This is a genomic window from Streptomyces atriruber, assembly GCF_001418325.1.
Taxonomy (GTDB): Bacteria; Actinomycetota; Actinomycetes; order Streptomycetales; family Streptomycetaceae; genus Streptomyces; species Streptomyces atriruber.
In genome coordinates this window covers 1-54,439 of record NZ_LIPN01000101.1, presented here as the reverse complement: position 1 = coordinate 54,439, position 54,439 = coordinate 1, and the positions used below count along the sequence as shown (strand labels likewise).

The 54,439-nt window shown below is 71.6% G+C and carries 47 protein-coding genes; 25 read left to right on the top strand and 22 right to left on the bottom strand.

Features of this window, described 5'->3' with window-relative positions; all coding sequences use genetic code 11:
* From AOK03_RS12090 to AOK03_RS12080, 3 genes are all read left to right on the top strand, one after another.
* A partial coding sequence (locus tag AOK03_RS12090; RefSeq protein ID WP_055565215.1) for a S1C family serine protease occupies positions 1 to 1,284 on the top strand: 1,284 nt, incomplete at its 5' end.
* Positions 1,285 to 1,434: 150 nt separating this feature from the next.
* A complete protein-coding gene (locus AOK03_RS12085; RefSeq protein WP_055565209.1) occupies positions 1,435 to 1,896 on the top strand; it encodes a sec-independent translocase in 462 nt (153 codons plus the stop codon).
* A 120-nt stretch (positions 1,897 to 2,016) separates the two neighbouring features.
* The gene (locus AOK03_RS12080) at positions 2,017 to 2,688 is read left to right on the top strand and encodes a hypothetical protein (protein ID WP_055565208.1); all 672 of its coding nucleotides are present in this window, start codon (positions 2,017 to 2,019) and stop codon (positions 2,686 to 2,688) included.
* 100 nt (positions 2,689 to 2,788) lie between these two features.
* Here the strand turns inward: AOK03_RS12080 and AOK03_RS12075 are convergent, their stop codons facing one another.
* From AOK03_RS12075 to AOK03_RS12065, 3 genes are read right to left on the bottom strand one after another with little or no spacing between them, the layout of a single operon-like run.
* Positions 2,789 to 3,922, bottom strand: a complete 1,134-nt coding sequence (locus AOK03_RS12075) for an Mrp/NBP35 family ATP-binding protein (RefSeq protein WP_055565207.1) — start codon at positions 3,920 to 3,922, stop codon at positions 2,789 to 2,791.
* A 44-nt stretch (positions 3,923 to 3,966) separates the two neighbouring features.
* A complete protein-coding gene (locus tag AOK03_RS12070) occupies positions 3,967 to 4,524 on the bottom strand; it encodes a DUF1003 domain-containing protein (RefSeq protein ID WP_055565206.1) in 558 nt (185 codons plus the stop codon).
* Complete coding sequence (locus AOK03_RS12065; RefSeq protein WP_055565205.1) at positions 4,514 to 5,791, bottom strand: magnesium transporter MgtE N-terminal domain-containing protein; 1,278 nt, start codon at positions 5,789 to 5,791, stop codon at positions 4,514 to 4,516. The genes AOK03_RS12070 and AOK03_RS12065 overlap by 11 nt, the downstream gene beginning before the upstream one ends.
* 193 nt (positions 5,792 to 5,984) lie before the next feature.
* Here AOK03_RS12065 and AOK03_RS12060 point away from each other — a divergent pair, with 193 nt between their 5' ends.
* Positions 5,985 to 6,758 (top strand): hypothetical protein, encoded by a 774-nt coding sequence (locus tag AOK03_RS12060; RefSeq protein ID WP_055565204.1) that lies wholly within the window; start codon positions 5,985 to 5,987, stop codon positions 6,756 to 6,758.
* Between the two features lie 89 nt (positions 6,759 to 6,847).
* Here the strand turns inward: AOK03_RS12060 and AOK03_RS12055 are convergent, their stop codons facing one another.
* Both AOK03_RS12055 and AOK03_RS12050 read right to left on the bottom strand, forming a co-directional pair.
* Positions 6,848 to 7,360, bottom strand: a complete 513-nt coding sequence (locus tag AOK03_RS12055) for a hypothetical protein (protein WP_055565203.1) — start codon at positions 7,358 to 7,360, stop codon at positions 6,848 to 6,850.
* A gap of 53 nt (positions 7,361 to 7,413) precedes the next feature.
* Positions 7,414 to 8,550: a magnesium and cobalt transport protein CorA gene (locus tag AOK03_RS12050; RefSeq protein WP_055565202.1), complete on the bottom strand. Its 1,137-nt coding sequence runs from the start codon at positions 8,548 to 8,550 to the stop codon at positions 7,414 to 7,416.
* Between the two features lie 499 nt (positions 8,551 to 9,049).
* On the opposite strand from AOK03_RS12050, the gene AOK03_RS12045 reads away from it, so the two are divergent.
* Positions 9,050 to 9,634: a suppressor of fused domain protein gene (locus AOK03_RS12045; RefSeq protein ID WP_055565201.1), complete on the top strand. Its 585-nt coding sequence runs from the start codon at positions 9,050 to 9,052 to the stop codon at positions 9,632 to 9,634.
* A gap of 27 nt (positions 9,635 to 9,661) precedes the next feature.
* Here the strand turns inward: AOK03_RS12045 and AOK03_RS12040 are convergent, their stop codons facing one another.
* Positions 9,662 to 10,915 (bottom strand): MFS transporter, encoded by a 1,254-nt coding sequence (locus AOK03_RS12040; protein ID WP_055565200.1) that lies wholly within the window; start codon positions 10,913 to 10,915, stop codon positions 9,662 to 9,664.
* A gap of 172 nt (positions 10,916 to 11,087) precedes the next feature.
* Between AOK03_RS12040 and AOK03_RS12035 the strand changes: the two genes are divergently transcribed.
* The 3 genes from AOK03_RS12035 (at position 11,088) to AOK03_RS12025 (ending at position 13,499) form a co-directional block, all read left to right on the top strand.
* Positions 11,088 to 11,729 carry a DUF6758 family protein gene (locus AOK03_RS12035; protein WP_055565199.1) on the top strand — a complete coding sequence of 214 codons (642 nt, stop codon included), beginning with the start codon at positions 11,088 to 11,090 and terminating at the stop codon, positions 11,727 to 11,729.
* A gap of 144 nt (positions 11,730 to 11,873) precedes the next feature.
* Positions 11,874 to 12,749 (top strand): PHP domain-containing protein, encoded by an 876-nt coding sequence (locus tag AOK03_RS12030; RefSeq protein WP_055565198.1) that lies wholly within the window; start codon positions 11,874 to 11,876, stop codon positions 12,747 to 12,749.
* Positions 12,750 to 12,893: 144 nt separating this feature from the next.
* Positions 12,894 to 13,499: a MarC family protein gene (locus tag AOK03_RS12025; RefSeq protein ID WP_055565197.1), complete on the top strand. Its 606-nt coding sequence runs from the start codon at positions 12,894 to 12,896 to the stop codon at positions 13,497 to 13,499.
* Positions 13,500 to 13,582: 83 nt separating this feature from the next.
* Here the strand turns inward: AOK03_RS12025 and AOK03_RS43095 are convergent, their stop codons facing one another.
* A complete protein-coding gene (locus AOK03_RS43095; RefSeq protein WP_167355597.1) occupies positions 13,583 to 13,735 on the bottom strand; it encodes a hypothetical protein in 153 nt (50 codons plus the stop codon).
* Positions 13,736 to 13,916: 181 nt separating this feature from the next.
* Between AOK03_RS43095 and AOK03_RS12020 the strand changes: the two genes are divergently transcribed.
* On the top strand, positions 13,917 to 14,870 hold the full coding sequence (locus AOK03_RS12020; protein WP_244177577.1) for an NYN domain-containing protein: 954 nt from the start codon (positions 13,917 to 13,919) through the stop codon (positions 14,868 to 14,870).
* 52 nt (positions 14,871 to 14,922) lie between these two features.
* Here the strand turns inward: AOK03_RS12020 and AOK03_RS12015 are convergent, their stop codons facing one another.
* Positions 14,923 to 15,804 carry an alpha/beta fold hydrolase gene (locus AOK03_RS12015; RefSeq protein WP_055565196.1) on the bottom strand — a complete coding sequence of 294 codons (882 nt, stop codon included), beginning with the start codon at positions 15,802 to 15,804 and terminating at the stop codon, positions 14,923 to 14,925.
* Positions 15,805 to 15,963: 159 nt separating this feature from the next.
* The gene (locus AOK03_RS12010) at positions 15,964 to 18,177 is read right to left on the bottom strand and encodes a DEAD/DEAH box helicase (protein ID WP_055565195.1); all 2,214 of its coding nucleotides are present in this window, start codon (positions 18,175 to 18,177) and stop codon (positions 15,964 to 15,966) included.
* 364 nt (positions 18,178 to 18,541) lie between these two features.
* Here AOK03_RS12010 and AOK03_RS12005 point away from each other — a divergent pair, with 364 nt between their 5' ends.
* Entirely contained in the window at positions 18,542 to 19,279 is a 738-nt protein-coding gene (locus tag AOK03_RS12005) for a ferritin-like fold-containing protein (RefSeq protein ID WP_055565213.1), read from the top strand.
* Positions 19,280 to 19,395: 116 nt separating this feature from the next.
* Here the strand turns inward: AOK03_RS12005 and AOK03_RS12000 are convergent, their stop codons facing one another.
* The 4 genes from AOK03_RS12000 to AOK03_RS11985 form a co-directional block, all read right to left on the bottom strand.
* Positions 19,396 to 19,665: a hypothetical protein gene (locus AOK03_RS12000; protein ID WP_055565194.1), complete on the bottom strand. Its 270-nt coding sequence runs from the start codon at positions 19,663 to 19,665 to the stop codon at positions 19,396 to 19,398.
* 184 nt (positions 19,666 to 19,849) lie between these two features.
* On the bottom strand, positions 19,850 to 20,077 hold the full coding sequence (locus tag AOK03_RS11995; protein WP_055565193.1) for a DUF3107 domain-containing protein: 228 nt from the start codon (positions 20,075 to 20,077) through the stop codon (positions 19,850 to 19,852).
* A 139-nt stretch (positions 20,078 to 20,216) separates the two neighbouring features.
* Positions 20,217 to 20,858, bottom strand: coding sequence for a TetR/AcrR family transcriptional regulator (locus AOK03_RS11990; RefSeq protein ID WP_055565192.1), 642 nt, complete (start codon positions 20,856 to 20,858; stop codon positions 20,217 to 20,219).
* A gap of 163 nt (positions 20,859 to 21,021) precedes the next feature.
* Positions 21,022 to 21,240: a hypothetical protein gene (locus AOK03_RS11985; protein WP_055565191.1), complete on the bottom strand. Its 219-nt coding sequence runs from the start codon at positions 21,238 to 21,240 to the stop codon at positions 21,022 to 21,024.
* Positions 21,241 to 21,416: 176 nt separating this feature from the next.
* On the opposite strand from AOK03_RS11985, the gene AOK03_RS11980 reads away from it, so the two are divergent.
* The 12 genes from AOK03_RS11980 to moeZ all read left to right on the top strand — a co-directional run bounded on the left by AOK03_RS11980 (position 21,417) and on the right by moeZ (position 36,059).
* A complete protein-coding gene (locus AOK03_RS11980; protein ID WP_055565190.1) occupies positions 21,417 to 22,418 on the top strand; it encodes an alpha/beta fold hydrolase in 1,002 nt (333 codons plus the stop codon).
* A 191-nt stretch (positions 22,419 to 22,609) separates the two neighbouring features.
* Positions 22,610 to 23,806 carry a DUF3152 domain-containing protein gene (locus AOK03_RS11975; protein WP_425264373.1) on the top strand — a complete coding sequence of 399 codons (1,197 nt, stop codon included), beginning with the start codon at positions 22,610 to 22,612 and terminating at the stop codon, positions 23,804 to 23,806.
* Between the two features lie 79 nt (positions 23,807 to 23,885).
* On the top strand, positions 23,886 to 23,978 hold the full coding sequence (locus AOK03_RS44995; RefSeq protein ID WP_341845798.1) for an Ms4533A family Cys-rich leader peptide: 93 nt from the start codon (positions 23,886 to 23,888) through the stop codon (positions 23,976 to 23,978).
* A 183-nt stretch (positions 23,979 to 24,161) separates the two neighbouring features.
* Positions 24,162 to 25,892 (top strand): ABC transporter substrate-binding protein, encoded by a 1,731-nt coding sequence (locus tag AOK03_RS11970; protein WP_055565188.1) that lies wholly within the window; start codon positions 24,162 to 24,164, stop codon positions 25,890 to 25,892.
* Positions 25,889 to 26,824, top strand: coding sequence for an ABC transporter permease (locus AOK03_RS11965; RefSeq protein ID WP_055565187.1), 936 nt, complete (start codon positions 25,889 to 25,891; stop codon positions 26,822 to 26,824). Before AOK03_RS11970 ends, AOK03_RS11965 begins: the two co-directional genes overlap by 4 nt.
* Positions 26,821 to 27,819, top strand: a complete 999-nt coding sequence (locus AOK03_RS11960; RefSeq protein WP_055565186.1) for an ABC transporter permease — start codon at positions 26,821 to 26,823, stop codon at positions 27,817 to 27,819. The genes AOK03_RS11965 and AOK03_RS11960 overlap by 4 nt, the downstream gene beginning before the upstream one ends.
* On the top strand, positions 27,816 to 29,426 hold the full coding sequence (locus AOK03_RS11955; RefSeq protein WP_055565185.1) for a dipeptide ABC transporter ATP-binding protein: 1,611 nt from the start codon (positions 27,816 to 27,818) through the stop codon (positions 29,424 to 29,426). Before AOK03_RS11960 ends, AOK03_RS11955 begins: the two co-directional genes overlap by 4 nt.
* Positions 29,427 to 29,626: 200 nt before the next feature.
* Positions 29,627 to 31,378: a GT4 family glycosyltransferase PelF gene (pelF, locus tag AOK03_RS11950; protein ID WP_055565184.1), complete on the top strand. Its 1,752-nt coding sequence runs from the start codon at positions 29,627 to 29,629 to the stop codon at positions 31,376 to 31,378.
* Entirely contained in the window at positions 31,375 to 32,886 is a 1,512-nt protein-coding gene (locus AOK03_RS11945; RefSeq protein ID WP_055565183.1) for a hypothetical protein, read from the top strand. Before pelF ends, AOK03_RS11945 begins: the two co-directional genes overlap by 4 nt.
* Positions 32,887 to 33,120: 234 nt before the next feature.
* Entirely contained in the window at positions 33,121 to 34,080 is a 960-nt protein-coding gene (locus AOK03_RS11940) for an NAD-dependent epimerase/dehydratase family protein (RefSeq protein WP_055565182.1), read from the top strand.
* Positions 34,068 to 34,817 carry a spherulation-specific family 4 protein gene (locus tag AOK03_RS11935; protein WP_055565181.1) on the top strand — a complete coding sequence of 250 codons (750 nt, stop codon included), beginning with the start codon at positions 34,068 to 34,070 and terminating at the stop codon, positions 34,815 to 34,817. Before AOK03_RS11940 ends, AOK03_RS11935 begins: the two co-directional genes overlap by 13 nt.
* A gap of 63 nt (positions 34,818 to 34,880) precedes the next feature.
* Entirely contained in the window at positions 34,881 to 36,059 is a 1,179-nt protein-coding gene (gene moeZ / locus AOK03_RS11930; protein ID WP_055565180.1) for an adenylyltransferase/sulfurtransferase MoeZ, read from the top strand.
* A gap of 98 nt (positions 36,060 to 36,157) precedes the next feature.
* On the opposite strand, the gene AOK03_RS11925 is transcribed toward moeZ, so the two are convergent.
* From AOK03_RS11925 to AOK03_RS11890, 8 genes are all read right to left on the bottom strand, one after another.
* The gene (locus AOK03_RS11925; protein ID WP_055565179.1) at positions 36,158 to 37,720 is read right to left on the bottom strand and encodes an alpha/beta hydrolase; all 1,563 of its coding nucleotides are present in this window, start codon (positions 37,718 to 37,720) and stop codon (positions 36,158 to 36,160) included.
* 113 nt (positions 37,721 to 37,833) lie between these two features.
* Positions 37,834 to 39,384: an alpha/beta hydrolase gene (locus tag AOK03_RS11920; protein ID WP_055565178.1), complete on the bottom strand. Its 1,551-nt coding sequence runs from the start codon at positions 39,382 to 39,384 to the stop codon at positions 37,834 to 37,836.
* A gap of 139 nt (positions 39,385 to 39,523) precedes the next feature.
* On the bottom strand, positions 39,524 to 40,963 hold the full coding sequence (gene hemG / locus AOK03_RS11915; protein ID WP_208609531.1) for a protoporphyrinogen oxidase: 1,440 nt from the start codon (positions 40,961 to 40,963) through the stop codon (positions 39,524 to 39,526).
* Positions 40,960 to 42,147, bottom strand: coding sequence for a TIGR04053 family radical SAM/SPASM domain-containing protein (locus AOK03_RS11910; RefSeq protein ID WP_244177576.1), 1,188 nt, complete (start codon positions 42,145 to 42,147; stop codon positions 40,960 to 40,962). Before AOK03_RS11910 ends, hemG begins: the two co-directional genes overlap by 4 nt.
* Entirely contained in the window at positions 42,144 to 42,866 is a 723-nt protein-coding gene (gene narI / locus AOK03_RS11905; RefSeq protein WP_055565177.1) for a respiratory nitrate reductase subunit gamma, read from the bottom strand. Before narI ends, AOK03_RS11910 begins: the two co-directional genes overlap by 4 nt.
* Positions 42,866 to 43,492 (bottom strand): nitrate reductase molybdenum cofactor assembly chaperone, encoded by a 627-nt coding sequence (narJ, locus tag AOK03_RS11900; protein ID WP_055565176.1) that lies wholly within the window; start codon positions 43,490 to 43,492, stop codon positions 42,866 to 42,868. The genes narI and narJ overlap by 1 nt, the downstream gene beginning before the upstream one ends.
* Entirely contained in the window at positions 43,489 to 45,030 is a 1,542-nt protein-coding gene (gene narH / locus AOK03_RS11895; protein WP_055565175.1) for a nitrate reductase subunit beta, read from the bottom strand. The genes narJ and narH overlap by 4 nt, the downstream gene beginning before the upstream one ends.
* Positions 45,030 to 48,701 carry a nitrate reductase subunit alpha gene (locus tag AOK03_RS11890; protein WP_244177575.1) on the bottom strand — a complete coding sequence of 1,224 codons (3,672 nt, stop codon included), beginning with the start codon at positions 48,699 to 48,701 and terminating at the stop codon, positions 45,030 to 45,032. The genes narH and AOK03_RS11890 overlap by 1 nt, the downstream gene beginning before the upstream one ends.
* Positions 48,702 to 48,860: 159 nt before the next feature.
* Between AOK03_RS11890 and AOK03_RS11885 the strand changes: the two genes are divergently transcribed.
* Positions 48,861 to 49,628, top strand: coding sequence for a YwiC-like family protein (locus AOK03_RS11885; protein WP_055565173.1), 768 nt, complete (start codon positions 48,861 to 48,863; stop codon positions 49,626 to 49,628).
* Between the two features lie 43 nt (positions 49,629 to 49,671).
* Here the strand turns inward: AOK03_RS11885 and AOK03_RS11880 are convergent, their stop codons facing one another.
* Positions 49,672 to 52,449, bottom strand: coding sequence for a lysylphosphatidylglycerol synthase transmembrane domain-containing protein (locus tag AOK03_RS11880; RefSeq protein WP_079074657.1), 2,778 nt, complete (start codon positions 52,447 to 52,449; stop codon positions 49,672 to 49,674).
* Between the two features lie 212 nt (positions 52,450 to 52,661).
* Between AOK03_RS11880 and AOK03_RS11875 the strand changes: the two genes are divergently transcribed.
* Positions 52,662 to 53,003, top strand: coding sequence for an MGMT family protein (locus AOK03_RS11875; protein ID WP_341845797.1), 342 nt, complete (start codon positions 52,662 to 52,664; stop codon positions 53,001 to 53,003).
* Between the two features lie 167 nt (positions 53,004 to 53,170).
* Positions 53,171 to 54,439, top strand: a 1,269-nt coding sequence (locus AOK03_RS11870) for an ATP-dependent helicase (RefSeq protein ID WP_157868927.1), incomplete at its 3' end; no start/stop codon positions are given.

Sequence of the window (54,439 nt, the reverse complement as noted above, 5' to 3'; positions counted from 1 at the left end):
GCCCCGCACCCGCCGCAACAGCCTCAGCCCCAGGTGCCCCAAGCGCCCCAAGGCATGGCTCCGCCCCCCGTGCAGCCCGGGGGGCCTCCGGTCGCGTCCAGGCAGCCGTACGACCCCTGGAACGCTCCCCTTCAGCAAGTCGGCTCGTTGCCGCCCGAGACTCGGGAGAAGCGGGACAAGCGGGGGCGGCGCGTGCTGTTCATCGGGGTCGCCGTCATCGCGCTCCTTTCGGGGCTCATCGGCGGCGCGACCGGCGCGTACCTGGAGCGCAACGGCACCGGTGACGTCGAGCTCCGGCAGGCGGACGCCGAGTCCGCCGACCGTCCCAAGGGCAGCGTCGCGGGCATCGCGTCGGCCACCCTGCCCGGCGTCGTGACGCTGCACGTCAGCGGCGACTCCGCGCAGGGCACCGGCACCGGCTTCGTCCTCGACGGCAAGGGCCACATCCTCACCAACAACCACGTCGTCGAGCCCGCGGGCACCGGCGGCGAGGTCTCCGTGACCTTCAGCGGCGGCGAGACAGCCAAGGCCGAGGTCGTCGGACGCGACTCCGGCTACGACCTCGCGGTCGTCAGGGTGACCGGCGTCCGCGGCCTGAAGCCCCTGCCGCTCGGCAACTCCGAGAACGTCCAGGTCGGCGACTCCGTCGTGGCCATCGGCGCCCCCTTCGACCTGGAGAACACGGTCACCTCCGGGATCATCAGCGCCAAGGAGCGGCCCATCACCGCGGGCGGCGAGAAGGGCGACGGCAGCGACATCTCGTACGTGGACGCCCTCCAGACCGACGCCCCCATCAACCCGGGCAACTCCGGCGGCCCCCTGGTCGACTCCAAGGCACGCGTCATCGGCATCAACAGCGCCATACGCTCCGCGGACGAGGGCTCGGACCCGGGCGGCGGCCAGGCGGGCTCCATCGGCCTCGGCTTCGCCATCCCCATCAACCAGGGCAAGCGCGTCGCCGAAGAGCTGATCAATTTCGGCAAGGCCACGCACCCCGTGATAGGCGTCACGCTCGACACGGAGTTCAACGGCGACGGAGCCCGGATAGCGGACAAGGGCAGGAGCGGCGGCCCGTCGGTCAACAGGAACGGCCCGGGCGACAAGGCCGGCCTGAAGCCGGGCGACGTCATCACCGAGGTCGACGGCCGCGCCGTGCACTCCAGCGACGAGCTGATCGTCAAGGTCCGCGCGCACCGTCCCAAGGACCGCCTGCGCCTGACGGTCGAGCGCGACGGCGACGACCGCGAGGTGACTCTGGTGCTCGGCTCGGCCGGCGGTGACTGAGTAAAGGACTGGCCAGGTCTGCTCCGCGTTGTCGTGCAGCGGCTACCGGACAGACATCAGCGCCGGGTACCGTGGTCACGGTCCAGACCTCGGACGACGACCTGTTGCCGACGACCTGCTGCGGGCTGAGGACATCGCAAGGAGTTCCAGGTGTTCAATGACATTGGCGCACTCGAGATAGTGACGCTGGTCGTCCTCGCCGTGCTCATCTTCGGTCCGGACAAGCTCCCCAAGGTCATTCAGGACATCTCCCGCACGATCCGCAAGATCCGCGAGTTCTCCGACAGTGCGAAAGCGGACATCCGCGATGAGCTCGGCCCCGAGTTCAAGGACTTCGAGTTCGACGACCTGAACCCGAAGAAGTTCATCCGCAAGCAGCTCGACAACGACGAGCTCGGGCTCAAGGAAATCCGCAACGGCTTCGACCTGAAGAAGGAGATGAACGAGGTCGCGGACGCCGTGCACGGCCGCGACAGCGACTCCTCCGACGCCGCCAAGGAGGCCTCCGCGGCCTCGTCCGGCGGAGCCCGCGTCGACATGCAGAAGAAGCCCGCGGAGCCCCAGAAGCTCGACTCCGGCGACCGTCCGCCGTTCGACGCGGACGCCACCTGAGACCTCGCCTGGACTGCCCCCGCCAACAGGTGTGGCTATCCTGCCTTGTTGTCCGGCGTGAGGACGCCCGAGGGGGGCGGGCCGCTCCGGACAGACGAGAGCGAGGAGGCGGCCGGGTACATGGAGACGACAAGTCGGGTGGGCGCGCAGGCGCCGACCGCGGACGGCACCGCACAAGCGGTGCCGACCGCCCGACGTACGGTCGACGGCTACCTGCTGGCGCCCTTCCCCTGGTACGGCCTCGACGAGGCCTTCACGGGGCAGCGCTGGCTGATGCAGGTCGGCGCGACGGCGGACGGTGCCGTGGAGCACGGTTCGATAGGACACGGCGACGAGCCGTCGGTCCGTGCCGAGGGCAGCCTCGGCAACAGTGACAAGGAGCGCTTCGCGGTCGTGGTGACCGTCGCGGCCAACCCGGTGCGGCGCACCGCGGACGGCACGGGCGTCCTGGAGGCCACCTCGGTCTCCTCGGCGGCCTGGCTCGCCGGGGTCGGCCTGCTGTCCTTCACCTGGCCCGGCCAGATGGACCACACCCTGCGCGACGACTGGCTGGACCAGCAGACGGAGACCGCCTGGGTGCTCGCCGACGACCTGGAGGGCTCCGACTGGTCGACGCTGTCCCTGCCGGTGGACGGGGTGCCGACGCCCTTCCACTACCGCGAGTCCGAGTACGGCTGGGTCCTCGCGGGCTCCACGAAGGAGGGCGTCCACCTGGGTGCCTACGGCCGCGGCATGAGCGCGTACGGCCTGGGCTTCTCGGTGATCAAGGACATCGGGTCGTACGCCTCGTAGGGCTCCGTGCATACGCCGACGGGGGCGCCGCTCACGCAGAGCGGCGCCCCCGTCGCCGTAAGAGCCGGGGTTATGACACAGGCTCTAACCGGATGAGGACTCAGAACTTGTTGCGCGGCGTGATGCCCAGCGACATGCCCGACAGGCCGCGCTGACGGCCGCCCAGCTTGCCCGCGATGGCGTGCAGTGCCGCGCCCGCCGGGGACTCCGGGTCGGTCAGGACGACGGGCTTGCCCTCGTCGCCGCCCTCCCGCAGCCGGACGTCGATCGGGATGGAGCCGAGGACCGGCACCGTCGCGCCCGTCGTCTTCGTGAGGCCCTCGGCGACCTTCTGCCCGCCGCCCGTACCGAACACGTCGACCATCTCGCCGCAGTGCGGGCAGGGCAGGCCCGACATGTTCTCGACGACGCCGACGATCTTCTGGTGGGTCTGGACGGCGATGGAGCCGGCACGCTCGGCGACCTCGGCGGCCGCCTGCTGCGGCGTCGTCACGACCAGGATCTCGGCGTTCGGGACGAGCTGCGCGACCGAGATCGCGATGTCGCCCGTGCCCGGCGGCAGGTCGAGGAGCAGCACGTCCAGGTCGCCCCAGAAGACGTCCGCGAGGAACTGCTGGAGCGCGCGGTGCAGCATCGGGCCGCGCCACACGACCGGCGCGTTGCCCGGCGTGAACATGCCGATGGAGATGACCTTCACGCCGTTCGCCGACGGCGGCATGATCATGTTCTCGACCTGGGTGGGCCTGCCGTCGGCGCCCAGCATGCGGGGCACCGAGTGGCCGTAGATGTCGGCGTCCACGACGCCGACCTTCAGGCCGTCGGCGGCCATCGCGGCCGCGAGGTTCACCGTCACCGAGGACTTGCCGACGCCGCCCTTGCCGGACGCGACCGCGTAGACCCGGGTCAGCGAGCCGGGCTTGGCGAAGGGGACCTCGCGCTCGGCGGTGCCGCCGCGCAGCGCGGCCGCCAGCTCCTTGCGCTGCTCGTCGCCCATCACGTCCAGGGTCACGTCGACGTGCGTGACGCCCTCGACCGCGGCGACCGCGTCGGTCACGTTCTTCGTGATGGTCTCGCGCATCGGGCAGCCGGAGACCGTCAGGTACACGGTGACCGCGACTGCCCCCTCGGCGGAGATGTCCACCGATTTGACCATCCCCAGCTCGGTGATGGGTCGCTGGATCTCGGGGTCGTTCACCGTCGCCAGTGCTTCGCGCACCGCGTCTTCCGTAGCCATAAGACCGATAGTACGGCGCGGTAACCCCGCCCCGGAAAGGTATGTCAGCGGTCGCCTACATCACTTCCGCGCGAACGCTCCGACGGGAATACGGCGCGCTGCTCCTCCAACTCCTTGACCAGGTCCTGGAGCTCGGAGCGGATCCAGTCGCGGGTGGCCACCTCGCCGAGGCCCATGCGCAGCGAGGCGATCTCCCGGGTGAGGTACTCGGTGTCCGCGATGGACCGCTCGTTCTGCTTGCGGTCCTGTTCGAGGTTGACGCGGTCGCGGTCGTCCTGGCGGTTCTGCGCGAGGAGGATCAGCGGGGCGGCGTACGACGCCTGGAGCGACAGCATCAGCGTCAGGAAGATGAACGGGTACTGGTCGAACCGCAGGTGGTCGGGGGCGGCGATGTTCCACACCACCCACAGGATGATGACGACCGTCATCCAGACGATGAACCTGCCGGTGCCCAGGAACCGCGCGATGCGCTCCGAGAGGCGCCCGAAGGCCTCCGGGTCGTACTCGGGCAGGATCCTGTTGCGCGGCGGCCTCGGCTGGTCCAGACGGAATCGCGGGCTCCGCGGCTCGGAACGGTTCTCGCGCTCGCGGTCAGCCGCCATGGCCCGCCCCTTCCTCCTCCAAGTGGAACTCCGTCTCGCGCCAGTCGTCCGGCAGCATGTGGTCGAGCACGTCGTCGACGGTGATCGCCCCGAGCAGCGAGCCGCTCTCGTCGACGACGGGGGCCGCCACCATGTCGTACGTCGCGAAGTACCCGGCGACGGCCGGCAGTGTGGTGCCGGGCGCGAGCGGCAGCAGATCGTCGTCCAGGATCGAGCCGACCAGCGTGTACGGCGGATCGCGCAGCAGCCGCTGGAAGTGCACGGTGCCCAGGTACTTGCCCGTCGGCGTCTCGTCGGGCGGGCGGCACACGTACACCTGCGCGGCGAGCGCGGGGGAGAGGTCCTGCTGCCGCACCCGGGCGAGCGCGTCGGCGACCGTCGCGTCGGGCCGCAGCACGATCGGCTCGGTGGTCATCATGCCGCCGGCCGTCCGCTCCTCGTACGCCATCAGACGTCGGACGTCCGCCGCGTCGCCCGGCTGCATCAGGGTGAGTAGCCGTTCCTTGTCCTCCTCGGGCAGCTCGGCCAGGAGGTCGGCCGCGTCATCCGGGTCCATGGCCTCCAGGACGTCGGCCGCGCGCTCCTCCTTGAGCTTTCCGAGGATCTCGATCTGGTCGTCCTCGGGGAGCTCCTCCAGGACGTCGGCGAGCCGGTCGTCGTCGAGGGCGGCGGCCACCTCGGTCCGCCGTTTGGGGGAGAGGTGGTGCAGGACGTTGGCGAGGTCGGCGGGGCGCAGCTGCTCGAAGGTGGCCAGGAGGTTCTCGGCGCCCTGGCCGTGCTCCTCCAGGGAGAAGCCGTCCACGGCCGACCAGTCGACGGTGAGCGTCTCGCCCTTGCGCCGGAAGGTGCCGCCCTTGCCCTTGCGCACGAAGACCCGGTCGATCTCCCAGTCGCGGCGGGCGGGGAGCTGCTGAATCGATACGTCAAGGACGGTGACCTCGTCGCCGGTGTCGACGAGCCGCACCCGCCGGTCGAGCATCTCGCCGAGGACGAGCCGCTCGGTGGGCCGCTGCTCGAAGCGCCGCACGTTCAGGACGCCGGTGGTGATGACCTGGCCCGACTCGATGCCGGTGACGCGGGTCATCGGCAGGAAGAGGCGGCGCCGGGTCGCGAGCTCGACGACGAGGCCGAGGAGCCGGGGCGGCCGTCTGCCGACCCTGAGCATCGCGACCAGGTCGCGCACCCGGCCCACCTGGTCGCCGTTCGGGTCGAAGACGGGGGTGCCGGAGAGGTGTGAGACGAAGACCCTGGGGGCACCTGCCGCCATACGTGCGCCTCCTTCAGGCCGGGGGTTTCATGCCGGTTGGTCCGTCAATACGGGCTTCAGGCTAGCCCGTCCCGGTCGGACACGCCCCGGCGGAGGGTCCGGACGGACTGCCGCCGATCGGCTCGGCCGACACAGGTACGCTGCCGTACTGCCGAAGCCGTAGAGGTCGTCCGCACGAGAGGCAGCGCCACCTGTGACCGCTCTTCCCCTGGCCAGCCGCGCCCGCCGGGCAGCGTTCGTGAGTGCGCTGTGCGCGGGTCTGGTCGCGGCGGTGACGAGTCTGGCGGGCTGCAGCGGCAGTGAGGACCCGGACGCGGGCACGAACGGCGTCGGGAAGCTCTCCGCGTCGAAGATCCAGAGCAAGGCGGGCAAGGCGGCCGAGACGGCCTCTGCGGTCCGGCTCTCCGGCACGGTGGTCAGCAAGAGCCACACGTACACCCTCGACATGCGCCTCAAGGGCGAGGGCGGCACCGGCTCGGTCACCTCCAAGGGGCAGACCTTCCAGCTGCTGAAGGTCGGCGAGCAGCTGTATCTGAAGGCCGACACGCAGTTCTGGACGCACGACGGCAAAGAGGGCGACGGAAAGTCGGGGCAGTCCGACGCGACGGCCGCGGCCAAGCTGGACGGCAAGTACGTGAAGGTCCCGCAGGGCGACCCCGCCTACCAGCAGCTGAGCGGCTTCACGGACAAGGACGAACTCCTGGACGGCATGCTCGCCCTGCACGGCAAGCTCGCCGTGGGCGACCGCGGCAAGACGGGCTCGCTGCGCAGCATCAAGATCACCGGCGACGACGGCGCGGGCGGCACGCTCTCCGTCTCCCTGGACGGCAAGCCGTACCCCCTGCGCCTGGACCGCGGCGGCGACGCGGGCACCCTCAAACTCACCGACTGGAACAAGGACTTCGCCTTGCAGGAGCCGGGCAAGGACGAAATGGTCGACTACGGAAAGCAACTCCCGACGTCGTAAGAGGCAAGCCCCGAAGGGGCAGGCCTCCAGGGGCGCGGGGAACTGCGCGACCAGCCCCACACACCCGCAGGGCGGAGCCGCCGAAGGACTCAACGGCGCTTGCGCTTGAAAAGCAGCCGCGGAAGCCCGTCGGGCAAAGGCTCACGCGTGGTCGCCCCCGTGGGCAGCGGCGCCGCCGCGAGAGACCCCGAGGGCAACGGCGTCACCCCCTCACGCGGGGTGAGCCGGACGACCCGGCACTGCTCGGCCCACCGCACGGTGACCCGCTCCGCGTCCGGCGCGTTCAACCGCTTCCCCTTGAGCTCGGCGACCGCCGCCTCCCACTCCTCGGAGCCGGGCGCGAGCTCGGCGACCGCCGCCGTCCAGGCGACGACGCGGCCGCCCTTGTCCTTGCTGCGCACGGTCACCTCGGCGGTCCCCCCGTCGACGAGTCCGGGCAGCGGCTGCTCGCCGGGACCGTCGCCGACGAGGTGCACGGCGCCCTCGTGCCAGATGTGCCACAGCGCCCGGGCGGGCGAGCCCTCGCCCTGGACCCAGACGAGGCCGGACTTCTTGGTGGCCTCCTCGACGAGGGCGCGGTCGAGCAGCGGGTCAGCAGTCATGGCGGCAGCCTACCGAGTGACGCCCACGGCCCACCGGGGCCGGACCGCGGCCGTCACAGCCAGCCGTTGCGCTTCAGGGTCCGGTGGATCGCGAAGCAGACGCCGCCGATGAGGGCGAGCACCATCGGGTAGCCGTAGCGCCACTGGAGCTCGGGCATGTGCTTGAAGTTCATGCCGTAGATCCCGCAGACGGCCGTCGGGACGGCGATGATCGCCGCCCACGAGGTGATCTTGCGCATGTCCTCGTTCTGCGCGACGGCGGCCTGCGCGAGGTTGGCCTGCAGGATCGAGTTGAGCAGCTCGTCGAAGCCGATGACCTGTTCCTGGACGCGCGTGAGGTGGTCGGCGACGTCACGGAAGTACTTCTGGATATCGGGGTCGACGAGCCGCATCGGCCGCTCACTGAGCAGCAGCATCGGCCGCAGCAGCGGCGAGACGGCCCGCTTGAACTCCAGGACCTCGCGCTTGAGCTGGTAGATCCGCCCGGCGTCGACGCCGCGCGAGGTGCCCTTGCCCTTGCTCGGCGCGGAGAACACCTCGCTCTCCACGTCGTCGATGTCGTCCTGCATGGCGTCGGCGACCGCGAGGTAGCCGTCGACGACGTGGTCGGCGATGGTGTGCAGGACGGCGGAGGGGCCCTTGCCGAGCAGCTCGGGGTCCTCCTGGAGGCGGCGGCGCAGGGCGCGCAGCGAGCCGTGGCCGCCGTGCCGCACGGTGATGAAGAAGTCCCGGCCGGTGAAGCACATCACCTCGCCGGTCTCCACGATTTCGCTGGTGGCGGTGAGCTCGTCGTGCTCGACGTAGTGGATGGTCTTGAAGACGGTGAACAGCGTGTCGTCGTAACGCTCCAGCTTGGGCCGCTGGTGGGCGTGGACCGCGTCCTCCACGGCGAGCGGGTGCAGTCCGAACTCGGCGGCGATACCGGCGAACTCGGCCTCGGTCGGCTCGTGCAGGCCGATCCAGGCGAAGCCGCCCCGGCGGCGCACCTCGAGCATCGCCTCGTGCGGTGTGAGGGCGTCCGCGCACTCCAGGCGGCGCCCGTCGCGGTAGACGGCGCAGTCGACGACGGCGGACGCGGCGTCGCGGGTGGCGTCGTAGGTGTCGTACGAGGCGGGGGAGGAGGGGTAGGCGGTGCCGTCCTTGCGCAGCGAGGGGCGGACGGCGGCACGAAGGTCGCGGATCATGGACATGGGCAGGCTCCTTCGAAGGAGGCCGCCGGCGACGATTGGAACTGCCCGGAATGGGGACGTCCTACTGCGGGATGTTTGGCACGTCCACAAAGCGGGGAGCACCGCATCGTCGCGGTGGCAGCTTCGCTACTGACACAGATCAGGGAACTCAGACAGATCAGGTGGGAACGAAGTGCTCTTCCGACGCACACGGCACGAACGGTGCTCGCGGTGCGTGCGTGTGCTCGCGCAGCTACAGGGCTGCGTGAATCACCGGGCGGAAGAGCGGGTGGTACTGCACGGTCGACTTCGGTCCATTGCAGCCCCACCTCCTCCGGCCGGTCCCCCGTAAGGGAAGTCCCATGCGCCCTTCACGCCCGTGGCGCAAAGTCAGTGTCTGTCTGCAGGGCTTGAAAGCGACGCTTCTGCGTGCTGCCCTGAGCCAGCGGCCAACACTATCAGCCGACAGAAGTGTCAAGCCCCCGCTTTGCCGGTCCCTGACGAGTTCTATGCTCGCGTCATGGCTGATGTTCTTGCGCTGGTCGAGGCCCGTTTCCGCACTGGCCTGGGGGAACCCGACGCGCGCGCCGCGGTGACCTTCCTCGGGACCGACCGCATCGAAGTGTTGCGGTTCACGGACGGCGACGTGGTGCGCTACGCCACGCTCGGCATGTCGGCCCAGCCCATGGCCGACCCGACCGCGCCGCTGGCCGATCCGGTCAAGGGGCCGCGCGCAGAGCTGGTGTTGTCGGTGCGGGGAGGCCTCGCCGACACGGACAAGGCGCTCCGGCCGCTCGCCGTGCTCGCCGCCTCGCCACAGGTCGAGGGGCTGATCGTGGCGCCGGGCGCGTCGCTGGACGTGGGCGAACCGCTGTGGCCGGGGGCGCCGTTCACCTCGGTGCTCGTGGCGGAGTCCGGCGGTCTGATCGAGGACCTGGAGCTGGACGGCCCCATGGATCCCGTACGTTTCCTGCCCCTGCTCCCCATGACGCCGAACGAGGCGGCGTGGAAGCGCGTGCACGGCGCGGCGGCCCTTCAGGAGCGCTGGCTGAACAGCGGAACGGACCTGCGCGATCCGCTGCGCAAGTCCGTGTCCCTGGACTGAAGTCCCTGAAGTTCCTTCGCGGGGGCCTCAGTTGGCGAAGACCGTCACGCCGTCCTCCGTGGCGTGCTGCGGCTCCAGCTCCTCGGCTTCGTGAGTGAGGGCGTTCCTGCGCACCCACACCACGACCGCGCCGAGCACCGCCGTGACGGCCGCGACCACGAACGGGATGTGGATGTTGCTCCACTCCTCGATCTTCGGCGCGAGGAACGGCGCGGCGGCGGCCGCGAACCACCGGACGAAGTTGTAGCCGGCGCTGGCCACCGGGCGCGGTGCGTCGGACACCCCGAGGGCGAGCTCGGTGTACACGGTGTTGTTCACGCCGATGAAGGCGCCGGACAGGATGGTGCAGACGACGGCCACGGTGTGGTTGCCGTAGCCGAGCACCAGCACGTCGATGGCGAGCAGCACCAGGGAGCCGCCGAGCACCTGCAGCGAGCCGAGGCGTGCCTGCAGCCGCGGCGCGACGAGCACCGAGAAGACGGCGAGCAGCACACCCCAGGCGAAGAAGACCGCGCCGGATTTGTACGGGGTCATGTTCAGCACGAACGGCGTGAAGGCCAGCACGGTGAAGAACGTGTAGTTGTAGAAGAACGCGGAGGCCGCCGCGGAGGCGAGGCCGCCGTGGCCGAGCGCCTTGATCGGGGCGAGCAGCGAGGTCTTCTGCGCGGGCTTCGGCTGTTCCTTGAGGAACGCCGTGATGCAGAGGAAGCCGATGGCCATCAGCGCGGCGGTGCCGAAGAAGGGGTAGCGCCAGCTGGCGTCGCCGAGCAGGGCGCCGACCAGGGGCCCGCAGGCCATGCCGAGGCCGAGCGCCGACTCGTACAGCAGGATCGCGGCCGCGCTGCCGCCCGCCGCGGCGCCGACGATGACGGCGAGTGCGGTCGAGACGAAGAGCGCGTTGCCGAGGCCCCAGCCGGCCCGGAACCCGACGAGTTCACCGACCGAGCCCGACGTGCCGGACAGGGCCGCGAAGACCACGACCAGCGCGAGGCCGAGCAGCAGGGTCTTCTTGCCGCCGATGCGGCTGGAGACGAAGCCGGTGACCAGCATGGCGACGGCGGTGATCAGGAAGTACGAGGTGAAGAGGAGGGACACCTGGCTGGCGTCGGCGTCCAGGCCCTTGGCGATCGAGGGCAGGATCGGGTCGACGAGTCCGATGCCCATGAAGGCGACGACGGACGCGCCCGCCGTGGCCCACACGGCCTTCGGTTGCCGCAGCAGGCTGCCCGCCCCGGCGTCGAATGGGTCCCCTTCGGCGGGACCCCCTGTGCTGCTGTTCATACAGCCGCTCCTTCACTGCTTCCACTGCTTGCACGGAAGTCGTTGACGTATGCACATATTAAGTTAGGGAGTCTAATTGATGCAAGCTACATGTAATTTTGCCTGGTGACAGCGCCACCGGACGGGTGATCGTCCTTGACGGGGCGCCGACCGGGGAGGACCGTTGGGCGCTATGAGGGGCGAACCCAGTTGCCCGAAGTGTGGTGGCCGGGTCAGGGCTCCCGGTCTCTTTGCCGACTCCTGGCAGTGCGACGTGCACGGCACGGTGCACCCGCTGCAGCCCGTGATCCCGCCCAGCGTCGAGGCCCTCCAGGTCGTGGTGCACCGCGCACAGGTTCCGGTGTGGATGCCGTGGCCCCTGCCGGTCGGCTGGCTGTTCACGGGTGTGGCCTGCGCGGGGGACGACAGGAGCGGTGGCCGTGCGACGGCCGTGGCCTGCTCGGGTCCCGCGCCGCTCGGCGGCGTCGGTGAGCTGGTGCTCGTCGCCGAGGAGCTCGGCGTCGGCCTCGGCGCGCGGTACGCAGGCATCGACGGCCCCGACCCGGGCCCCCACATGAGCGTCGAGAAGCCGCCGCAGACCAAGGTCCTGGCCGCCGGGCGGCCGACGCCGATGTGGCATGTCTCGGGGACCCCGGACGACCGCGCTGTCTTCGCGGGAGAGGCGCGCGGTCTGTGGCTGTGGGCCATCGCGTGGCCGGAGCAGTCGGGCCTGCTCATGTACGACGAGCTGGTCCTCACCGATCTGCGGGACGCGGGCGCGGAGGTGGACCTGCTGCCGTGCGGGGCGCTGTCGCCGCGGCTGCTCACGCCGTGAGCGGGGCGGGCCGGGCGGAGTCCTGAGGGGCGGGCCCGGCGGCGTGGTGAGCGATGCCTCTTCGGGGACGGGCCGGGAAACGCCCGAGGCCCGTTATCCTTGAGCGTCCCCTCATTCGCCCGTCAGAGCACTGGAGCCAGCGTCGTGCGCATCGATCTGCACACCCACTCCACCGCGTCCGACGGCACGGACACCCCGGCAGAGCTGGTCCGCAACGCCGCGGCCGCAGGCCTTGACGTCGTCGCGCTCACCGACCACGACACCACCCGGGGATACGCCGAGGCGAAGCAGGCCTTGAGTCAGCTCCCGACGGACCTGGTCCTCGTGACCGGCGCCGAGCTCTCCTTCAACCTCGACGGCATGGGCCTGCACATGCTGGCCTACCTCTTCGACCCCGAGGAGCCGGAGCTCGCCCGCGAGTGCGAGCTGGTCCGCGACGACCGGGTGCCGCGCGCGAAGGCGATGATCGGCAAGCTCCAAGGGCTCGGCGTGCCGGTGACCTGGGAGCAGGTCGCGCGCATCGCGGGCGACGGCTCGGTGGGCCGCCCGCACATCGCCGAGGCGCTCGTCGAGCTGGGCGTCGTGCCCACCGTCTCCGACGCCTTCACGCCCGAGTGGCTCGCCGACGGCGGCCGCGCGTTCGCCGACAAGCACGAGCTCGACCCCTTCGACGCGATCCGCCTGGTCAAGGCGGCCGGTGGCGTCACCGTCTTCGCGCACCCCGGTGCCGTCAAGCGCGGCAAGGTCGTGTCCGAGAGCGTCATAGCCGACCTCGCGGCGGCCGGCCTGGACGGCATCGAGGTCGACCACATGGACCACACGCCCGAGACCCGCACCCGGCTGCGCGCCCTCGCGGGGGACCTCGGCCTGCTGGTCACCGGGTCCAGTGACTACCACGGCAGCCGCAAGACGTGTGTGCTCGGGGAGTTCACCACCGACCCCGAGATCTACGGCGAGATCACGCGCCGGGCCACGGGTGCGTTCCCCGTGCCGGGCGCCGGCGGACACTCCGCCGCGTAGCAGCCCGCACCGCGCGGGACTGCCCCTTCACTCCACCTCACCCCACTTCACCGCACCCCGTTCCGTGACGGCGGTCGCCCGCGCCCCGCGCCCGGGTCCGTCCGTCGCGGGCTCCTTCGTACGACTCTCCGCAAGGCCATCACTGTGTTCGACGTCGCCGTTTTCGGATCCCTCTTTCTCACGCTTTTCGTGATTATGGACCCCCCTGGGATCACCCCGATCTTCCTCGGTCTCACCGCGGGCCGACCCGCCAAGGTGCAGCAGCGGATGGCCTTCCAGGCCGTCTGCGTCGCCTTCGGCGTCATCTCGGTCTTCGGGCTCGTGGGCCACCAGATCCTCGACTACCTGCACGTCTCCGTCCCCGCGCTGATGATCGCGGGCGGACTGCTGCTGCTCCTCATCGCGCTGGACCTGCTCACCGGCAAGACGGACGAGCCGAAGCAGACCAAGGACGTCAATGTCGCGCTGGTGCCGCTCGGCATGCCGCTGCTCGCCGGTCCCGGCGCGATCGTCTCGGTCATCCTGGCCGTCCAGGACGCCGACAGCGTCGGTACGCAGATCTCCGTCTGGGCGGCGATCGTGGCCATGCACGTGGTGCTCTGGCTGGTGATGCGGTATTCGCTGCTGATCATCCGCGTGATCAAGGACGGCGGCGTGGTGCTCGTGACGCGTCTCGCGGGCATGATGCTGTCCGCCATCGCGGTCCAGCAGATCATCAACGGCGTGACGCAGGTGATCAAGGGCGCCTGAGCTCCGCGGACAGGAGACCGGGCGTCGCGCGCACACGAAAGGCCCCCGTACGGTTTCCGTACGGGGGCCTTTCGACGTCTGCGTTACGAGGCCGTGGTGTCGGCCGGGCGGATGTAGATGCGCTGGCCGATCGCTGCGGCCTGCTGCACGATCCGGTTGACGGAGGCGGCGTCCACGACGGTGCTGTCCACGGCCGCGCCGTCGACGTCGTCGAGTCGCATGATTTCGAAGCGCATAGGGCTTCTCCCTTCGTCTGGTCATCCTCCTGCAAGGAGAACTGCTGTGTTCCTGATGGGTTCAACGAGTTGCCCCCTGCAAACATTCCCTACGCTAAAGAAATTTTTCGGTAACCTAATTACTTGCGAGTAGCGAGATCGGTTGTGTTCGCTGCGTGACCGGCGGGAGACTGGGACCGATATGAACGACGCCGACCCCAGCGCAGTCGACCCCAGCGCCGTCGACTCCGGTGCCGCAGCCCCCGGCGCGGCCGACATCAGCGCCCAGCTGGAGCGCACCAATGCACTGCTCGAGCGCGTGCTCGCCGAGGTGGCGAAGACCCCGTCCACGCACGCGATCTTCGTCGACGCCGGGTATCTGTACGCCGCCGCGGGCCGGCTGGCCGCCGGGACCGAGGACCGGCGCGCCTTCGACCTCGACGCGGAGGGCCTCATCGAGGCGCTCATCGACAAGGCGCGCACGATCTTCGCGGACAGCCGCCTGCTGCGCGTGTACTGGTACGACGGCGCCAGGCGCCGCATCCACACGGCCGAGCAGCAGTCGATCGCGGAGCTGCCCGACGTCAAGGTCAGGCTCGGCAACCTCAACGCCAACAACCAGCAGAAGGGCGTCGACTCCCTGATCCGCAGCGACCTGGAGTCACTCGCCAGACACCGCGCCGTCAGCGACGCCGCCCTCATCGGCGGCGACGAGGACCTGGTCTCGGCGGTGGAGGCGGCGCAGGGTTACGGCGCGCGGGTCCACCTGTGGGGCATCGAGGCCCCGGACGGCCGCAACCAGGCGGAGGCGCTGCTCTGGGAGGTCGACAGCCAGCGCACGTTCGACCTCGACTTCTTCAAGCCGTACGTGGTGCGGCGCACCGTCGCGACGTACGAGACGGGGACCGCCGCGCACCGCCCCTCCCGCGACGACGTCCGTTTCGTCGGCGCGCAGATCGCCGCGAAGTGGCTCGGGGCGCGCGGGCGCGAGGCCCTGGTGGGGCTGTTGCCCGGACATCCCTATCTGCCCGGCTCCGTGGACCAGGACCTGCTGGTCGAGGCGGAGCGGCTGCTGCAGTACTCGCTGCGCGGGCAGTCGGATCTGCGCAGGGCGCTGCGGGACGGCTTCTGGGAGCACCTGCAGGCGCAGTACTGAGGATCCCGGTTCGGTGCCCGGCCCCGGCGCCGTGGTGCCGGTGCCGGTGTCTTCAGTGCCGGTGCCAGAAGCCGACCAGGGCCGCGGCCGTCTCCGCCGGGCGGTCGGTGTTCGGGGAGTGCTCGGCGCCGTGGATCACCGTGCGGTGGGCGTCCAGGCGGTGGGCCATGTCGTCCATGAGCGGCACGGGCCATGTGTCGTCGCGCTCGCCCGAGATGACGTGCTTGGGCAGCGGCAGCGCGGCCAGCTCGGCCACCCGGTCCGGTTCCGTGGAGAGCTGGCGGCCGGTCGCGATGAGCTGGGCCGGGCTGTGCCGCAGCCAGCGGGCGCGCAGGGCCTCGCCGTCGGCGGCGTCATCGGCCTCCCCGCCCGCGCCCGGCCGCGCGTCCTGCGGAGGCGGCGGCTCCATGGCCCGCATCGCCTGCCACACCTCGCCCATCGACAGCGCGGCGAGGGCGTCCGCCAGCATCTTGGCGCGGGTCTGCTGTTCGGGGACGATCGCGGCGGGGCCCGAGGACATCAGGGTGAGGGTGGCGAAGGTGCGGGGTTCCAGGAGCACGGCGGCACGGGCGATCTGACCGCCCAGCGAGTGGCCGAGGAGGTGGGGGCGCGCCTCGGACAGGGCGGCCGCCTGGGCCAGCACGTCGCGGGCCAGCTCCGTCTGGGCGTACGCCGACACGTCGTCCGGGCCCGCCGTCTCGTACTGTCCGCGCCCGTCCACGGTCACCGCGCGGTAGCCCGCGGCGGTCAGTGGCTCCAGGAGGGCGATGAAGTCCTCCTTGCTGCCGGTGAAGCCCGGGAGCATGAGGACGGTCCCCCGGCGCCGGACACCAGCCGCCGGAACCGCGTCGAGAACGGCGAAGTCGCCCCGCTCGGTGTGGAGGGTCCGCGCGCTCGCGCACGGGGGCGGGACGAAGGTCGGCGGCCTGCTCATGAGCCGAGGCTAACGGGTGACCTGCGCGTTGTGGCAGCGCGGCTCCCCTCCCGGCCCGCGGTCCGGCGGCCGTCCGACGCGAGAAGGCCCGCCCCGAACGGGGGCGGGCCTTCTGCGGGGCGGGCCGGTGGAGGAGACCGGACGGAGGCGACCGGAAGGTCAGCTCTCCGGCGTCTCCACCGGTTCCGCCTTCTTGCGCGTGCGACGACGCGGCGCCGGGGCGGTCGCCTCGGCCTCGGCCGTGTCCGCCGGGGCGGCAGCGGCCTTGCGCGTACGACGGCGGGGCTTGGACTCCTCCGTCGCCTGGGCCGGAATCCCGGCCTCGGGGGCGGCGGCCTCGGTCGCTGCCGGTGCCTTGGCGGCGGTCTTGCGGGTGCGGCGCTTGGGCTTTTCGGCCTCGGTGTCGGTCGCGGTGGCCTCGGGGGTGGCGGCCTCGGCGACCTTTTCCGCGGTCTTGCGGGTGCGGCGCTTCGGCTTTTCGGCGGCCGGGGCCTCCGTGGTGGCTTCGGCCGGGGTGGCTTCGGCGACCTTGGTGGCGGTCTTGCGGGTGCGGCGCTTGGGCTTTTCGGCCTCGGTGTCGGTCGCGGTGGCCTCGGGGGTGGCGGCCTCGGCGACCTTTTCCGCGGTCTTGCGGGTGCGGCGGCGCGGCTTCGTGGCCGGAGCCTCCGCCTCGACGACCGGGGCGGCGGCCGCTACCGGCGCGGGAGCCTCCGTCTCGACGGTTGTGCTCTCGGCCGTGGCCAGGGCCTCGGACGCCCCACCGGAACGCGTCCGGCGACGGCGGCGCGGGGTGCGGGGCTCGGTCGCCTCCGCGACCGGAGCGCTCGCCTCCGCGACCGGAGCGCTCGCCTCCGCGACCGGGGCGCTCGCCTCGGCCGTCGGAGCGGGGGGTGCCGTCGCGGTGGCGGCGTCGAGCGGGCTGCCTGCCCGGGTGCGGCGGCGGCGACGCGGCGTGCGCGCGGGGCGCTCGCGCTCGTCGGACGCCGGGCCCGAACGGTCCCGGTCGCGATCGCGGTCCCGGTTGCGATCCCGGTCACGGTCCTGCGCACGACCGCCGGAGCGGCCACCGCGGCCGCGGCCACCGGTCTCGCCGAGGTCCTCGACCTCCTCCGCGCCCAGACCCGCACGGGTCCGCTCGGAGCGGGGCAGCACACCCTTGGTGCCCGCCGGGATGTCCAGGTCCTCGTAGAGGTGCGGGGAGCTGGAGTACGTCTCGACCGGGTCGTTGAACCCCAGGTCGAGCGCCTTGTTGATCAGCTGCCAGCGCGGGATGTCGTCCCAGTCGACCAGCGTGATCGCGATGCCCTTGGCGCCCGCGCGGCCGGTGCGGCCGATGCGGTGCAGGTACGTCTTCTCGTCCTCGGGGGACTGGTAGTTGATGACGTGCGTGACGCCACCGACGTCGATGCCGCGCGCGGCGACGTCCGTGCACACGAGCACGTCCACCTTGCCGTTGCGGAACGCGCGCAGCGCCTGCTCACGGGCGCCCTGGCCGAGGTCGCCGTGCACGGCGCCGGAGGCGAAGCCCCGGCGTTCCAGCTGCTCGGCGATGTCGGCGGCGGTCCGCTTCGTACGGCAGAAGATCATCGCGAGTCCGCGGCCGTCGGCCTGCAGGATGCGCGAGACCATCTCGGGCTTGTCCATGTTGTGCGCGCGGTACACGAACTGCTTCGTGTTCGCGACGGTCTGGCCCTCGTCGTCCGGCGCGGTGGCGCGGATGTGCGTGGGCTGCGACATGTACCGACGGGCCAGGCCGATGACGGCGCCCGGCATGGTGGCCGAGAACAGCATCGTCTGGCGCTTCGCGGGGAGCATGTTGATGATCTTCTCGACGTCGGGCAGGAAGCCCAGGTCGAGCATCTCGTCGGCCTCGTCGAGGACCAGGCACTTGACGTGCTTGAGGTCGAGCTTGCGCTGGCCCGCGAGGTCGAGCAGACGGCCGGGGGTGCCGACGACCACGTCGACGCCCTTCTTGAGGGCCTCGACCTGCGGTTCGTAGGCCCGGCCGCCGTATATGGCGAGGACGCGGACGTTGCGCGCCTTGCCGGCGGTCAGGAGGTCGTTCGTCACCTGCTGGCACAGCTCGCGCGTGGGAACGACGACGAGGGCCTGCGGCGCCTCGGTCAGCTGCTCCGGCTTGGCGCGGCCCGCCTCGACGTCGGCGGGGACGGTGACGCGCTCCAGGATCGGGAGTCCGAAGCCGAGCGTCTTGCCGGTGCCGGTCTTGGCCTGGCCGATGACGTCCGTGCCCGAGAGGGCGACGGGGAGCGTCAGCTCCTGGATGGGAAAGGGATTGATGATGCCGACGGCTTCGAGCGCCTCGGCCGTCTCGGGAAGAATCCCGAGCTCTCGGAAAGTCGTAGTCAGGGCCATGCCTCTTCTGTGAGACGCGGCGTGAGGCGAACGCTGGGGGTCGTGACCGTGCCACTACCGCCGGCCGCTTGGGGGGCGGGCCGGGGGCGCGGGACCACTGCCGGCGCTCGAGCGCTCTTACCGCTGAGGTTCCCTCCTCGTGCCGCACGCACCTGTGCGTACCGCCCGGAGGGCTGTCGGGTCGGAGCCGATCGGGCCACCGACCGGGCATCCTCATTCGTACGGCCCGTCGAATATTCGGCGGGCGCATTACCACTGTACCGCGTAATCTCGCATGTGTGTCCGGCGAATTGGTCACATGGTCGTCGTCACAGTCACTGACCAGGGCCTTACGCCTTCCGGCAGGCGGGCTATTGTGCGCTTCATGGAGACCCCCGACACCGCTGCCGAATCCGCCCCCGAACCCACCGGAATCGCCGCCCAGGACTGGGCGACGGCCGCCACCGAGCCCCAGTACCGCGCCGCGGTCGTGGACCTCCTCGGCGCGCTCGCCTACGGGGAGCTCGCCGCGTTCGAGCGGCTCGCGGAGGACGCGAAGCTCGCGCCGACGCTCGGCGACAAGGCGGAGCTGGCGAAGATGGCGTCGGCCGAGTTCCACCACTTCGAGCGGCTCAGGGACCGGCTGTCGGCGATCGGCGCGGAGCCGACGGAGGCGATGGAGCCCTTCGTCGCCGCGCTCGACGGCTTCCACCGCCAGACCGCGCCGTCCGACTGGCTCGAAGGCCTGGTCAAGGCGTACGTCGGCGACTCGATCGCCAGTGACTTCTACCGCGAGGTGGCGGCCCGCCTCGACGGCGACACCCGCGCCCTGGTGCTGGGCGTGCTCGACGACACGGGGCACGCGAGCTTCGCGGTGGAGAAGGTGCGCGCCGCGATCGAGGCGGACCCGCGCGTGGGCGGGCGGCTCGCGCTGTGGGCGCGACGGCTGATGGGCGAGGCCCTCTCGCAGTCGCAGCGGGTCGTCGCCGACCGGGACGCCCTGTCGACCATGCTGGTCGGCGGCGTGGCCGACGGGTTCGACCTCGCGGAGGTCGGGCGGATGTTCTCGCGGATCACCGAGGCCCACACGAAGCGGATGGCTGCGCTGGGCCTGGCGGCCTAGCGGAGCGGTCGCCCCTGCGGGGGCCTCGGGGTGGTGCCGGAGGTTTGGGGGCGCGGGGAACTGCGCGATCAGCCACAGCCGGTCCGCGGATGGATACCGCCCCCCCCTCGCGGGAGCTATGCCGTCGCCGAGCGGCGCATTCTGGTACGGGTGGGGCGGAGCAGCAGGGACAGCAGCGCCGCGGAGACGGCGACCGCTCCCAGGAGCGTCGCGGGGGCGTGGCCGGAGCCGAGCGCGGTGTGGGTGATGAAGGCGCCGATGAGTGCGCCTGCGGGGCCCGTGGCCAGGACCAGGGTGCGCGCGGGCAGCCGGTGCCCGAAGCGGTGCGCGGCGGCCCAGGCCAGGGCCAGGCCGAGCAGTGCGGAGCCGAGTGCTTCCAGAATCACGGTGTGTGCCCTCCCTTTGCGGCCGGTGCAAATCGGTCGTAGCCGGTCTACCCCAGGCGGCCGGAATGCAACCCTCCATGATCGGCCCGCGTCGGCACTCCCCGTACAACACACAAGAACGGCCCGGTGGTTGAGAACCACCGGGCCGTTCTTTCAAGATCCACCAAGAGCGTCCTTGGCGTCCTTACAGGGCGCTGAAGCCCACCTTGCGCGCGGTGGGCTCGCCGAGCTCCACGTATGCGAGGCGGTCGGCCGGAACCAGGACCTTGCGGCCGTGGTCGTCCACGAGGCTCAGCAGCGGCGACTTGCCGGTCAGCGCCTCGGACACCGCGTGCTCGACTTCCTCGGCGCTCTGGCCGCTCTCCAGCACGATCTCGCGGGGCGCGTACTGCACGCCGATCTTGACCTCCACGGCTTTGTCCCTCCGACGGTCAGTCTGTGCGCGGCCGTCCGCGCCGTACCCAGCACACATTAGCCCGGTGAGGGGACGTGCACGGCCGCGGCCGTGCACGCCGGTAGCGAACACGGGACGGGAACAAAAACGCGAGGGCTCAGTGGCCTTCGGCGCCGTGCAGCGGGAAGCCGGCGATGCCGCGCCAGGCGAGCGACGTGATCAGCTGGACCGCCTTCTCGCGCGGCACCGTGCTGGCGCTCGCCAGCCAGTACCGGGCGACGACCTGGGAGTATCCGCCGAGGCCGACGGCGAGGAGCATCGCCTCGTCCCTGGGCAGGCCGGTGTCCTCGGCGATGACCTCGCAGATCGCCTCGGCGCACTGCAGGGTGACGCGGTCCACGCGCTCCCGCACGGCCGCCTCGTTCGTCAGGTCCGACTCGAAGACCAGACGGAACGCGCCGCCCTCGTCCTCCACGTACGCGAAGTAGGCGTCCATCGTCGCGGCGACGCGGAGCTTGTTGTCCGTGGTGGACGCCAGCGCCGTGCGCACGGACTGCAGGAGCGACTCGCAGTGCTGGTCGAGCAGGGCGAGGTAGAGGTCGAGCTTGCCCGGGAAGTGCTGGTAGAGCACGGGCTTGCTGACACCGGCGCGCTCGGCGATGTCGTCCATCGCCGCCGCGTGGTACCCCTGTGCGACGAAAACTTCCTGGGCCGCTCCGAGGAGCTGGTTGCGTCGTGCACGGCGCGGCAGGCGTGTGCCCCGCGGGCGTGCCGCCTCTGTCTGCTCGATGGCTGTCACGCCGCCTCCCAAATCGTCCGATGTGCGGTGAGCGCCGCGCCGCCATCGTACTTTTCGGTAACAGCGATGTGCGCGGTACGAGCGCAGAATTTCATGGACCGGACCATCGGAGATGGGCTCTCCAACGGTGCGTAGCCGGGCAAACACGGTCAGGTCGGTGCTCTCAGCGGTAGTCGTCCTCGTCGATGCTGACGACGCGGGCCTGTTCCGCGAGGTCGGCCTCGTTCGCCGCGGCCGGGTCGGCCTCCTGGAGGGAGTCGTCCCTGCTCGGGGTGAGGTCCGTGTGCTGTTCGGCCGCGTCCGCCTCCGGGGCCTCGACATCGGCCTCGGCCGTGCTGTCGTCCGTCTCGAAGGTGTCGGGATCGGTCGGGTCGACACTCATGTGTGGCTCGCTTCCCTCGCGGTACTCGGTGGCCTTGGTGATGCGAGTGCCCCGTACCCCCTCATTCCATGACTTCGAGCGTAGAAGAGACACGGGCGAGGCGCTACGCGATCTGTTCACGATCTGTGACGGCGAACACGTGAACTACCGCGTGATCGTCTCGTAACATTGCCCGCATGTCTTCGACCGAGCTGCCCAGCCTGCTGGCCTCCGCCGTCGCGCCCAAGCCGGGTGCCGTGGCGGTCGCGGACGGCGAGCGGCTCGACTCCGTGGCGCTGCCGGGGCTCTCGCTGACCGTGCGCTCCCGGCCCTCGACCGGCCCCGGACTGCCGCCCGCGCTGTACGTGCACGGGCTCGGCGGGTCCTCGCAGAACTGGTCGGCCCTGATGCCGCTGCTCGAGGACGTCGTCGACTGCGAGGCGCTCGATCTGCCGGGGTTCGGGGACTCCCCACCGCCGGACGACGGGGACTACTCCGTCACGGGCCACGCCCGCGCGGTCATCCGCTATCTCGACGCGAGCGGCCGCGGGCCCGTCCACCTCTTCGGGAACTCCATGGGCGGCGCCGTCACCACGCGCGTCGCCGCGGTCCGCCCCGACCTGGTCCGTACGTTGACGCTGGTCTCGCCCGCCCTGCCGGAGCTGCGGGTGCAGCGCACGGCGGTGCCGACCGGGCTGCTCGCGGTGCCGGGCGTCGCCTCCCTCTTCACCCGGCTCACCAGGGAGTGGACGGCCGAGCAGCGGGTGCGCGGCGTGATGGGGCTCTGCTACGGCGACCCGGGCAGGGTCACGCCGGAAGGGTTCAGCGCGGCGGTCCGCGAGATGGAGCGCAGGCTCCAGCTCCCCTACTTCTGGGACGCGATGGCCCGCTCGGCGCGCGGCATCGTGAACGCGTACACACTGGGCGGCCAGCACGGACTGTGGCGGCAGGCCGAGCGCGTGCTCGCTCCGACCCTGTTGGTCTACGGCGGCCGCGATCTGCTCGTCTCGTACCGCATGGCGCGCAAGGCGGCCGCCGCGTTCCGCGACTCGCGGCTGCTCACGCTGCCCGACGCGGGGCACGTGGCGATGATGGAGTACCCCGACACCGTCGCCACCGGCTTCCGCGAACTGCTCCTCGACGCAGGCGAGTCGAATGCCGCGGGCCGGGGCGGCGCGCGCACGGGTTCGGGGAGCTGAGGCGGCGCGTGGGACGGCACAGTCGCCGGGGTCCGGCAGACACGACTGACAACACCAGCACCTCGGGCATACCGACGACGCAGGGCCTGGGCCCACAGCCGGGGCCCGGCACGGGGCGGCGCAGGCGCGTTCGCGGGGCGGACGGCACCCCCGCGCACGGCACCCCCGCACACGGCACCCCCGCGCACGGTGTGCCGCGTCAGACGCCGCACCAGGGCGTGCCGCACGTCCGTGGCGGGCACCCCGAGCAGCGGGAGCCCGGCGGCGCCTGGGGCGATGTCACCGGCACCGGTGGCGGGCCCCGGATCGGGAGCGGGCCGGGCTTTCCCGAGCCCCGCCAGGACTACGTGGCCGCCTTCCCGGACCGCGATGAGCCGGGGTCGGGGCCGGGCATGCAGCCCCCGGCGCCCCGCGACCCGTACGCCTCCGTCACCGACTGGGACGAGGCCGCCGAGCCACGGCTCGGCGACAAGAACGGCGACTTCTTCGACGGTGACGACGACGTCGACGACGACCTTGCCGACGATCGCGACGGCCAGGGCGGCGACGGCAAGAAGGGCGGCCGCAGCCGCACCTTCACCGGCATCGCGGCCGCCGCTGTGACCACCGTGCTCGCGGTCGTCGTGGCAGGGCAGGTGGCCGACGGCAGCAAGGGCTCGGACCCGCAGAGCCGGGCCGCCCCGGGCGGCGCGCGCGACACCGAGGACCCCGCCTCCCGCTCGGACCGCCGCCCCACGCCCGCCGACGAGCAGCAGGCGGTCCCGGCGACGTACGACGAGAAGATGGGCGAGAAGTATCCGCTGGACGCGAAGCTCAAGGCGTCCGGCGACTTCGAGGCGATGTCCGGTTTCGACAAGGCACCCGGCCGGGGGCAGAAGTTCCGCTACCGCGTCGACGTGGAGAAGGGCCTCGGTCTGGACGGCAAGCTCTTCGCGCAGGCCGTGCAGAAGACCCTGAACGACGACCGGAGTTGGGCCCACGGCGGAGGCCGCACCTTCGAGCGAATATCGTCGGGGAAGCCCGATTTCGTCATTACGCTCGCCAGCCCGGGAACGACGGGTGTCTGGTGCGCGAAATCCGGTCTCGACACGACCCAGGACAACGTGTCGTGCGATTCCGCCGCGACGGACCGCGTGATGATCAATGCCTATCGCTGGGCGCAGGGCGCGCCCACCTACGGTGACGCGGTGAAGAAGAAGTTCGGCAATGCCATTCACCCGTACCGGCAGATGCTGATCAACCACGAGGTCGGTCACCGGCTCGGCTTCAATCACACGGACTGCAAGAAGAGCGGGGAGCTCGCGCCCGTCATGCAGCAGCAGACGAAGTTCCTGGAGCACGACGGGATCAAGTGCAAGGCCAACCCCTGGGCCTTCCCGAAGAGTTGAGGCGGGTCGGCAGGGTGCGGGAGCCGCGTCCGCTGCCGCGGCTTTGACATTTGTCGGAAGTTCGTTCATATTTCTCCGCATGTCGAACAGTCACGCCCCTACGAGCGCCGCCATTGAGCTGGCGCTGTTCGGCGTGGCCGCGCTCTGCGTGGCCGACATCCACTGTTGCTGACGCCCGCCCCGGCGAGTGCGTCGCTTTCTGCCCAGCCCCGGCCCTCTTCGGCCGCTCCCGGCTGTCCGTAGCTGATTTCCGCTGCGTTTTCGCGCCTTCTCCGGGGCGAGCTCTGTTTCATCCCAGCTCGTTTCCTGATGACCCGCCGCCTTTCCGCGGCGCCCCCCGAGAGGTCTTCTTCCGATGCGTCAATCGTCCGTCATAGCCCGCCGCGTGGCAGCGGCATCCGTCAGCCTGGTCCTGGCCTCGGGCGCCGTCGCCTGCGCGGGTCCGAAGGACAGCGGCACCGGGAGCGGCGGCGACGGCAAGCCCGCCGAGGGCGGCACGCTCACCGTCCTGAACCGTGACCCGCAGGTCGACTTCGACCCCGCGCGGCTGTACACCTCCGGCGGCGGAAACGTGCCGAGCCTCGTCTTCCGCACGCTCACCACCCGCAACCGCGAGGACGGCGCCAAGGGCACCGAGGTCGTCCCGGACCTCGCGACGGACCTGGGCAAGCCGAGCAAGAACGCCACCGTGTGGACGTACACCCTGAAGAAGGGGGTCAAGTACGAGGACGGTTCGACGATCACCTCGGCGGACGTGAAGTACGGCATCGAGCGGTCCTTCGCCGCCGAACTCAGCGGTGGCGCACCCTACTTGAGGGACTGGCTCATCGGCGGGGACAAGTACCAGGGCCCCTACAAGGACAAGAGCGGCAAGGGGCTCGCGTCCATCGAGACGCCCGACGAGCGGACCATCGTCTTCCATCTGAACAAGCCCGAGGGCGAGTTCCCCTACCTGGCGACCCAGACGCAGTTCACGCCCGTCCCGAAGAGCAAGGACAAGGGCACCAAGTACGAGGAGCACCCGCTTTCGTCCGGGCCCTACAAGGTCGTCAAGAACGAGAACGACGGGGAGCGGCTCCGCCTGGAGCGCAACCCGCACTGGTCCGCGAAGAACGACCTGGAGCGCAAGGCCTACCCGGACGTCATCGACGTACGGTCCGGGCTCGACTCGTCCGTCATCAACCAGCGGCTCTCCGCGAGCCAGGGCGACGACGCCGCAGCCGTCACCACCGACACCAACCTCGGCCCGGCCGAGCTCGCCAAGGTCACCGGCGACAAGGAGCTGGCCTCGCACGTCGGCACCGGACACTTCGGCTACACGAACTACCTCGCCTTCAACCCGAAGGTGAAGCCGTTCGACGACCCCAAGGTGCGCCAGGCGATCTCCTACGCCGTGGACCGCTCCTCGGTCGTCAACGCCGCGGGCGGCTCCTCGCTCGCCGAGCCCGCCACCACGTACCTGCCGAACCAGAAGTCCTTCGGATACACGAAGTACGACCACTTCCCCGCGGGCCCGTCCGGCAACGCGAAGAAGGCCAAGGAGCTCCTGAAGGAGGCCGGTCACAAGGACGGGCTCACCATCACGCTCACGCACTCCAACGCCAAGGACTTCGAGACGAGCCCGGAGATCGCCACGTCGATCCAGGACGCCCTGAAGAAGGCCGGGATCACCGTCAAGCTGCAGGGTCTGGAGGACAACGACTACCGGGACAAGACACACAGCGCCAAGGACGAGCCCGGCCTCTTCCTCGCCCACTGGGGCGCCGACTGGCCCTCCGGCGGTCCCTTCCTCGCCCCGATCTTCGACGGTCGGCAGATCGTGAAGGACGGCGCCAACTTCAACTCCGGCTTCCTGGACGACAAGTCGGTCAACCACGAGATCGACGAGATCAACAAGCTGACCGACCTCAAGGCGGCCGCCAAGCGCTGGGGCGCCCTCGACAAGAAGATCGGCGAGCAGGCGCTGACCGTGCCGCTGTTCCACCCCGTCTACAAGCGCCTGTACGGCAAGGACGTCAAGAACATCGTCATCAGTGACTGGACCGGCGTCCTCGATGTCTCCCAGGTCGCGGTGAAGTCGTCGTGACGGTCCGCTCGGTCTTCTGGGGGCGGCTGCGCGAGCAGCGGGCCGCCCTCGTGGCGGCGGGCGTCGTCGCGCTGCTCGTCCTCGTGGCGCTCGCGGCGCCGCTGCTCACCGCCTTGGAGGGGCAGGACCCCACCACGTACCACCCGGACCTCATCGACTCGGCGCGCGGCGGCGTGCCGATCGGCCCGCTCGGCGGGATCAGCGGCGAGCACTGGCTCGGCGTCGAGCCGCAGACCGGGCGCGACCTCTTCGCACGGCTCGTGTACGGGGCGCGGGTGTCGCTCGGCGTCGCGCTCGCCGCGACCGTCGTGCAGGTGTTCATCGGTGTCGCGGTCGGGATCGCCGCCGGGTTCGGCAACCGCTGGGTCGACCAGGTGCTCAGCAGGGCCACCGATGTCATCGTGGCCCTGCCGCTCATGGTCCTCTCGCTGGCGCTGATGGCGGTCGTGCCCGGCACCTTCCCGCGGCCCGTGCTCGTCGCCCTCGTCATCGGCCTCGTCGCCTGGGGCAACATGGCCAAGATCGTGCGCGCGCAGACCGTCACGCTCAAGGAGCTCGACCACGTGGCCGCCGCGCGGCTCAGCGGCTGGGGCTCCGTGCGGATCGCCCGCCGGGAACTGCTGCCCGCGCTCGCCGCGCCCGTCATCACCTACGCCGCGCTCCTCGTCCCCGTCAACATCACGGTCGAGGCCGCGCTGTCCTTCCTCGGCGTGGGCGTGAAGCCGCCCACCGCTTCCTGGGGACAGATGCTGACGGCCGCGGACGTCTGGTACCAGGCCGCGCCGCAGTACCTGCTGTACCCGGCGGGCGCGCTGTTCCTGACCGTGCTCGCCCTCACCGTCCTCGGCGACGGTGTGCGCACGGCGCTCGACCCGCGGGCCGCGTCGCGGCTGCGCATCGGGACGGGCCGGAAGCGGGAGGCACGGGCATGACCGGCTTCTCCGGGTTCCTGCTGCGGCGCCTGTTCGGCGCCGCGGTCACGCTCCTCGCCATCTCCGTGATCATCTACGTGGTGTTCTACGCCGCTCCGGGCAACGTCGCCCAGATCACCTGCGGGCCGCGCTGTTCCCCCGCCCAAGTGCAGCAGGTCGCCGAGCAGTTGCGGCTCGACGATCCGCTGTACGTCCGCTACTGGGACTTCCTGCAGGGCATCTTCGTCGGCCACGACTACTCGACGGGCACCGGCACCGAGCACTGCGCCGCGCCCTGCCTCGGGATCTCCTACCAGAGCGACCAGCAGGTCACCGCGCTGATCACCGCGAAGCTGCCGGTCACCGGGTCGCTCGCGCTGGGCGCCATGGTGCTGTGGCTCCTCCTCGGGGTGGGCACGGGAGTGCTCTCCGCCTGGCGGCGCGGCCGGCTCAGCGAGCGCGTGCTGACCGCCGTCACGCTCGCGGGCACCGCCACGCCCGTCTTCGTGATCGGCCTGCTGCTGATGATCGTGGTCTGCGGTCAGCTGCAATGGCTGCCCTTCCCGCAGTACGTGAACTTCGCGGACGATCCGACGCAGTGGGCGTGGAACCTGCTCCTGCCCTGGCTCTCGCTGGCCCTGATCGAGGCCGCCAAGTACGCGCGCCTGACCCGCTCCTCGATGCTGGAGACCCTCGCCGACGACCACGTGCGGACCTTTCGCGCGTACGGCGTGGGGGAGCGGTCCATCATCGGGAAGCACGCGCTGCGCGGCGCCGTCGCGCCCGTCATCGCGCTCACCGCCAACGACTTCGGGTCGATGTTCGGCGGTGCCGTGCTCAGCGAGACGCTGTTCGGCCTGCCCGGCATCGGCCGTGAACTCGTGCACGCGGTCAAGGTCGTCGACCTGCCGGTGGTCGTCGGCATGGTCATGGTCACCGGCTTCTTCGTGGTGCTCGCCAATGCCGTCGCGGACGTCCTGTACGCGGTGGCCGACCGACGGGTGGTGCTGTCATGAGTCTCGTCCGAGTCGAGGACCTGAGCGTCGAGTTCGGCTCCGGTCCCGGAGCCGTCCGTGCCGTGGACGGCGTCTCCTTCACGCTGGAGAAGGGCGGCGCGCTCGCCCTCGTCGGCGAGTCCGGATCCGGCAAGTCCACCGTGGCGTCCGCGCTGCTCGGCCTCCACCGGGGCACGGGCGCGCACGTCCAAGGGACGGTGCTGGTCGACGGCGTCGACGTACGGACCGTGTCCGAGCCCGAACTGCGGCGGCTGCGCGGCGGGAAGGCCGCGATGGTCTTCCAGGACCCGCTCTCCTCGCTCGATCCGTACTACGCGGTCGGCGACCAGATCGCCGAGGTGTACCGCGTGCACACCGGGGCGTCCCGGCGGGCGGCACGCGCGCGTGCCGTGGAGGTGCTCGACCGGGTCGGCATCCCCGACGCGGCCCGCCGCTCCCGCTCCCGTCCGCACGAGTTCAGCGGCGGCATGCGCCAACGCACGCTCATCGCCATGGCGTTGGCGTGCGAGCCCGCGCTGCTCGTCGCCGACGAGCCGACCACCGCGCTCGACGTCACCGTCCAGGCCCAGATCCTCGACCTGCTGCACACGCTGCGGACCGAGACCGGCATGGGGCTCCTCCTCGTCACCCACGACGTGGGCGTCGCGGCGGAGAGCGTCGACGAGGTCCTGGTCATGCGGGACGGGCGCGCGGTGGAGCGCGGCGCGGTGCACGAGGTCCTCGGCGCGCCGCGGGAGGCGTACACGCAGGAGCTCCTCAAGGCCGTGCCGCGGGTGGACTCGCCGCTGGTGCCGCCCGCCGGGGAGCCGGGCGAGGTGGTGCTCGAAGCCGTCTCCCTGCGGCGGGAGTTCGGGCGCGGCAAACGCGCGGTCACCGCGGTCGACGACGTCTCGCTCACCGTCCGCCGCGGGGAGACCCTCGGCGTGGTCGGGGAGAGCGGCAGCGGCAAGACCACGCTCGGGCGCATGCTGGTCGGTCTCCTGGCGCCGACCGCCGGGCAGCTCCTCCACGGGGGTGTGGAGCGGCCCGGCGGGCAGGTGGCGCCCGGGGTGCAGATGGTGTTCCAGGACCCCGTCTCCTCGCTCAACCCGCGGCGCTCCGTCGGCGAGGCCATCGCCGACCCGCTGCGCGCGAGGGGCGAGAGCGACTCCTTCGTACGCGGGCGGGTGCGCGAACTCCTCGAACGCGTCGGCCTCGAACCGGCGCACTACGACCGCTATCCGCACGAGTTCAGCGGCGGACAGCGCCAGCGCGTGGGCATCGCGCGGGCGCTCGCGGCCGAGCCGCGCCTCATCGTGTGCGACGAGCCGGTGTCGGCCCTCGATGTGACGACCCAGGCGCAAGTGGTCGCGCTGCTCGCCGAGTTGCAGCGGGAGCTGGGGCTCGCGCTGGTCTTCGTCGCACACGACCTCGCCGTGGTGCGCCAGGTCAGCGACCGGGTCGCCGTGATGCGGCAGGGGCGGATCGTCGAGCAGGGCCCGGTGGCGGAGGTGTACGGGGCGCCGCAGGATCCGTACACGAAGCGGCTGCTCGCGGCCGTGCCCGCGCTCGACCCGGAGGCGGCGGCGCGGCGGCGGGTGGCCCGCGAGGAGCTGGCCGCAGCCTGACGCTCGGTGACGAAAAGGGGCCTCTGACGTGCCATAGCGCGACAGAACGCTACCGGCGCGGGAAAGTTACTGCCGTTCACCCCTTTTGGTGGCGCGATGGACAACCGTCCGTCGCGCCACCTGCATGACCGCTTACGTTCGTCCCGCTGCGAGCCGCCGGCCAACGGCGGCTCACCGAACGGGAGATCGGGGGTGCGCTCGTGCGCGTCGGACTGCTTACGGAGGGTGGCTATCCGTATGTGAGCGGTGAGGCGAGGCTCTGGTGCGACCGGCTCGTGCGCGGGCTCGGGCAGCACGAGTTCGACATCTACGCACTCAGCCGCAGCGAGCGGCAGGAGGCGCAGGGCTGGGTCGAGCTGCCGTCCCAGGTCGCCCGGGTGCGCACGGCGCCGCTCTGGACCGTCGACGACGAGGCGCTCTGTGCCGCGGGCCCCCGCGGCGGGCGCGGACGGCGGGCCCGGCGACGGTTCGCCGAGTGCTTCGGCGAGCTGGCGGACGTGATCTGCCGGGGCGGTCGCGACGAAGTGGCGGACCGTTTCAGCAACGCTCTGTACGGGCTCGCCGAACTCGCCCGCGAGGAAGGCGGACTGGTCGGTGCGCTCCGCTCCGAGTCCGCCGTCCGTGCCCTGGAGAGCGCCTGCCGCGCGCCCGGCGCACTGCGGGCCGCCCACGCCGCACGCGTCCCCGACCTGCTCGCCGCCGTCGGCCTGATGGAGCGGGTACTGCGGCCGCTCTCCCTCGACTGGTACGAATCCGACGCGCTCGGCGCCGTCGACCTGTGCCACGCCACCTCCGGCGGGCCCGCGGCCCTGCCGGGGCTGCTGGCCAAGCACTTCGCGGGGGTGCCGCTGCTCGTCACCGAGTACGGCGTGCAGCTGCGCGCGCACTACCTCGCCACGGACGACCGGGACCTCGGCGCCCCCGCTCGGGCGCTGCTCGCCTCCTTCCACGGCCTGCTCGCCGCGGAGGTGTACCGCGGGGCCACGGTCGTGACCCCCGGCAACACCCACGCCAGGCGCTGGCAGGAGCGCTGCGGCGCCGACCGCGCCAAGCTGCGCACGGTCCACCCCGGCATGGAGGCCGCCCGTTTCGCGGAGATCGGCGAAGGGGGCTACGACGACTTCGCCGCCGACCCCGACACGCTCCTGTGGGTCGGCCGCGTCGAGCCCGCCAAGGACCTGATCTCACTGCTCCACGCCTTCGCGGAGATCCGCGACGAGGTGCCGGGGGCGCGGCTGCGGATCGTCGGGGCGCCCGCCGAGGGGCCCGAGGACCGGGCGTATCTCGCGCACTGCCGGGCCCTCGCCGCGCAGCTCTTCCCGGACGAGGCGGCGGGCGCGCACGCCGTCGGCGACAACCCCGTCTCCTTCGAGGAGATCGGCGGGCCCGACGTGCCCGCCCTCGCCGACGCGTACGCCTCCGCGGGCGTCGTCGTCCTGTCCAGCGTCGTCGAAGGCTTCCCGATCAGCCTGGTCGAGGCCATGTTCTGCGGACGCGCGACCGTCTCGACGGACGTCGGCGCGGTGGTGGAGGTCATCGGCGGCACGGGACTCGTCGTGCCGCCGCGCAACCCACGGGCGCTCGCGGAGGCGTGCACGGCGCTCCTGCGCGACCCCGAGCGGTGCGCGCGCCTCGGCGCGGCGGCGCGGGCGCGCGCGCTCGAACTGTTCACCGTCGAGCAGAACATCGCGGCATTTCGAAGCATCTACCTGGAGATCGTCTCGCACTGCCCCGTCCGCAGGGACGCGGTGGACGAGGCGGGCGAACCGGTGCCGTTCGCGCACCCGGCGGAGGCGTACGTCCCGGGGCGCTGGGCGGTCGCGGTGGGGCCCGTGGCCGGGGCGGAGCCGGGGGCGACCGAGTGCGGGGTGCCGAGCTGGGCCGTGACGGAGGAGGCCCCGGCGCCCGGCGGCGTCGCGGTGCGGGATCAGCTGAAGGAGGCTGCCGTATGAGCGGGATAGAGCGATACGAGGCGGGTCCGTCCGGCGCCGTGGACGCGCCGCGGGCTCCGGCGGGCGCGCGCGCCTGGGACTCCCGGTCGGAGGAACTGCTCGCGGACGCGGCGCTGGTGCCTGGGGTGCCTGGGGTGCCTGGGGTGCCTGACGTGGGTGACGTGCCTGACGTGGCAGGGGTGCCTGGGCTGTGCGGGTTGCCCGGGACCGATGTGGCTCCGCTCGGGGACGGCGTGTCCGTGCCCGCCTTCGGTGAAGCTGCGTCCGTCCCGGCCTTCGGCGAAGGCGGGCGCGGGGACGAGGACGGGGACAGCGGCTGGGACGCGCGGGGCAGGGGCAGGCGCGGCGGCGGAGCCCGGTCACCGCTCGCCCGCGCCGCCGCCCGCGCCCGGCCCCCGCGGCGCGGCGCCGCCGACCCCGTGAAGGCCCTGATGCACCGGCACCGGGAGCTCTGCGAGCGGGCCGTCGACCCGCTGGAGATCGCGGCGGGCCTGGAGGCGCACGGCGTCACCGACCGGGCGGCCGCGCGCTTCAGGCACCGGGACGTGTTCGCCCTGGCCGAGGAGATGTACGCGCGCGTGCCCGCGCTCCCGGGCGGACGCGTGCCGTCGACGGCGGCGTGCCCGGCGGCGTCCCGGCCGCGCCGAACCCCCTCGGGGTGGGCCCTGTTCGCGCTGCTGCCCGGCGCCGTGTGCGCGGTCGCCGTCGCGGGACTCGCCCTCAGCGAGGGCCGCCTGCGGCTCGCGGCCGCGCTCGTCGGCGCACTCGCCGTCGCCGTGGCCCTGCGCGTCGCCCTGCGGTACGGGCCGCTGCGCGCCGTCGCATATCCGATGCCCGCCACGCGCGCGTGGGTGTGCTGGCTCCTTGCGTACGCCCTGCTCGGCGACGGCCTGTTGAGCGGCGCCGTCGCGGGCGGCCCGGACGGCCCCGGCGACCTCTGGGACCCGGCGGTCGCCCCGCTCCTCGCCCTCGCCCTCGCCGTCGCGCCCGCGACCTGGTGCGCCCGGCTCTTCGCGGTGCGGTCCGGGGGACGGCTCGCCGCGAGCCGCGGCCTCGATGAATTCGCCTCCTCCGTACGACCGTTGCTCTTCGGCACCGTCGCGCTGTTCCTCGGCGCGCTCGGTTCGCTGCTCGCGGGGGTGCAGGCGCTGCTGCGCGACGAGGGCGCGGGTCCCGATCACGGCGCACCCGCCATGGTCGGGGCCGTCGCGCTCGGGGCGCTGCTCCTGCTCGCGCGGCTCCTCGGCGTCTACGGCTTCACCCGCGCGCCCGCCCTGCTGCTCGGCGCCGCAGGGTCCTGCGAAGCGGCCGCCCTGGCCCTGGTGTTCGCTGCCCGGCTGCCCGGCTGCGACGCGCTCGCCACCCCCGTCACGGCCGCCGTCGACGCATGGGGCCCGGGTGTCGTACCGGCCACCGCGTGCGGCGGCGCCGCCCTCGTCCTCCTCGTCCACGCGGCCAGGACCCTCACCCTGGCCTCGGCCCACGCCGGTTCCCGTGATGCGCCGTGAACCGACATGCGCACCGACATGTGAACCGACATGTGAACCGACATGTGAACCCACTGGTGAACCCACAGGTGAGCCGACGCGTGAACCGACGCCCCGCAGGCCACCGAGACCACTCTCCCGCGGGGCCGACACCGCGGGCTCATCCCGTGCACCACGGCAATTTCCCGAAGGAGAAACACAGATGACCACCCGCAGCCGTCTCCGCCGCCGAGCGGCCACCCCGGGAGGCCCCCGATGAGGGTGCTGCTGATCGGAGCCAACGGATACCTCGGCCGGTTCGTCGCCGACCGACTGCTGGCCGACCCGGCCGTGCAGCTCACCGCACTCGGCCGCGGCGACGACTCGGACGTACGGTTCGACCTCGCCAGCGGAAGCCCCGGCGCGCTCACCCGCTTCCTGGACGCCGTCCACCCGGGCGTCGTCATCAACTGCGCCGGTGCCACCCGGGGCGGTGCCCGCGACCTGACCCGGCACAACACCGTCGCCGTCGCCACCATCTGCGAGGCCCTGCGGCGCAGCGGCTGCGGGGCGCGCCTCGTGCAGCTCGGCTGCGGCGCGGAGTACGGGCCGAGCCAGCCCGGCTCCTCGACGGCCGAGGACGCGGTGCCGCGGCCCGGCGGGCCCTACGGCGTCAGCAAGCTGGCGGCCACCGAACTGGTGCTCGGCTCCGGGCTCGACGCCGTCGTCCTGCGCGTGTTCTCGCCCGCCGGGCCCGGCACGCCCGCCGGATCGCCGCTCGGGCGGCTCGCGGAGGCCATGCGGCGCGCGATGCAGGCGGGGGACGGCGAGCTGAAGCTCGGGGGGCTCGGCGTGCAGCGGGACTTCGTCGACGTGCGCGACGTGGCGCGCGCCGTGCACGCCGCCTCGCTCTCCGCCGCCCAGGGCGTCGTGAACATCGGTGCCGGACGCGCCGTACGACTACGTGACGCGGCCGCCGTCCTGGCCCGCGTCGCGGGGTACGGCGGCGCGCTGCACGAACTCGACCAGGTGCCCGTGCGGACATCCATCGGCCACCCCCGCGGCGAATCCGAGCACGGGGGACCGGCCGCGGCCGCGTATCCCTACCCGGACGGATGCGGGAGCTGGCAGCAGGCCGATGTCCGCACCGCGCGGGACCGGCTCGGCTGGCGGCCCCGCATCAACCTCGAAGAGTCACTAGCCGACATCTGGATGGAGGCCGCATGCCGCATCTGACCAGGACCACGAGGGGTACCGCGAGCACCGAGGTACGGATCGGCTTCGGCATCCCGGGGTTCGCCCACCCCCTCGTGGCTCCCGCCGAGTGGTCCGAACTCACCCGCCCCGGCACCCCATTGAAGTGGGTTGTCCTGAATGTCGCGAATGGCCCCGGGGAGCGGCCTGACCCGCACTGCCTGGAGGCGGCGGGCCGACTGCGGAACGCGGGTATCCGGGTGCTCGGGCACCTCGACACGACGTACGGAGCGCGTGCCTTCGGGGAGCTCGTCTCCGACGCGCACCGCTACCTCGACTGGTATCAGGTCGACGGTTTCTCCCTGGACCGCTGTCCCACCGAGCGGGCCGCGCTGCCGGAGGTGCGCAGGACGGTGACGACCCTGCGGGCCCTGGTGGACGACGCGCACATCGTGCTCGGCCACGGGACCCATCCGTACCCCGGCTATGCCGAGACGGGTGACCAGTTGGTGACCTTCGCGGGCCCGTGGAGCGATTACCGCTGGTCGCAGGTTGCCGAGTGGACCGCGGACTACCCGCCCGAGCGCTTCTGTCACTTCGTGCACGGCATGCCGCGCGGGCATCTGGACGAGGCGCTGCGCATCGCCCGCTGGCAGGGCGCCTCGACGATCTACTTCACGGACCGTGTCGACGGGGGCGGCGTGGGCGACCCCTGGGAGTCCATGCCCGGCTACTGGGACGAAATCGTCTCGCGTATCGGAACGGGTGTCTCGGAATGAAGAAGGCCGTGGCAGTGTTACTTGCAGAACAACCGTTCCGCATTACCGACCAACGGAGTCCCCGTGTCGCTGCCACCCCTGGTCGAGCCCGCATCCGAGCTCACCGTCGATGAGGTTCGCAGGTACTCCCGCCACCTGATCATCCCCGACGTCGGGATGGACGGGCAGAAGCGGCTGAAGAACGCCAAGGTGCTGTGTGTCGGCGCCGGCGGCCTCGGGTCGCCGGCGCTGATGTACCTGGCCGCGGCGGGTGTCGGCACGCTCGGCATCGTCGAGTTCGACGAGGTCGACGAGTCCAACCTCCAGCGGCAGATCATCCACAGCCAGGCGGACATCGGCCGCTCCAAGGCGGAGTCCGCCAAGGACTCGGTCCTCGGCATCAACCCGTACGTGAACGTGATCCTCCACAAAGAGCGGCTCGAGGCCGACAATGTGATGGACATCTTCAGCCAGTACGACCTGATCGTCGACGGCACCGACAACTTCGCGACCCGTTACCTGGTCAACGACGCGTGCGTGCTCCTCAACAAGCCGTACGTGTGGGGTTCCATCTACCGCTTCGACGGCCAGGCGTCCGTCTTCTGGAGCGAGCACGGCCCCTGCTACCGCTGCCTCTACCCGGAGCCCCCGCCGCCCGGCATGGTCCCCTCCTGCGCCGAGGGCGGCGTGCTCGGCGTGCTGTGCGCGTCGATCGGCTCCATCCAGGTCACCGAGGCGATCAAGGTCCTCACGGGCACCGGCGACCCGCTGGTCGGCCGCCTGATGATCTACGACGCCCTGGAGATGCAGTACCGCCAGGTCAAGGTCCGCAAGGACCCCGACTGCGCGGTCTGCGGCGAGAACCCCACCGTCACCGAGCTCATCGACTACGAGGCCTTCTGCGGCGTCGTGTCCGAGGAGGCCCAGGAGGCGGCGGCCGGTTCGACGATCACTCCCAAGCAGCTCAAGGAGTGGATCGACGACGGCGAGAGCATCGAGATCATCGACGTCCGCGAGATCAACGAGTACGAGATCGTCTCGATCCCCGGCGCCAAGCTGATCCCGAAGAACGAGTTCCTCATGGGCAACGCGCTCCAGGACCTCCCGCAGGACAAGAAGATCGTCCTGCACTGCAAGACGGGTGTCCGCAGTGCGGAAGTCCTCGCCGTGCTGAAGTCCGCGGGCTTCGCGGACGCGGTGCACGTGGGCGGCGGCGTGATCGGCTGGGTCAACCAGATCGAGCCCGACAAGCCGATCTACTAGGCGTAGCGCCTGAACGGAGATGGGGCCCGCACCTCTTGGAGGTGCGGGCCCCATCGCCTTGAAGCCTCGTCCTCGAACGCCGGACGGGCTGGACCGCCTCAGGACGAGCAGACCTTGCCGTCCTTCGGGGCCTTGCCGTCCAGCAGATACGTGTCGACCGTGCCGTCGACGCACGAGCTGCCGTTGCCGTACGCCCCGTGGCCCTCGCCCTTCCAGGTCAGATGGACGCCGACCCCCTTGCCGAGCTCGTCCGCCATCTTGCGGGCGCCCTCGTAGGGCGTGGCCGGGTCGCCGGTGTTGCCGACGACGAGGATCGGGGCGGCGCCGGGCGCGCTCACCTCGGGGGAGTCGTGCAGACCGGCCACCGGCCACTCGTGGCACCAGCCCGCCGTGTCCCACCCCAGGAACTCCCCGAACACCGGCGATATCCCGCGGAACCGGTCCAGGCGCTGCTTCGCCTGGGCCGGAGTGGTCCGCGCCTTGGCGTCCAGGCAGGAGATCGCCCGCTGGGAGTGGCTCTGCGTGCTGTAGCGCCCCGAGGCGTCGCGTTCGTTGTAGGCGTCGGCGAGCTGGAGCAGCGCCGAGCCGTCGCCCTTCTCGGCGTCCTCCAGGCCGCGGGTCAGCGCGGGCCAGGTCTGCTTGCTGTAGAGCGTGACCAGGATGCCGGTGTGGGCGAGGGACTCGGTCAGCTTCCGGTCGCTCGACGTGCGCATCGGCTCGGCGTCCAGGCGCTCGAACAGCTTCTCTATCTTCGCGGCGCCTGCCTCGGGGTCCTGGCCGCGGGACTTGAAGTAGTTGTCGAGGGCGCGCTGGAAGCCGCGCGCCTGGTTCTCCGCGTGGCCGATCGAATCCGCGCTCGGGTCGACGACCGCGTCGAACACCAGGCGGCCGACGCGCCGGGGGAACAAGTGGGCGTACGTGCCGCCGAGTTCGGTGCCGTACGAGACGCCGAAATAGTGCAGCTTGTCGTCGCCGAGGACCTGGCGCAGGACGTCCATGTCGCGGGCGGCGTCGGCCGTCGAGATGTGCCCGATGAGCTTCTTGGCGCTCTGTGCGCAGCCCGCGCCGAAGTCCGCCGCGTCCTTGAAGTACGCCTTCTCCTCGGCCGGGGTGTCCGGGGTGAGGTCGATCTTCTTCTCGGCGGCCTGCGTCGCGCCGTCGTCGCGGCAGCGCACGCCCTCGCTGCCCGCGACCCCGCGCGGGTCGAAGCTCACCAGGTCGTACCGCTCGCGCAGCGAGTCGTACGAGTCGGCGAAGGACGGGAGGCCGGAGACCCCCGAGCCGCCAGGACCGCCGAAGTTGAACAGGAGGGAGCCGATGCGGTCGCCCTTGCCCGTGCTCTTGGCGCGGATCAGGGCGATCCCGATCGTCCCGCCGTCCGGCTTGCCGTAGTCGAGGGGGACCTTCAGCGTCGAGCACTGCCATTCGGAGCCGGGGGCGCTGCCGCCCTCGGGCGCCTTGCAGCCGGTCCAGTCCAGCTTCTGGGAGGTCAGCGAGGCGGGCAGCGTCGATGAGGGGTCCGGCTTCGGCTTCGGCTCGGGAGCGGCCGCCGAGGGGTTCTTGCCGTCGCCCCCGTCGTCGGACGAGCTGCAGCCGGCGGCCAGGCCTGCCACCAGCACTCCTGCTGCGGCCAGGGCCGCGGACCGTACGAAACGCTGCATAGAGGCGCTTCCCCCCTCGGAAGACAGTCAGGCCATATTAGGTGGGGCCACTGACAGGGCCGGGGCGGGCCCTCACGGGTGGGCCCGCCCCGGCCGCCGGACGGTGCGGCGGGTCAGGAGCAGACCGTGTCCGCCTTCGGGGTCGTCCCGTCCAGCAGATAGCCGTCCACCGCGTCGCGTACGCACTTGTTCTTGCTGTCGTACGCCCCGTGCCCCTGGCCCTTGTACGTCAGCTCGACGCCGACGCCCTTGCCGAGTGCGCGGGCCATCTTGCGGGCGCCCTCGTACGGCGTGGCCGGGTCGCCGGTGTTGCCGATGACGACGATGGGCGGCGCGCCGTCGGCGCTCACGTCGGGGTGGTCGGCCTGGCCCGCGACCGCCCAGTCGGTGCAGCCGACCATGCCCCACGCGAGGTAGTCGCCGAACAGGGGCGACGCCTCGCGGAACCCGGGGAGCTTCTTCTCGACGTACTCCGTGTCGTAACGCGCCTTGTCGTCCGCGCAGTTGATCGAGACGTTGGCGGACTGGATGTTGCTGTACTCGCCGTCCTCGTTGCGTCCGTTCATCGAGTCGGAGAGCGCCATCAGGATCTTGCCGTCGCCGTCGTAGGCCTCTTCGAGGCCCTGGGTGAGGTAGGGCCAGAAGTCCTTGGAGTACAGCGACTGCGCGATGCCGTTGGTGGCGGCGGTCTGTGTCAGCTCGCGTGGCGGGATGCCGCGGATCGGCTTGCTGTCCAGCTCCTCGAGAAGCTTGGCGATCCGGTCCTTGACGTCCTGCTCCGTGTCGCCGACCGGGCAGTCCGCCGTCTGTGTCGTGCAGTCCTTCGCGAAGTTGTCGAGCGCGAGCTGGAAGCCCTTCGCCTGGCCGAGGGAGCCCTGTTCGGCGGTCTCGGTGGGGTCGACGACCGCGTCGAACACGGCCCGCCCGACCTTCTTGGGGAACAAGTGTGCGTAGACGCCGCCGAGTTCCGTGCCGTACGAGATGCCGAAGTAGTGCAGTTTGTCGTCGCCGAGCACCTGGCGCATCAGGTCCATGTCGCGGGCCGCGTCGGTGGTGCGGACGTGCGGGAGCGTCTTGCCCGCGTTCTTCTCGCACCCGCTGTTGAAGTTCCGCACGTTGTCGAGGAGCTTCTTGCGCTCGGCGTCGTCGTCGGGCGTGGAGTCCTGCTGGAAGTACGTGTCGAGGGCGGAGTCGTCCTCGCACTTGATGCCCGCGCTGCGACCGACGCCGCGCGGGTCGAAGCTCACCAGGTCGTAGCGGGTGCGCAGCTTGGCGTACTCCTCTCCGAAGGCGGGCAGCGTGGTGACGCCCGAGCCGCCGGGACCGCCGAAGTTGAAGACGAGCGAGCCGATGCGGTCGCCCTTGTCGCCGCTGGTGGCCGCCTTGATCAGTGCGATGTCGACCGTGTCGCCCTTGGGCTTCGACCAGTCGAGGGGAGCCTTCATCGTGGCGCACTGCCACTCGGCGCCGCCCGGCAGCGGGGACGGGGCCTCGCCGCCGCCCTCCGCGGCGTCGGGCGCGGGGCAGTCCTTCCAGCTCAGCTTCTGAGCCGACAGATCCTCGTCCTTGGAGTCGTCGCTGCCGCCGCATCCCGCGAGGGTGGCGGACAGGAGCAGGGTGGCGGCGGCCAGAGCGGTCGCGCGCGGCTTGGACTGTGTGGGCATGTGCCCATCCTGCGGCGGGTCCTGACGGGGCGCTCGGGGCGCGGGCCGTGTGGGTGAGGAATCGGCCACTCGGTGTGGGTACGGAGGGGAGGGGAGCGGGGGAGGGGGCCTTGTGGGGCGCCCCTCCCGGGGCCCGGTGTCAGCCTTCGGTGATCTGCTGGGCCGCGGCCGTCCCCGTCGCCACGCACGCGGCGACGCCCACGCCTTCGTAGGCGGCGCCGCACAGCGCGATCCCCGGCAGCTTCCCGACGGCCTCACGGACGCGGGCGACGCGCTCGATGTGCCCGACGCCGTACTGCGGGAGGCCGCGCTCCCAGCGGGTGACGCGGGCCGCGACGGGCTCGCCGATGGAGCCCAGGGCCTGGTGCAGTTCGATGACCGAGCTGCGGATCAGATGGCGGTCGGGAACGGCGAGCCGGTGTTCCTCGGCGACCCGGCCGACCGAGGTGCGCAGCAGGAAGACGTCGGGCGCCGCCTCGCGCTGCCACCGCCACTTGTTGCTGAGGAACGTGGCGGCCTTGAGGGCGCGGCCGTCGACGGCGGGCACCAGGAAGCCGTTGCCCTCGGGGAACGCGTCCCCGGGGACGCCGCCGGGCCCGCTGCCGTCCGCCCGGGTGAGCGCCTGCGCCCGCGGGAACGCCAAGGTCACCACCGCGGTACTGGCGTGCTGGATCGCGCCGAGGTCGGCGTCGGCGAGCGGCGCGTGCGGCCGCAGCAGCTCCGCGGCCTCGTACGCGGGCACGGCGAGGACCACCGCGTCCGCCTCCAGGAGGAGGGGACCGTCATTGGTGACGGCGAGGACCCGCCACCGTCCTCCGGGGGTGCGCTGCAGCTCCCGCGCGCGCGTGCCGGTGAGCAGCCGGGCGCCGCTCGCTCCCGCGACGGCGAGCGGTAGGCGCCCGGTGCCGCCGCGCAGCCCCTGGACGGGGACGGTCCGCGGGGCGCCCGCGCGCGGGAGGGGCCCGCCGCCCGGCGCGCGCATCCGGCGCAGCGCCGCGAGCAGGGGCTCACCGCGCTCCGCGACCGCGGCCACGCGCGGCAGCGCGGCCCGCAGCGAGAGCCGGTCGGGACGGCCCGCGTAGACCCCGCCGAGCAGCGGTTCCACGAGCCGGTCCACGGCTTCCTGGCCGAGTCGGCCGCCGAGGTACTCGGCCACGGACACGTCATCGGTGATCGGCTCGGCGGGCAGCGTGTCCTCGTGGCGCAGCCGGGCCGCCCCCTCCTCGGACAGCAGGCCCGTGCCCGTCGGCGCGTCGGGGTCGGTGGGGATGCCCATGACGTGGCCGGGCGGCAGCGGGCGCAGCGCGCCGTTCGACCACAGGGTGGTGGGCGCGGGGGCCGGGTCGCACAGCGCGTCGCCCAGGCCGACCTCCTGCGCGAGGCGCACGGCCTCGGGGCGCAGCGCCATCAGCGACTCGGCGCCCTCGTCGACGGGGACTCCCGCGAGCGTGCCGGTGCGCAGCTTGCCGCCGATGCGAGGGGCACCCTCCAGTACGGTCACCTCCGCCTCGGCGCGCAGCCGCCAGGCCGCGGTGAGCCCGCTGATGCCCCCGCCGACGACGATCACTGAACGCGTCATACCGCGCTCCCTTCCGTGAGCAGCTCCCGCAGCTCGTCCTGGTAGGGGAAGCTGCCCGGCTCGTACGCGCACCAGGGATCGGCGGCGAGCACCCGCCCCGTCGTCCCGTAGGCACGTGAACGGGAGCCGCCGCACACGGTGTTGAACTCGCAGCGCCCGCACGCGCCACCGAGCAGCGACGGGTCGCGCAGCGTCGCGAACAGTGCGGAGCCGCGGTAGATGTCGATCAGCGGATGGTGCTTCACGTTGCCCGCCGACAGCGGCAGGAAGCCGCTGGGATGGACCTCTCCGGTGTGCGACACGAAGACGAAGCCACGCCCCGAGCCGACGTCCATGGGCGGCCTGCGCACCGCGCGCCGCTCCCCGTCGTGCAGACCGAGCTCACGCGCGCGTGCCGTCAGGCGTGCGTACAGGGGGCCCAACTCGGGTTCCTCCCCGTGCCGTTCCAGCAGGGTGCGCTGGAGCGCGACGCGGCGGAAGTGGTGGCCCTCGGTGGTCTTGGTGGCCAGCACCGCGCCCGTGTCGTACAGGAAGTGCAGTACGTCCTCGACCTCGTCGGGGGTGAGCGAGGAGAGCTGTTCGCCGCGGCCCGTCGGCACGAGCACGAAGCCGCTCCACAGCATCGCGCCCTCCCTGCGCACCAGGGCCGCGATGTCCGCGAGATCCTCCAGGCTGTTACGGGTGACGGTGGTGTTGACCTGCACCTTCAGGCCGAGTTCGCGGGCCGTGCGCCAGCCGTCGAGGGTCCATTCGAAGACGCCGGCCACGCCCCGGAAGGCGTCGTGCCGCTCGGCCGTGGACCCGTCGACGCTCAGGGACAGGGCGACGGCGCCCGCGTCGCGCACCGCGGCCAGGTTCGCGCGGTCCAGCGTCGGTGTCCCCGAGGGGGAGACGGCGACACGGAGTCCGAGCGCCGTTCCGTACGCGACGAGATCGGTGAGGTCGGGCCGCTGGAACGGGTCACCGCCCGTGATCACGAAGAGCGGACCCGGCCTTCCGAAGGCGGCGATCTGGTCCATGAGGCGGCGGGCGTCCGCGCCGTCCAGCTCGCGCGGGTCCCGGGCCGGCTGCGCCTCGGCCCTGCAGTGCAGACAGGCCAGCGGGCACGCGCGCGTGGCCTCCCAGATGACGATGAAGGGGCGCTCGGCGATGGCGTGCCGCGGGCGCCGCACGATCCGGCTCACGAGGCCCGCTCCCAGCCCGGCTTCGGCCGCCGGTTCGCGAGCTGCTCCGGATCCCGGCGGCGGTAGACCACGTACGGCCTGAAGACGTATTTGAAGGGCGCACTGAAGATGTGGGCGAGCCGCGAGAAGGGGATCAGCACGAACAGCGCGAAGCCGAAGGCGATGTGCAGCTTGAAGGCGAGGGGCGCGGCGCCCATCAGATGGTAGTCGGGCTGGAGCGTGAACAGGCTCCGGAACCAGACGGAGATGCCTTCGCGGTAGTTGTAGTCGACCGCTCCGGAGGAGTTGAGGACGGTCGCGACGAGACCGAGCAGCATGGCGCCGAGCAGCACCGTGTACATCACGTGGTCACTACGGAGGGTGGCTCTGCGGACGGCGGGCACCGTGAAGCGGCGGTACACGAGGATGCCGATCCCGGCGGCGGCCGCGACGCCCGCGACCGCGCCGGTGGAGACCGCCATCAGGTGGTACGTGTGGTCGCTGACGCCCACCGCGTCGGTCCAGCTGTCCGGTATCACCAGACCCACGACGTGGCCGAGCACCACGAAGGCCATCCCGAAGTGGAAGAGCGGCGAGCCGATGCGCAGCAGACGTGACTCCTGCAGCTGCGAGGAGTGCGTGGTCCAGCCGAACCGGTCGTAGCGGGCCCGCCAGGCCAGGCCCGCGACCAGCAGGGTGACGGCGACATAGGGCATGACGCCCCACAGGAGGAGGTCCATCACGCCGGGGTCCTTTCCTGGGCGGCGGGGACGGTGGGCCAGGGAAGGTCCACACCGGGGCCGAAGGGTTCGAGTCCGACGGTCTCGCGGGGCGGCCCGCTGCGCGCGAGCGCCTTCGCCTCGGCGCGCGTCTTCGGGGAGGGGCCCGGGAGCGTTCCGCAGACCGCTTCCAGCACGCGCGCGTAGGGCGTGTCCGCGTCGGTGACGGCGAGCCGCAGGAGTTCGAGTCCGGCCCGGTGCTCTTCCAGGAGGGCGGCGCCCGCGGACTCCTCGCGCGCCGCGAACTCCAGGAGCACCGGCAGGAAGTCCGGCAGCTCTTCGGAGGCGAACTCAAGTCCGTGCTCGCGGTACACCTGTTTCATGCGCACCAGGGAGAGCCCGCGGTTGCGGGTGTCGCCGTCCGACCACCAAGTGAGGTACAGGCAGCGGCGGTTGCGGGTGTCGAAGACGCCCGTGTAGTGCGCGGCCAGGTCCAGGGGGCGCTGCACGCGCGCGTGGGCGACGAATTCCCGCAGCAGCGGGTGGCCGGTCGCCTCGTGGAGCCGGTCCAGGTCCGCGTACAGCCGTTCGTCCGGGTACTGCAGGAGCCGCCCGGCGACGAGCCGGACGACGGCGTCGGGGGTCATGTGCTCCTCCGGGTGGGGCTGAGGTTGAGCAGCACGCGCTCCGTGGGGGCGCTGCCCGGGGCGTCGGCGACAGGGCAGCCGTCGGCGGCGTCCTCGAAGGGATGTGCGTCCGCGAGGGCGTCCGCGTCGGCGCGGGCGGCGGTCGGAATCACGTACCGGTCCTCGTACTTGGCGACCGCCAGGAGCCGGAACATGTCCGCCATCTCCTGGCCGGTGAGGCCGACCGCGGAGGCGATGGACTCGTCGCGCTCCTGGCCGAGGTTGACGCGGCGCATGTAGGCGCGCATGGCGGCCATCCGGCGCAGCACCGCGTCCACGGCGTAGGTGTCGCCCGCGGTGAGGAGCGCGGCGAGGTACTCCACGGGGATCCGCAGCGCGTCGATCGCCCCGAAGAGGTTGCCCGCGTCCTCCCCGTCACGGCCCGCCGCGGCCACCGCCTCGACCACCGGGGACAGCGGCGGCACGTACCAGACCATCGGCATCGTGCGGTACTCCGGGTGCAGCGGCAGCGCCACCTGGTACGTCCTGATCAGGTCGTACACGGGAGAGCGGCGGGCCGCGTCGAGCCACTCGTCGGTGATGCCCGAGGCGCGCGCGGCGGCCACGACCGCCGGGTCGTGCGGGTCGAGGAAGCACTCCAGCTGCGCGGGGTAGAGGTCCTGCTCGTCCTCCACGGCGGCGGCCTCGGCGACCTTGTCCGCGTCGTACAGCATCACGCCCAGGTAGCGCATGCGCCCGACGCAGGTCTCCGAGCAGATGGTCGGCATCCCGGCCTCCACGCGCGGGAAGCAGAAGGTGCACTTCTCCGCCTTGCCGGTGGAGTGGTTGAAGTAGACCTTCTTGTAGGGGCAGCCGGTCACGCACATCCGCCAGCCGCGGCACTGGTCCTGGTCGACGAGGACGATGCCGTCCTCCACGCGCTTGTACATCGCTCCGGAGGGGCACGACGAGACGCACGCCGGGTTGAGGCAGTGTTCGCAGATCCGCGGCAGGTAGAACATGAAGCTCTGCTCGAACTCGAAGCGGATCTTCTCGCCCACCTCGTCGCGGATCTTCTCGACCAGCGGGTCCTTGGGCGCGTGCTCCGGGGCGCCACCGAGGTTGTCGTCCCAGTTGGGGCCCCATTCGATGGTGCCGATGGGCTCGCCCGTCACCTGCGAGACCGGCTTGGCGACGGGCATGTCGTCGCCCGCCGGGGCGTCGGTGAGGTTCCTGTACTCGTACGTCCACGGCTGGTAGTAGTCCGTGAGCTCCGGCAGCTCGGGGTTGGCGAAGATCTGGCCGAGCCGCTTGAGGCGTCCTCCGGCCCTCAGCCGCAGCCGCCCGGACCTGGTCCGCTCCCAGCCGCCCTGCCACCGCTCCTGGTCCTCCCAGCGGCGCGGATAGCCCTGTCCGGGGAGCGTCTCGACGTTGTTGAACCAGACGTACTCGGTGCCCTTGCGGTTCGTCCACGCCTGCTTGCAGGTGACCGAACAGGTGTGGCAGCCGATGCACTTGTCGAGGTTCATCACCATCGCGATCTGTGCCATGACGCGCATCAGTAGGTGACCTCCTGGTCGCGGCGGCGGATGACCGTCACCTCGTCGCGCTGGTTGCCCGTCGGGCCCAGGTAGTTGAACGCCCACGTCAACTGGGCGTATCCGCCCACCAGATGGGTGGGCTTGAGCGTGATCCGGGTGAGGGAGTTGTGGATGCCGCCGCGGCGGCCCGTCTTCTCCGTCTTCGGGACGCCGACGGTCCGCTCCTGGGCGTGGTTCATGTAGACCGTCCCCGGAGGCATCTTGTGGGACACGATCGCGCGGGCCGTGACGACGCCGTTGCGGTTCACGGCCTCGATCCACTCGTTGTCCTGCACGCCGATGGCGTCCGCGTCCTGCGGGGACATCCACACCGTCTGCCCGCCGCGGCCGAGCGTCATCATGTAGAGGTTGTCCTGGTACTGCGAGTGGATCGCCCACTTGTTGTGCGGGGTCAGGAACCGTACGGCGACCTCGCGGCCGCCCTTGCCGTCCGTCCGGGAACCCAACTCGGGCTCTCCGTAGAGGCGGTGCATGTTCAGCGGCGGCTTGTAGACGGGCAGCGCCTCGCCGACCTCGTGGATCCAGTCGTGGTCGAGGAAGAAGTGCTGGCGCCCGGTGAGCGTGTGCCAGGGCTTCAGGTGCTCGGTGTTGACGGTGAACGCGGTGTAGCGGCGCCCTCCGGACTCGCTGCCCGACCACTCGGGCGACGTGATGACCGGCACCGGGCGGGCCTGGGTGTCCGCGAAGGTGATCCGCTTCCCCTCGGCCTCGGCGGCCAGGTGCGCCAGCTCCGTGCCGACGCGCTTCTCCAGCGTCTCGAACCCCTGGGTGGCCAGGCGGCCGTTGGAGGTCCCGGAGAGCGACAGGATCGCCTCACAGGCCCGCTGGGCGGTGTCCAGGCGGGGCCTGCCGTCGGCGGCGCCGCCGCGCACCGTGCCGTTCTTCGCCTTCAGGTACGCGACTTCCTCGGCGACGTCGAACGTGACCGCCTTCGTGGTCACCCCGAGCTCGTCGACGAGCGGGCCGAGCGCCGCGAACTTCTCGCCGACCGCTCCGTAGTCGCGTTCCACGACGGCCAGGTTGTACATCGTGCGCCCGGGGACGGGCTCGCACTCGCCCTTCGACCAGTCGAGCGCGACACCGCCGGGCTGGGCCATCTCGCCGCCCGGGGTGTCGTGCTGCAGCGCCGTGGCGACGAGGTCGCGGCGCACCCCCAGGTGCTCGCCCGCCAGCTCGCCGAACCGGCGTGCGACGGCGAGGAACGCGTCGTAGTCGGTGCGCGCCTGCCAGGGCGGGTCCACGGCCGGTGTGAAGGCGTGCAGGAAGGGATGCATGTCGGTGGACGACAGGTCGTGCTTCTCGTACCAGGTGGCGGCCGGCAGGACGACGTCGGAGAGCAGCGTCGTGGAGGTCATCCGGAAGTCGAGGCAGAGCAGCAGATCGAGCTTCCCCTCGACGTCCTCGGAGTGCCACTTCACATCGCGCGGCGCGCAACGCGGCCCGTCGTCAGGCAGGTTGGAGTGCGTGCCGAGCAGATGCTTCAGGAAGTACTCGTTGCCCTTGGAGGACGATCCGAGCAGGTTCGCCCGCCATACGTTGAGCACGCGCGGCCAGTTGCCGGGTGCGTCCGGGTCCTCGCCGGCGAAGCCGAGCGTGCCCTCCTTGAGCTCCCGTACGGCGTCGGCCACGGGATCCTCGGCCGCTCCCAGGTCCAGCGGATTGCGGTCGAAGGTCGGGTACGACGGCATCCAGCCCATGCGCGCGGAGGCGGCGAGGCAGTCGGCGCCCGTCATCCCCTCGAAGCGGCCCTCTCCCAGCGGGGACGCGAGGGACTCCGCGGGCAGTGTGTCGTAGCGCCACTGGTCGGTGTGCAGATAGAACCACCCGGCGCCGATCATGTGCCGGGGCGGCCGCCCCCAGTCGGACGCGCTCGCGAGCGTCGCCCAACCGGTCACCGGGCGGCACTTCTCCTGTCCTACGTAGTGCCCCCATCCGCCGCCGTTGCGCCCCTGGCAGCCGGTGAGCGTGAGCAGCGCAAGGAACGCGCGGTAGGTGGTCTCCGCGTGGAACCAGTGGTTGGTCCCCGCCCCCATGAGGATCATGCAGCGCCCCCGGGACGCCTCCGCGGTCTCGCCGAACTCCCGCGCCACGCGCGTGGCCTGCGCGGCGGGCACGGACGTGAGGGTCTCCTGCCAGGCGGGCGTGCCGGGCTGGGAGGCGTCTTCGTAGGAGGCGGGCCACTCGCCGGGCAGCCCCGCGCGCGGGACCCCGTACTGGGCGAGCATCAGGTCGTAGACGGTGGTGACGAGCCGGTCGCCCATGCGCCGGACGGGGACCCCTCGGCGTACGACACCGCCGTCGCCGTGCGCGCCCTCTTCGAAGCGGGGCAGCACGATCTCCGCGGTGTCCTCTCCGTAGAGCGTGAGCCGGGGCACCGTGTCGCCGAGGTCCAGGTTCCAGTCGGGGGTCTTTGATGTGCCCCAGCGGTGGCCGAGCGTGCCGTTCGGGACGGTCGGCTCACCCGTCGCGTCGTCGATCAGGACGGTCTTCCACCGGGCGTTCTCGGATTGTGCCGCCGTCTCGCCGAGGTCTGCCGCGGTGAGGAACTTGTGCGGCACGAGGCCCTGGTCGGTCTCGTCGAGCGTGACCAGGAAAGGCAGGTCCGTATAGCGGCGCACATAGTCACGGAAGAACGGCGTCTCCCGTTCGACGAAGAACTCCCGGAGAATGACGTGCCCCATGGCCAGGGCCAGCGCGCCGTCCGTTCCGGGGTGCGGGTGCATCCATTCGTCGGCGAACTTCGTGTTGTCCGCGAAATCCGGCGACACGGTGACGACTTTCTGCCCGCGATAGCGCGCCTCCGTCATCCAGTGCGCGTCCGGAGTCCGCGTCACCGGCACATTGGAGCCCCACATCATCAAATACGCGGCGTCCCACCAGTCACCCGACTCCGGTACGTCGGTCTGGTCGCCGAACACCTGCGGAGAGGCCACCGGAAGATCCGCGTACCAGTCGTAGAAGGAAAGCATCGGGGCGCCGATGAGGGAATGGAAACGGGCGCCCGCCGCGTGCGATGCCATCGACATCGCGGGAATGGGGGAGAAGCCCGCGACACGGTCGGGACCGTGCTCCTTGATGGTGTGCACATGCGCCGCCGCCACGATCTCGACGGCCTCTTCCCAACTCGCCCGCACCAGGCCGCCCTTGCCGCGCGCCCGCTGGTACCGCCTGCGGCGCTCCGGGTCGCCCTGGATGTCGGCCCAGGCGAGCACCGGGTCCTTGAGCCGCGCCTTCGCCTCCCGGTACATCTCCAGAAGCGTTCCGCGCACATGGGGGTAGCGCACGCGCGTGGGCGAGTACGTGTACCAGGAGAAGGACGCCCCGCGCGGACAACCGCGGGGTTCGTATTCGGGACGGTCGGGGCCCACGGAGGGATAGTCCGTGGCCTGCGTCTCCCATGTGATGATGCCGTCCTTGACGTACACCTTCCAGCGGCACGATCCCGTGCAGTTCACGCCGTGCGTCGAATACACGACCTTGTCGTGGTTCCAGCGGTCGCGGTAGAAGGCCTCTCCGTCCCGGCCACCGGTGTGCTCCACCCGATGCAGATCCGCGGAAGTCTCCGCGGCCCGGGTGAAGAAACTCCCGGCCTTCACGAGCGTCTCAGCGATGTCTTTCCTCTGCTGCAACGTCACATCTCCTGGCCGTCCCGAAGAAAAGGCCGCACGGCACGTGCTGCCTGCAACGACCCTAAGCCTGGCGGGGGTTGGGACCCCGGGGACTTAGGTCCCATCAAGGGGTGACCTCTTTCCGGAATTATTCGGGCCCTGTGCTGGGATGCTGGTGGCATGGGCAGGAAGAAGCGGGGCGCGCTGCGCTCGTGGCTGCCGAACCAGCACGGCGCGTGGGCGATGCTCGCGGTGCCCTTCGCGGTGGGCGTGTTCCTCGGCGACGGCACGGGCACAGGGCCCCGGTGGGCCCATCTGCCGCTGTTCGTCGCCTGGTTGGCGGGGTACGTCACCGCCTTCCACGCCCAGCAGTGGCTCCGGCTGCGCCGCCTCTCCCGCAACCCGAGGGCCCCGCGCCGCCACGTGCGACCCGCCCTCGCCTCGGCGGCGGTCTGCGCGGCGTTCGGGGTGCCGCTCCTGTTCCCGTACCCCTGGCTGCTGCTCGTGGCCGCCTGCGCCGCGCCCTTCGTGGCCGTCAACACCTGGTACGCGTGGCGGAACAAGGAGCGGGCCCTGCTGAACGGCCTGGCCGCGGTGGTCCCCGCCTGCGGCATGCTCCTCGTCACGCTGCGGATGGGCGGCGGCGAGCTCTCCGAGGGCTGGCGCCCCGCCCTCGCCTGTCTGCTGTTCTTCGCGGGCACGGTGCCGTACGTGAAGACGATGATCCGGGAGCGCGACTCACGCGCGTACTACCGGGCGTCGGTGACGTACCACGCGCTCGCCGTCCCCGCGGCGTACGCGATCAGTCCCTGGCTCGCGGTCCTGTTCGCGGCCTACCTGGTGCGCGCGGCGGCGCTGCCGGGGAAGGGACTCAAGGTGCTGGTGGTCGGGGCGGTGGAGGTCGTCGGGGCGGTGCTGCTGCTCGCCGCGCTCCTGCTGCTGTGCTGAACCGCTCGTCCCGGGGGCCTCGGCCGCCCGGGGCGCCGGGCGGTCAGAGCAGCCCCTTCCTTGTCAGATGGTTGAAGAACAGCCACCCCGGAAGCACCGGGAGCCACAGCGTGAGAAGCCGGTAGAGCAGCACCGCGGGCGCCGCGACGTCCTTGGGCACACCCACCGCGATCAGACCGAGGGTCAGCGTCGCCTCGACCGCGCCCACACCGCCCGGCGTGGGCGCCGCCGACCCCAGGGCGTTGCCCGCGAGGAAGACGACCGCGACGCTGGCGAGGCTCAGCGACGTCATCTCCTCGTTGCCGAAGGCCCGCACCGAAGCGTCCAGACAGAGCACGAACATCAGGGTGAGCAGCAGCATCCCGCCGATGCCGGTGAGCAGCTTCTGCGGCCGCTGCAGCACGTCCAGCATGCGCGGCACGACACCGGCGAAGAGCGACCGCACGCGCGTGACGACGAACTTCCGCAGGAACGGGATGGCGGTCACCACGAGGACCAGCACCGCGACCGACAGCAGACCGGCGATGACGGTGCGGGACGGCGTGAACGACGGCGTCTTCTCCGTCCCCGTCAGATAGCCGAAGATCAGCAGCAGCAGGATGTGCGAACCGAGCCCGAAGAGCTGCGAGGCGCCGACGCTCGCCACCGCGAGTCCCGAGCGCACCCCGGACCGCTGCAGGAACCGCGTGTTCAGCGCGACACCGCCGACCGCGGCGGGCGCCACGATCTTCACGAACGACCCGGCGACCTGCGCCGCCACCGCCCGCAGGAACGGCACCCGCTCCGGCACGAAGCCCAGCAGGCTCATCGCGGCGGCGAAGTAGCTCAGCGTGGAGAAGCCCACGGCCGCGGCCACCCAGCCCCACTCCGCTTCCTGGAAGAGCGTGCCGAACTCGACGTGCGTGAGCTGCGAGAGCAGGAAGTAGGCGCCGATGGCACCGGCGATGAAGCTGATCAGCGTGCGCGGCCTGATCCGCTCCAGCTGCGCGGGCTCGACCGGCGCCGTCGGACGGATGAGCAGCACCTGGTGGCGGATCTGCGTGAGCAGGTCCTCCTCGCGGGCCTGGTCCAGGGCGTCGTCTATGGCCTGCTTCTCGGCCTGCCGCTCCTGCTTGGCCGCCTGCTTCTCCTGCTTCGAGGACTGCTTGTCCGCCCGGCCGTCGCCGGCGACCTCCGCGCGCACGCTCTGCCGGGACTTGCGGGAGGCCTCCAGGACGGCCTCGCGCTCGCGCTGGGACCGTTCCCTGGCCAGCTTGCTCAGGGTGGAGCGGGTGGAGCGGGTGAGGGCGATGGGCTGCAGGAGCGGCAGACAGTCGGCCACCGCGTCCGGGCCGAGGATCTCGACGGCGGTGGCGACCGCGCGCTCGGCACCCACGCGCAGGCCGAGGGCGGCCAGGAGCTGGGCGATGTCGATGCGCAGGACCAGGTCGCCCGCGGCGATCTCACCGCCTCGCAGATCCGTGAGGATCACGGTGCCGGAACGATCCACCAGAATCGCGTCGCCCGCGAGCCTGCGGTGCGCGATGCGCCGGGACTGCAGTGCCTGTACCTGCCGCCAGGTGTCGCACAGCAGTTCGTCGGTGAGGGCTTCGTCCGGCAGCAGGTCCAGGGAGCGGCCGCCCGTGTGCTCGTAGACGAGCATCACGGCGTCGGGCCCGAGCTCGGAGGTGGCGATCAGCTTGGGCGCGTTCGCCCCGGCCGCGATGGCCGCGTACGCGAGAAGGGCCTCCTGCTCCAGCGCCTGGCGCAGGGACTGCAGGCTGCGCCGCTGGGTGATGCCCCGCAGGGTGAGTCTGCGCCAGACGCGGTAGAAGAAGCCCTGCGCCTGCTGTTCGCGGTCGATGACCGTGACGTCGAGCGGAGGCCCGTCCTCCAGGGTGACGAAGTAGCGGCGTCCGCGATCGCCGTGTTCGCTGTCGGGGGACTCCTCGCGGGAGGCGCTCACGGGGTGGAAGCCGACGTGCCGCAGGCCCGCGAGCAGCGTCTGCCCGGTGGGCCGCACGTTCGGTGAGCCGACCGCGTAGAGCGTTCCGTACGCCACGGCCCAGCCGATGAGCACCGTCAGGATGATCGAGAAGGGCGTCGTGTAGCCGGTGACGAGCATCGTGAACGCGTCGAGCAGCAGCACCACGAACAGCACCAGGCGCCAGCGCGGTCTGCGGGACATGCCGACGGCCGTCATGTACGCGATGACGGGCGCCAGATAGCCGTGCACCGGATCGGTGAACGCGTGGAGGTCGGCCGGGGACGGCTTGGTCAGCGCGTCCTGGATGGAGTCGGGGGCGGCCTTGGCGACCCAGAGGTCGGTGGCGAGCGTCACGCCGTGTGCGAGGACGGCCGCCAGGACGCCGTCGGCGATGCGCAGCCCGTCCCGTTTGATCAGCCGCTCGATCGCGAAGGCGACGGGGACGAGCAGCACGCCGATGCTGGCGACCAGGCCCGCGACCTTGATCAGCAGATCGGGCGCCTGTTCCGTGCCCTTGTCGATGTCCTGTTCGAGGCCGGACGTCGTGCCGTGCGCGAACGCGGCGATCGAGAGGAGCACGGCGATGGCGAGGACGCCGACGAGGAGGCGCATGAGGTCGGACGGACGGTGCACGCGCGCGGCGAGGAGCGGTTCGTCGCGCTCCACGCGGTCGGTGTGCGCCCCGTCGCCGTCGGCACAGCCCGAGCCGTCGTCGAGGCGGCCGGAGCCGTCGTCGAACGCGCTCTGCTCGGTCTCTTCGCTCTTCTTGCTGCTTTTCTCGCTCTTCAGGGCGCGCTCACCGGTGTCCAGGTGTGACTCGGACGCAGAGGTGCCCGCCTTCTCATCGGGATGCACGCCCTGCCGCTCCGTCGTCTCTTCTTGATCTCGTATCACCAGTCACCGCCCGCACGATGGTGGCATGTCCTGCCCGCGAAGGGGGGCAGCAGGGGGCAACGCGAGGATGCGAAGTGGTCACGAAACGACACTTTGCGCCCTGTCGCACGGGCCGCGGCACACTCCGTGCCGAGCCCGTCACCCTGTCGGTGGCGTACGGCAGGATGGTCCGGATGAGCGAGCTGCCGGAGTACGCGGAACGGGTCCTCGAGGTCGCAGAACTGATTCCTCCGGGCCGGGTGATGACCTACGGGGACGTCGCCGAGTGGCTGGAGGAAGGCGGCCCGCGACAGGTCGGACGCGTGATGGCCCTCTACGGAGGAGGCGTTCCGTGGTGGCGTGTCGTCCGCTCGGACGGAGTGCTCCTTCCCGGCCACGAACTGAGGGCCATGGAGCGGTACCGCGAGGAGGGCACACCGCTGCGGCAGGCCTCGCGTGCCGCCCAGGGACACGTCCCGAAGCTCGACATGCGGCAGGCGCGGTGGGACGGCGCGGCTCCGGAGGATCACACCTGACAGCTTCCGGCATCCGGCGGCCCGGCGGGGGACCAGTGGCCCGTACGGGGGAAGGCACGCGTCCCGCGTGCCCACTGGCGTAGCGTCGACAGCACGCATCCCCTTCACCCCGCGGCCACCGCGCAGCCGCTCTTCGACCAGCACACCCACCAGGACCGGCGACCCACGTGAGTTCCCCTTCTTCCACTCGGCACATCCGGCACCCGTCGCACCACCAGGTACGACAGGGGACCCGAGATGGCTACCGACTGGTGCGTACGCCTCCGGCCCTGACGGATCCCCCTCGCATGGACGCAGGTCAGCGCGGCGTGGTTGACCACAAGGGGGGCCCGCTGCTCGTCCTGGCGGGGCCGGGCACGGGCAAGACCACCACTCTCGTGGAGAGTGTCGCCGCGCGTGTCGCCCAGGGCGGGGACCCCGCGCGGATCCTGGTGCTCACCTTCAGCCGCAAGGCGGCGGTGGAGCTGCGCGACCGCATGGCGCTGCGCATAGGGGCGGCGCGCGCCCCGCAGGCCACGACGTTCCACTCCTTCTGCTACGCCCTCGTCCGCGCCCACCAGGACGCCGAACTGTTCGTGGAGCCGCTGCGGCTCCTGTCGGGCCCCGAGCAGGACGTGGCGGTACGGGAACTGCTCGCGGGACAGATCGACCTCGCGAAGGAGGGGCACGGCCACATCCGCTGGCCGGACGAGCTCCGCGCCTGCCTCACCACCCGCGGCTTCGCCGACGAGGTGCGCGCGGTGCTGGCCCGCAGCCGTGAGCTCGGTCTCGGCCCGGACGCCCTGGACGCCTTCGCGCGCCGCAGCGGCCGCCCCGACTGGGGCGCGGCGGCGGCTTTCCTCGCCGAGTACCTGGACGTGCTCGACCTGCAAGGAGTGCTCGACTACGCGGAACTGGTGCACCGCGCGGTGCTGCTCGCACGCCGCCCCGAGGTGGCACGGGCGCTCGGCACGCAGTACGACGCGGTCTTCGTGGACGAGTACCAGGACACCGACCCGGCGCAGGTGCGGCTGCTGCACGCGCTCGCCGGGGGCGGCCGCACCCTGGTCGCGTTCGGCGACCCCGACCAGTCGATCTACACCTTCCGGGGCGCCGACGTGAACGGCATCCTGGAGTTCCCCGACGCCTTTCCGCGCGTGGACGGGAGCCCGGCGCCGGTCGAGGTCCTCGCCACCTCCCGCAGGTCGGGCGCGCAGCTCCTCGCCGCCACCCGGCTGCTCACCCGCCGCATGCCGCTGACCCGGCTGCCCGCGGAGAAGGTACGGGCCCACCGGGAGCCGACGCCGGTCAGGGACGGCGGCCGCGTCGAGGTGTACACGTACCCGACTGCCGGTACGGAGCTCGACAACATCGCGGACATCCTGCGCCGCGCGCACCTGGAGGACGGCGTTCCCTGGGGCGACATGGCGGTCCTGGTCCGTGCGGGCGCCCGCACG

Coding starts and splice junctions, on each gene's coding strand:
- AOK03_RS12075 (WP_055565207.1), bottom strand. CDS start 3,922: ATGGCTACGGAAGACGCGGTGCGCGAAGCACTGGCGACGGTGAACGAC.
- AOK03_RS12005 (WP_055565213.1), top strand. CDS start 18,542: ATGGAGACCCCCGACACCGCTGCCGAATCCGCCCCCGAACCCACCGGA.
- AOK03_RS12040 (WP_055565200.1), bottom strand. CDS start 10,915: ATGAACAGCAGCACAGGGGGTCCCGCCGAAGGGGACCCATTCGACGCC.
- AOK03_RS12080 (WP_055565208.1), top strand. CDS start 2,017: ATGGAGACGACAAGTCGGGTGGGCGCGCAGGCGCCGACCGCGGACGGC.
- AOK03_RS12055 (WP_055565203.1), bottom strand. CDS start 7,360: ATGACTGCTGACCCGCTGCTCGACCGCGCCCTCGTCGAGGAGGCCACC.
- AOK03_RS11985 (WP_055565191.1), bottom strand. CDS start 21,240: ATGAGTGTCGACCCGACCGATCCCGACACCTTCGAGACGGACGACAGC.
- AOK03_RS12050 (WP_055565202.1), bottom strand. CDS start 8,550: ATGTCCATGATCCGCGACCTTCGTGCCGCCGTCCGCCCCTCGCTGCGC.
- AOK03_RS11980 (WP_055565190.1), top strand. CDS start 21,417: ATGTCTTCGACCGAGCTGCCCAGCCTGCTGGCCTCCGCCGTCGCGCCC.
- AOK03_RS11945 (WP_055565183.1), top strand. CDS start 31,375: ATGAGCGGGATAGAGCGATACGAGGCGGGTCCGTCCGGCGCCGTGGAC.
- AOK03_RS11935 (WP_055565181.1), top strand. CDS start 34,068: ATGCCGCATCTGACCAGGACCACGAGGGGTACCGCGAGCACCGAGGTA.
- narH (WP_055565175.1), bottom strand. CDS start 45,030: ATGCGCGTCATGGCACAGATCGCGATGGTGATGAACCTCGACAAGTGC.
- AOK03_RS11875 (WP_341845797.1), top strand. CDS start 52,662: ATGAGCGAGCTGCCGGAGTACGCGGAACGGGTCCTCGAGGTCGCAGAA.
- AOK03_RS11960 (WP_055565186.1), top strand. CDS start 26,821: ATGACCGGCTTCTCCGGGTTCCTGCTGCGGCGCCTGTTCGGCGCCGCG.
- AOK03_RS43095 (WP_167355597.1), bottom strand. CDS start 13,735: ATGCGCTTCGAAATCATGCGACTCGACGACGTCGACGGCGCGGCCGTG.
- AOK03_RS44995 (WP_341845798.1), top strand. CDS start 23,886: ATGTCGAACAGTCACGCCCCTACGAGCGCCGCCATTGAGCTGGCGCTG.
- hemG (WP_208609531.1), bottom strand. CDS start 40,963: ATGACGCGTTCAGTGATCGTCGTCGGCGGGGGCATCAGCGGGCTCACC.
- AOK03_RS12065 (WP_055565205.1), bottom strand. CDS start 5,791: ATGGCGGCAGGTGCCCCCAGGGTCTTCGTCTCACACCTCTCCGGCACC.
- AOK03_RS12070 (WP_055565206.1), bottom strand. CDS start 4,524: ATGGCGGCTGACCGCGAGCGCGAGAACCGTTCCGAGCCGCGGAGCCCG.
- narJ (WP_055565176.1), bottom strand. CDS start 43,492: ATGACCCCCGACGCCGTCGTCCGGCTCGTCGCCGGGCGGCTCCTGCAG.
- narI (WP_055565177.1), bottom strand. CDS start 42,866: ATGGACCTCCTCCTGTGGGGCGTCATGCCCTATGTCGCCGTCACCCTG.
- AOK03_RS12015 (WP_055565196.1), bottom strand. CDS start 15,804: ATGAGCAGGCCGCCGACCTTCGTCCCGCCCCCGTGCGCGAGCGCGCGG.
- AOK03_RS12010 (WP_055565195.1), bottom strand. CDS start 18,177: ATGGCCCTGACTACGACTTTCCGAGAGCTCGGGATTCTTCCCGAGACG.
- AOK03_RS12020 (WP_244177577.1), top strand. CDS start 13,917: ATGAACGACGCCGACCCCAGCGCAGTCGACCCCAGCGCCGTCGACTCC.
- AOK03_RS12035 (WP_055565199.1), top strand. CDS start 11,088: ATGAGGGGCGAACCCAGTTGCCCGAAGTGTGGTGGCCGGGTCAGGGCT.
- AOK03_RS11955 (WP_055565185.1), top strand. CDS start 27,816: ATGAGTCTCGTCCGAGTCGAGGACCTGAGCGTCGAGTTCGGCTCCGGT.
- AOK03_RS11940 (WP_055565182.1), top strand. CDS start 33,121: ATGAGGGTGCTGCTGATCGGAGCCAACGGATACCTCGGCCGGTTCGTC.
- AOK03_RS11970 (WP_055565188.1), top strand. CDS start 24,162: ATGCGTCAATCGTCCGTCATAGCCCGCCGCGTGGCAGCGGCATCCGTC.
- AOK03_RS11885 (WP_055565173.1), top strand. CDS start 48,861: ATGGGCAGGAAGAAGCGGGGCGCGCTGCGCTCGTGGCTGCCGAACCAG.
- AOK03_RS11925 (WP_055565179.1), bottom strand. CDS start 37,720: ATGCAGCGTTTCGTACGGTCCGCGGCCCTGGCCGCAGCAGGAGTGCTG.
- AOK03_RS12045 (WP_055565201.1), top strand. CDS start 9,050: ATGGCTGATGTTCTTGCGCTGGTCGAGGCCCGTTTCCGCACTGGCCTG.
- AOK03_RS11920 (WP_055565178.1), bottom strand. CDS start 39,384: ATGCCCACACAGTCCAAGCCGCGCGCGACCGCTCTGGCCGCCGCCACC.